Origin of the sequence: Streptomyces sp. NPDC002133, from assembly GCF_040296405.1 — a bacterium.
Lineage (GTDB): Bacteria > Actinomycetota > Actinomycetes > Streptomycetales > Streptomycetaceae > Streptomyces.
In genome coordinates, this window is sequence record NZ_JBEOXF010000042.1 from 1 (window position 1) to 57,120 (window position 57,120).

Here is a 57,120-nt window from a genome sequence, read left to right on the forward strand (position 1 = left end):
CCTGAGAGAGGCGTTCGATTGCGACTACTCCGAGATCGCTGAGATCCTTCAGCTCGGTGTCGTCGACGCGCGGAAGATCGTGAGCCGTACTCGTAGGCGCTTGGCCGAGCAGCGAGAAATGAGTTGGCACGGCGAGACACCGACGCCTCGCGGACGGCCTCGCCGTAACGGCTCGAACGGGGGTTCTGGCCTCACGGTAAGCCTTGCTGACCCCAGACGCCCTCAGTCCGTCCTACAACAACCGCATGACGGGCGCTGCTCGTCCACCTGTCCCGGGCCGTGCGCACGTAAACAGTCTGGCGACCGTGATCCGCGGTGATGGCAGCCCCCGGGGTGGTCGAGGCCAACGGCAGTACTGACCTTGATAATCGGCGATGGGCTTCGCCGATCGCCTCATGGGCAGCGCCCCCGTTGCCCAGTGAGGCATGCGCAAAAGCTTCCCGCATGGAGAGCATCGACAGGACACGCGGCGTGGTGCCGAGGGCGGCACGGGCCTCGTCCTGGGCCGCGTTGACGAAGGCCAGGGCGCCCGCCGGCTTGTCCTGATAGGTCGCCTGCAAGCTCAAGCAGGACAGCACGTTGGCCATGAAATGCCGGTCGTCGATCTCCCTGGCAAATTGCAGCGCCTCGGTGAAGTACGCACGGGCCTGGTTGAACTGGCGCGCGTCGAAGTACGTCCAGCCGGTGAGGCGTGCCAGCTCGGCCGCCACCCCGTACAACCCGTGCCGAATGGGCGCTGGTCGGTTCTCCTTCAAGAGCCCGACGACATATCTGAGCTGTCCGACTACAGCCGGCCGGAGAGCTTCGCCGCCGTGCTGGTCGTCCCGTCGCCAGTAATCCTCGATCGAGGATTGGAGCGCCTGAAGGGTCGACGGACTGGGACTCGTTCGCGCGGTGAGGGCAAGGATGCTGTCGACATCGGCACCCGGCAGAGCAGCGGGTGCGGGCGGCTCCGGTTCCGCCGCCTGCGGTGGTTCTCGTTCGGCGAGCGCGAGGGCTGCGGGAGTCTCCCAGGACCGACGGGAGAGTCCGAGCATGTGTCCTGGGATGCGTAAGCCGTCCGCGATGCGCTCAATGACGTCCATGTGCAGCAACTGGCGGCGCCCTGCCATCACTTCGCCGACGCGGCTGGGGGTCATGTCGCAGCGCCGGGCGATCATCGACGGGTAGATGCCCGCGTGCGTTTTCACCAGCAGGAAGACTTTGGCGAAGTCCCGGGCTCGACACGCCTCGATCATCTGAGGATCGGTGAGAAGCCTGACAGGAAGCTCCTGCGGACGAGACGGCTCGCGCATCGGCAAGCTCCCTGACGAGGGCTACGCAACGTCGCTAGTTCTCTACCTCCTGTGATCTTACCCAAGTTGGGTAATCAGTCGGACCTTCTGACGGTGTTGCATCAGTGGCGATCCTGCTGGGCATGACGAGCAAGCAGCAGACCGGACCAGGTATCGGCGAACTGGGTAAGGACGCGGCCAGTGGGCGTATCGGTGTCGTCATGGGGAAGGTCGGAGGGCGCGCGCAGATGCGGCCGGTGCGCGGCGGCGTCGAGTGGGACGCCTTGCCCGGCAATGTTGTGGCGCTCAAGGCGCGCGAGGAATTGAGCGCACGCTTGGCCGTCAGGAACGGCAACAGCCGGGTCGGTCTGTGATGCGCGTCATCGGCCGGTACGCCGGAGTCCTGTTCATCATCGGCATCAGCGCCTCGTGCGGCCTGGTGCTCGGGATGGCTCTCGGAACCAGCCGTTAGAGCGTCCGCCCTGGACGGATGCCACGCAATGGCTCCCCCGTTCCCGTTCAGTGCGGGCCAACCTTGCCCGCCCCTGGTCGCTTTTGAGCAGAGCTCGGCGGCCAGCTCGCGGCGCAACTGCCAAGCATCGCCACATACAAGGAGAGGGGCGAGGTCTGGCGAGCGCCAACCTTGTGCGGTTGCCCCCCTCGGTGCCGGCGGCCGGCGCCGCAGTGCACGCCTTGCCGAACGGCCGACGTAGAGAGCTATAGTGCTAGGCAACTAGATAAATGGAGGAACCGGTGATTGAGTTCCACCTGAACGGCCGGTCCGGCCTGTCCCCGTACCAGCAGCTGGTCCAGCAGGTTCGGCATGCTCTGCGCCTGGGCCTGCTGAAGGAGGGGGACCGGCTGCCGACGGTCAAGGACGTGGCGAAGCAGATGGCGGTCAACCCGAACACAGTGCTCAAGGCGTACCGCGAGCTGGAGCACGACGGTCTGGTGGCCGCCCGTCCCGGCGTCGGAACGTTCGTGACCCGGACGCTGGCCGACGCCACGCTCGCCGCGCACGGACCGCTGCGCAAGGACCTGCAGCGCTGGCTGACCAAGGCCCGCCTGGCCGGGCTCGACGACGAGAGCATCGAGGCGCTGTTCATGAATACATTTCGTGACGCCGCCGGAGAGGACGTAGCGTGAGCGCTGTCTTGCGAGCCCAGGGCCTGGGCAAGAGGTACAAGCAGCGCTGGGCGCTGCAGAACTGCGACCTGGACGTTCCCGCCGGCCGGGTTGTGGGCCTGGTCGGCCCCAACGGCGCAGGCAAGTCGACCTTGTTGAACCTGGCCTCCGGCATGCTCACCCCGACAGCAGGCACCATCGAGGTGTGCGGTGGCCGTCCTGCCGAGGGTGTGGAACAGCTCGCCAAGGTCGGCTTCGTCGCCCAGGACACCCCGACCTACGCCGCGCTGAGCGTCGCCGACCACCTCGACTTCGGCAAGCGCCTCAACCCGAACTGGGACGACGGCCTGGCGCGCGACCGGATCCGTCGCCTCGGTCTGGACCCCAAGCAGCGGGCCGGCAAGCTGTCCGGCGGCCAGCGCGCGCAGCTCGCTCTCACCCTGGGCGTCGCCAAGCGCCCGGAACTGCTCATCCTGGACGAGCCGGTCGCGGCCCTGGACCCGCTCGCCCGACGGGAGTTCATGCAGGACCTGATGGAGGCCGTCGCCGAGCACGAGCTGAGCGTCGTGCTCTCCTCCCACCTGGTCTCCGACGTGGAGCGGTCCTGCGACTACGTCATCGTCCTGGTCGACTCCCGGGTGCAGGTGGCCGGCGACATCGACGACCTGGTCGCCTGCCACCACCGGCTCACCGGACCGCGCCGGGACCCGGACACGCTGCCGGCCGGTGTGCACGTCATCACCGCCAGCCACACCGAACGGCAGACCACCCTCCTGGTGCGCACCGACACCGCGGTCCACGATCCGTCCTGGACCGTCAGCCCGCTCGGTCTGGAAGACATTGTCCTGGCCTACATGACCCGGCCCGCCGATGCGGTACGTGACACCCGACCTGCGCTGGAGGTACTCCGATGATCTGGCTGACCTGGCGCCAGTTCCGCACCCAGGCCGCCGTGATGTTTGCCGCGGTGGCTGCTTTCGCCGCCACCCTCGCGGGCACCGGCCCGCAGCTGGCCGACCTCTACCGAGCTGCCGGCAGCAGCCTGGTGGACCAGATCTCCAGTTCGGACCAGACCCTCTACTACACCGGACTGATGGTCGTACTTGCCGTGCCGGCGGTCATCGGGATGTTCTGGGGCGCGCCACTGGTCTCCCGTGAACTGGAGACCGGCACCCACTACCTCGCGTGGAACCAGGGCGTCACCCGCACGCGCTGGCTGGCGACCAAGCTGGGCCTTGGTGCGGCGGCCGCCATGACCGCTGCCGGACTGGCCTCACTCGCGGTGAGCTGGTGGAGCAGCCCCATCGACCGGGCTGTCAACGGCGGGGGCGCGACGGACACGTACTTCCCGCGGCTCGACCCCGTGGCCTTCGCCGCACGGGGTGTCGTCCCCATGGCCCATGCCGCCTTCGCCTTCGTCCTGGGCGTGGCCCTCGGCGTCCTCATCCGCCGCACCCTGCCCGCGATGGCCACCACGTTCGCCCTCTACGCCGCAGTCCAGATCGTCGTGCCGATGTGGATCCGGCCCCACCTGGCCGCCACGGACCGGACCACCGTGCCGATCGAGCCCGGCGGCGCCCCCATCAGCGTCCAGGAGGGCGCCAAGCAGGTCGTCGCGCACCTCGAAGAAGTGCCCGGGGCCTGGGTCACCTCCCAACAGACGCTGAACGCGGCCGGTCAGCCGGCCCCCGTGCCGTCGTCCTTCGCCGACTGCCTGCACACCGAGTCGGGCCCGCCCACCCTGCAGCAATTCGAAGGCTGCATCGCCGACCTCGGCGCCCAGGGCTACAAGCAGCAGGTGACGTACCAGCCCGCCGGCAACTTCTGGGCCCTTCAATGGGCCGAGACGGGGCTCTACCTCGGCCTCGCCCTGGCCCTGACCGGGTTCTGCGCCTGGTGGATCCGCCGCCGACTGACCTGACAGACGCCAGTCCCACTACGGGAGTAACCGCGAGGGGCAGCCGGGACCCGGCTGCCCCTCGCGGCGTCGCCGCAGCCGGCCCGCGATTCCAGCCCGTCCGAGACGGACACACCGCCCCTCTCCCCCTCAGCGGCTGACGCGAACGGTGATGCGCACATCCAGCGGGCCGGACCGTCCCGTGCCCGTGGTGCGTACGACAGTCTCGCCCGGGCGCTCGGCGCGGAGCTCCCACTCGCGGTAGCCGGGGTCGGACTCGTACGCGACGGGTACGAGTGTGACGGCGCGGCCGCTGGTCGACGGGGTCTCCCACCGCAGGCGGCTGTCGAGCCGCAGCGGCACCGTCGCTCCCACGGCGAGCGTGACGGTCAGCCCGCTGTCGGCCTCGGTGAGGACGGTCGGCGGCGGGGCGGGTGACGACGGAGAAGGCGAGTCCGAGGGCGAGCCCGGCGGTGAACCGGAACCCGAAGGGGACGGCGGGAGGGGCGTCGGGGGGCCGGTTGTCGGTGGGGCCGTCGACGGATCGGGGGCCGGGGTCACGGAGGTGCTGCCCTGAGCCGGGTCGTCGTCCGGGGACCCGCTCGTGCAGGCGGTCGCCGCCGCCCCGAGGAGCAGGGCGGCGGCGATCGCACACAGCGCGCGTGCCTTCGTCATACGAGCGGCACGTTGATGCAGGTCAGGATGGATGCCTGCCGGGCGAGTTCGGCACTGGTCGCGTCCGGGTCCAGGCGTACCTTCTCGGCGTTCTGCACCGCCTCCAGGAACGGGGTGTCCGCCTTCAGGTCACCGTCGGTGTCGACCAGCTCGTCGGCGTCGAAGGCACCGTTGGCAAAGTTCAGCCAGGCGGCGAGCAGCTGGCGGTCGAAGGCACGCTTGGGGTTCAGCAGCGTGAGGAAGAGCGTGCTCGCCGCCTTCTCCTGCGTGGACACGTCGACGAGCTCCGAGAAGACCGCGCTCGAGTGCTCGACGATCTTCAGATAGCAGTCGAGCCGTTCCTTGCCGAGCCCGGAGAGGTCCCCGGTCAGGTACTTGACGTACCAGATGTCGGCGAGGAGGGACAGCGGCGCGTTGCCCTGCACGATCAGCGGGACACCGTCGGAGCCGGTGCCTCCGTCGTCGTCGCGGGCGGTGAACGACAGCTGGTACAGGCACGGCTTGTCGTACGTGTGTGCCTGGTTGTCCGTCACATCGCGCGGCTGGACGCTCGGGCTGCGGACGGGGTCGGGGTTGGGCGGGTTGACCAGCGAGGTGGTCGCGGTGTTCGGCGAGCCGTCGCCCCATGACCAGGTCATGGTCTCGTCGTCGCTGCCGGGGTCGGTCACGCGCGCGGCGTACGTCTCCTCCTTGCCCGCGTGCACGACGAGCGTCCTGCCTCCGGCGAGTTGAACGGCCTCCGACGTGTCGATCGCCGCGGTCGGGTCGACGTTCGCCACCGTGATCTCGGCGTCGCGGCAGGTCGTGGTGTCGTCGTCGCTGCCGCACACCTTCACTGTGAAGGTGCCGTTGTCGCCGAAGACGATCTGCCGGCTGAAGGTGAGCGTGGCGTCCGGTCGGTCGTTCTCCAGCTGCCCCGGCAAGGGTACGGGCTTGCCGTCACCGGGATCGATGGTGGCCGTGAGCGGGTCGAGCCAGCCGGGGTCGGTGACCGTACCGCTGACGGTGAGCTTCCCGCCCTCCTCGCGCGGCCCGGCGACGGTGAAGCTGATCGCGGGCGCGACGTTGGTGACGGTCACGGTGGCGGTGTCCGTGTCGGCTCCGGCGGCGTTGGAGACCCGCAGGCCCACGGTGTACGTGCCGTCCTGGCCGACGCGGTCGAACACCGGGTTGATGCCCGTGGCGTCGTCGTAGGCGCCGTCGCCGTCGAAGTCCCAGGCGTACGCCCCGCCGCCGCCCGGGCTGGTGCTGCCGCTCGCGTCGAGCCGTACGTCCGTGCCCTCCCGGGTGGTGTACGGGCCGCCCGCGTCGGCGGTGGGCCGGCAGGCGGCGGGGAAGTCGGTGGCCGGATCGGCCTGGTCCTGGCTTGGTGACGTGGCGCTCGCGCCCATGCCGCGCCGGGCGAAGACGCCCCACAGCAGACACTGGTCGGCGCCGCCGTACGTGGCGCGGTCCGCGGCGAGGATGCCGTTGCGGGCGTCGAGGAAGTCCGGTGCGGACGGGGTCAGCTTCATGCCGTCGACCATGAGCTGTTCGTGCCGCTGCTTGCCACCCGCCGCGCCGTGGGCCCCGATCAGCGCGGTACGCATGTCCCACATGGCGGTGGCCCAGATCTCTCCGTCGTCGTGGACCTGGCACGAGCCGTCGTCGCACAGGTCGCCGTAGGTGAGCGTGCTGTTGTCGTAGGCGACACGGCGCACACCCGTCGGCTCGCCGTTGTTGTACTCGCCGTAGACCGGGTCGCTCCACATCGATGTGGCGACCGCGTCGCTCCAGCCCTCCCCGAGGGCTCCGGTCTGCTCGCCGTCGCCCATGTCGCCGCCGCCGACGAGGCGGTGGGACAGTCCGTGGCTGTACTCGTGGGCGACGGTGTCGCCGTTCATCCCGCGGTGGGTGTTGTGGTTGCCGCACGAGGCCCGGCCGACGAAGAGCCGCATGGTCGGGTTCTGGCCGTCCGCCGGGGTGCCGAAGTTCGCGTTGCAGGCGGCGTCCCCGTTGGCGTTGAAGTCGACGTACACCTGGACGCGGTCGCCGCCGGCGCCGCCCTGCCCGAGGTTGTCCTCCTGGAAGTTGCCGGATGCCTCGTCGAACCCGAGCCCGTAGAGGAAGTCGTGCATGCGGTTGGTGTAGTAGAAGGCCTGCGTGACGACCGCGTCCCGGTCGGTCGTGAGGTCCGTGCCCCCGCTGCTGCGGAACGCGTCGGTGAAGGTGTAGGTGAAGTGCTGGTACGCCGGGTCGCCCGCGGCCGGGGTCTGCGGCTGGTAGCCGAGTGACTCCTGCCCGTCCGGATTGTGCGACACCTCGGCGTTGTTGCCGGTGGTGACCCGCCCGGACACCCAGGACCGGCCGAGCCCGCTGAACGGTACGACGGTGGCGGCTCCCGTCGTCGGGTTCTGCCCGGTGAAGACGCGGCCCTCCGGTCCCTCGTTGTGCGTGAGGTCGTTGCGGAGCAGGATCCGGCCGTCCTCGGCGTCGACGACGGTGTCGTACAGATGCCCGTTCCGGGCGGTGAGCGTGGTCCGCCAGGCGGGCCGGGCGGTGCCGTCCGCGAGCGGGAAGGTGACGCGCTCGGCGGTGACGGTCCCTCGGGGCTCGTCCGTACCGACGGCGCCCGCGGCGCGCTTCACGGCAGCGCCCTTGTCCAGCGGGGCGGTTGCGCCGGCGCGCGCCCCGGGAACGAGGCTTCCGGTGGCGGTGAGGATCCGGCCGTCCTTGTCGACGGCGACCTGGAGGCGGGCCCCGTGCACGGGTACGCCCCGGTCGGTCTGCCCGATGAACACGTGCCGTACCCCGTTGTGTTTCGTCCGGTACGACTTGACGATCTCCAGGCCTTCGAGGTCGGACGCGGAGAGCCCGTACAGGTCGGCGTGCTCACGGAGATACGCGAGGGCGAGGGCCTGCGGGTCGCCGCTCCTGGCGGCACCGAGCGCCTTGTCCTTCCCGAGCGGCGACACCGTCCGCGGCGTGCCGTACCGGCCCCAGCGCACGGCGGCGCCGTCCAACTCCTGCGCCGCGCGCAGCTGTGCGGCCTCGGGCGGGACGCGCGTGTCTCCGCGTACGTCGATGTTGGGATACGGCCGGTCCTGTCGCTCGTCGCCGTGCCCGGCCGTGTCTCTCTCCTGGCTCACGCGATCCGCGTCGGCCGTGACGGCGGCCACCGGCACCACCGTTGTCGCAGGCAGCGCCAGTAACGCCGCCCCTAGGATGAGTGCCCGGGCCCTGGCCCGGGCCCCACTTGCGCGCATGGACAGCATCGCCCTTCCCCCGTTCCCCCGTTGTCCGCATCCACTGGCAGTGGACCCCGGCCACGGTAGGTGGACATGACAATCCACGGGAAGGGCACGGCGAAGGCTGGCCGGAATACGACTCGGACGAGAATTCGACTACAGAACCAGTGCCGCGACGCGCCAAGAAGAGGACACCACCACCCATGAACGAGACACCCCGGCCCTTCCACCTCCTCCCCGGCGCCGACGACTCCCCCGTCCTCCTCCACGTCCCGCACTCCTCCCGGGCCGTCCCCGAAGCGGTCCGCCGAGGAATCGTCCTGGACGACCGCGCACTCGAGCGCGAACTGGACCACATCACCGACGCCCACACGGCCGAACTCGCCGCCGCGGCGGCCGAGGCCGCGCCGCTCACGCCCTGGCGGTTCGTCAACGGCCTCTCGCGCCTCGTCGTCGACCCCGAGCGATTCCCCGACGAGCGCGAGGAGATGCTCGCCGTCGGCATGGGCGCGGTGTACACCCGGACCACGCACCGCGAGCCGCTCCGGTCATCGGAGACCGACCCGCAGCCCCTGATCGACCGCTACTTCCGTCCCTACACCGACGCGATGACCGCGGCGGTGGCCGACCGGCTCGCCGCGACCGGCCGAGCGGTGGTCATCGACGTCCACTCGTATCCGACCGAGCCGCTGCCGTACGAACTCCACGGCGAAGGACCACGCCCGCCGATCTGCCTCGGAACCGACCCCTTCCACACACCGGCCTCCCTTCTCGGCCTCGCCGAAAAGGCGTTCGCGGGCTTCGGCGGCACGGGCATCGACAGCCCTTTCGCCGGCACCTACGTGCCCCTGGAGCACTACGGCAAGGACCACCGGGTCAGCGCGCTGATGATCGAGATCCGCCGCGACGTCTACATGCGCGAGCCCGGCGGCCCCGCGGGCCCCGGCATCACCGCGCTGGCCGCGGCGCTCACGGAACTGGTCACCGCGGTGACCCGGCCGGCGACGCGGTAGAAGCGGTGGAAACCGCCCGGCGAACGGCCCGATGCGGCGGCGGTTCCACCACTCACCGCGGTCATGGGCCAGGCGCCCCGCGCGGCCGCCGCATAGCCTGCTCGGCCATGGACGTGACACGCGCCGACCGGCAGCTGCGCCTCATCTCCGAGGTGACGCAGTTGGCCGATGCCCTCGACGTCGCCGTATGGCTGCGCGGGGGCTGGGCCATGGACTTCTAACTCGGCGAATTCACCTGATTTCTCCCAGGAGGCCCGGGCCTTCAGGCCGGGGAGGCATGGGTGCTTGGAGCGGAGCCGCGGAGCGGCGGAGTTCGCTCCGTGTCTGTCGTGACCTGTGCTTTCGGCTGTTGACAGAACAACTAGAAGACAGCCCAGCAGGGCGTCAGTCAGTGGTAGAGCCACAGCCGCCGAGAACCGGCTACGAGTATCAATGTCAGTGGTGGAGGTTAGGTTGAAGGGGTGAAGGTCGTGGTGCAGGTGAAACTGCTGCCGTCGCCCGAGGTGGCGGCGGCTTTGGCGGCGACCCTGGCCGTGTGCAACCGGGCGGCCGATGCCGCATCGGCGGTGGCGCACAAGACGGGCACCACCACCCGCAACGAGCTGCAAAAGCTCGTCTACGCCCGCTTGAAGGCGGAGTTCGGGCTGGCTGCCCAACCGGCCGTACGCACGGTGAAGAAGGTCGTGGACGCCTACGCCACGTTGCGCGCCAACATCCGGGCGGGAAACCTGGGTCCGGCCGCATCGAAGCGGCGCAGGCGCGCGGAGTCGAAGCCGATCGTTTTCCGGCCTGATGCGGCCCAGCCGTACGACGACCGGATCCTGTCCTGGCAGCACGACGCGCAGACGGTCAGCATCTGGACCGTGGCCGGGCGAATCAAGAACGTCCGGTACACCGGGCACCCCGACCAGTTGGCGATGCTCGAGAAATTCCGGCGGGGCGAGTCGGATCTCGTGCACCGGGACGGCATGTGGTTCCTGATCGCCACCTGCGAGATTCCCGAAGCGCCGCTCAACACCGACCCGGTGGACTGGGTCGGCGTGGACCGGGGCATCGCCAACCTCGCCACCACGTCCGACGGGACCAACTACCAGGGCCGCCGCCTTGGCCGCTACCGGCGCTGGCACGCCCGCAAGCGAGCCGAACTCCAGGCGAAGCAGACCCGCTCCGCCACCAGGCGAGCCAAACGCCGGGCGAAGAAGGAAGCCCGGCACGCTACTCATGTCAACCACAGGATCAGCAAGGAGATCGTGGCCGTCGCACAACGCACCGGACGCGGAATCGCCCTCGAAGAACTGAGTGGCATCCGTGACCGGGTACGGCCTTTCCGCGACCAGCGGGCCGCGCTCTCCTCCTGGCCGTTCCACCAGCTCGAAGAACACCTCCGCTACAAGGCCCGGCGGGCCGGAGTGCCGGTGATCTGGGTGGACGCCCACTACACCTCGCAGATGTGCCCCAGATGCGGGCACACCGCAAGAAACAACCGTCCCGTCCGGGACACCTTCTCCTGTCGTCGGTGCGGGCTCGCCGGCCCCGCCGACCACGTCGCCGGGGTCAACGTGCGCAACCGCGCACGCTCGGCGTGGGTTCTCGTCAACGGACCCGTACCACAAAGGACCTGAACACCTCCTTTCGCTGGTAGATGCGACCCGTGACCGCCCCGTCGTAGGGGGCAGTCGGGAGCGCGACAAGGCGCAAACGACAGAGCCAACACGCTCGGTCGTTTACGGCCGAGAAGTTGACTCGCGACCACGAGGGCGGAGCACGCGGCCGAGTTGACCGAGGGGCTGCTGCGGCGCGGCTTCGAACCGGTGCCCGGACCACCGCCCGATCTGCAGGTGGACTTCGCCAAGGACGGCCTCGACAGCAGCTTCACGTTCGTCGCCGAGGACGTGACGGGGCGCCTGGTGGTCGCGGGCGGCCCCTGGGCCGGTGCGCCCTGGCCGCAGGGAATGCTCGACGCGGAGCACGGGCGTATCGGTGCGCTGCGATGTGCCGTCGTCAGCCCCGAGGCCCAGATCGAGATCAAGGAGATGATGCCGGTGTGGGTTCCCGGCTTGCCGAGGCGGGCCAAGGATGCCGAGGACATCGCCCGGCTGAGGGCCGCGCTGGGCGAACGGGGCGCACGGCCGAAGTAGGCCGGCCGCCCGGGTGCGAACCCGCGTGTTCCCCGTCGCCCAGCCTGCAGGTGCTCGTACAGGCCGCCGCCCGCACCCGGGACGCGGACACGGCGACCGCGCGCCGCCGTGTCCCCACCGCCGAGTCGATCGCCGAACAGAGCATCGCCGAGGCCCGCCGCTTCACCTGCGACCTGGCACCGTCCGACCCGGTCGGGGTCCCGGCGGCCCGGCCGGGCGCGGTGCTCGCCGTCCGGATCCCCCGAGCCTCAGGCGTGCACCGGGAACGACGCCTGGAAGGCCAGCCGCTGGTCCGCGCCCTCACCGATGGCGCCCAGCAGTTCGTCCAGGGCGAGGTACTCCTCCCAGCGCGCACGGCCGGTCGACTCGGCGAGCCGTGAGATCACCAGGTCCTCGAGATCCGGGACCCGCTTGTTCTTCCATACCTTGTCGGCCGTGCTGACCAGCAGGTCCTCGAGCGTCGCATCCGGGGCCGTCCACGACGCGTGGGTCCCGGCGAACCGGGCCAGGTGCGGGGCGAAGCCGTGGTCCAGGAGCAGTTGCCGCCCGGCCTCCTCGTGCAGGGCCCCGGGTCCGGAGAGTTCGGCGATGTACACGGTCTTGCCGATGTCGTGCGTGGCCGCCCCGAAGAGCACGGCCTCGCGGTCGACGTCGAGGTGCGGATATCGGTCGGCCACCCACGCGACGAGTCGGTGCGCGACATCGTGGACGGCCCGCAGATGGGCGGCCAGGCGCGGCGGTGCCTGCACGCGGTGCAGGAGCTGCTCCGCGGGCCGGGGTAGGAGCCGCAACGGCGGGTCGCCCGGGTCGCCCAGGGCTCGGGAGAGCAAATCGGGTGGCGCGGTCATCGCGCCACGCTACTGTCCCGCCGCGCGCACCCTTTTTCGCGCACCTGTGTCGGCAGTGGCGTGCCGCGGCGCCGCGGCCTTCAGGGCCACCGTTCGGGCCCGCCCGACGCGTACGGACAACCGGGGGGCCCGGGCTGCGGTGGCAGGTGCCGGAGTACCCGTCTTACAGTGAAAAGGGCGTTTCCCTTCGGTTTCCGCCACGCCGTCGACCGAGGTACGTGCACCGGGACGGTGAGGAGCGAGGGGACATGCGCCGACTTCGACCGTGCCGGCGGGCCCCGCTCGCGACGACCGGGAAGAGGTGTGGCCATGGCCGGACTCCCCGAGGAACCGGTGCCCCAGACTGTGCTGTCCCCCCTGACGGCTGCGGCGATCTTTCTGGTGATGACGGTCGATCCAGGGGGCGAGCCCGCGGTGCGGAAGCTGCTGTCCGACCTGATGGGACTGCAGCGGGCCGTCGGCTTCCGGGCAACCAGCGGGAAGCTCAGCTGTGTCGCAGGCATCGGATCACGGGTATGGGGGCGCCTGTTCGCCGGGCCGCGCCCGGCGGAGCTGCACACCTTTCGTGAACTGGTCGGAGCCAGGCACCGCGCGGTGTCGACGCCCGGTGACCTGCTCTTCCACATCCGTGCCGAGCGGCTGGATCTGTGCTTCGGCCTGGCCGCCGAGATCATGGATGGTCTTCAGGGCGCGGTCACGGTGCGCGACGAGGTGCAGGGGTTCATGTACTTCGACATGCGTGACCTGCTCGGATTCGTCGACGGAACCGAGAACCCGGTGGGGCCGGCGGCGAGAGGGGCGGTCCTGGTCGGCGACGAGGACCCGCAGTTCACCGGAGGCAGTTATGTGATCGTGCAGAAGTACCTCCACGATCTGCAGGCGTGGAACGCCCTGCCGGTGGAAGCGCAGGAGATGGCGGTCGGACGGAGGAAGCTGTCCGACATCGAACTGGACGACGAGATCAAACCGGCCGATTCCCATGTCGCCCTGACCACTGTCGTCGATCCTGATGGGACGAAGCACGAGATCCTTCGGGACAACATGCCCTTCGGGAGCGTCGGACAGGGCGAATTCGGTACGTACTTCATCGGGTACGCCCGTACCCCGGCAGTGACCGAGACGATGCTGGAGCGCATGTTCCTGGGCGAGCCGCCGGCGTCCCACGACCGCATCCTGGACTTCTCCACCGCGGTCACCGGTTCGCTGTTCTACGTGCCGACCACCGACTTCCTCGACAATCTTCCCGATCCGCCCGGCACGGGCGCGTACTCCGAGGCCCACACGGCGACGGTGTCCGACGCCGGAGCGCGCCCCTCGGACGTTTCCCTGAGGATCGGCGACATGAAGGCGAGCACCGCCGATGAACAACCTGCACCGTGAACTGGCGCCCATCTCCACTGCCGCCTGGGCCGACTTGGAGGAGGAGGCGCGACGTACGTTCAAGCGCCATGTGGCCGGGCGACGGATCGTCGACGTTCCCGAGCAGGGCGGCCTTGAGCTGTCCGCGGTGGGCACCGGGCATCTGGATGGCGTGGACGCACCGGCCGAGGGGGTCATCGCCCACGTCCGCTGCGCGCAGCCGATCGTGGAGCTCCGCGTTCCCTTCACCGTCGATCGCCGACAGGTCGACGACGTCGCACGCGGGGCCAAGGACGCGGACTGGCAGCCGGTCAAGGACGCTGCCCGGCAGATTGCGTTCGCCGAGGACCGTGCGGTGTTCGAAGGTTATGCCGCCGCGGGCATCGCCGGCCTGCGCGAGAGCTCCTCGAACCCCGCCCTGACCCTGCCGGCCGAGGTACGCGAGTACCCGAACGCCATCAGCCAGGCCATGACCGCACTGCGGCTGGCGGGTGTCGGCGGCGAGTACATGCTGGCGCTCAGCGCCGAGGCGTACACCGCAGTCAGCGAGACCTCCGACTACGGTTACCCGATCATCAAGCACCTCGCGCGGCTGCTGGACGGCGAGATCATCTGGGCGCCCGCCATCGACGGGGCCTTTCTGGTGTCCACGCGGGGCGGCGACTTCGAGCTGTGCCTCGGCCAGGACGTGTCCATCGGCTACCTGTCGCACGACGACCGGAACATACGGCTGTACTTCCAGGAGACGCTGACCTTCCTGGTGTACACGAGTGAGGCCGTGGTGGCCCTGGAGGCGTCGTCACCGCCGGCCGCCGTGTGATCTCCGGAGGCGGACTGGCGCGGCAGGGACGGACACGGCGCACGAAGGCGCCGTGTGCGCAGCGGTCCGCCGACGTGCGCCACGGGTGGCGGTCGCGGGTCTCGGTGGTACTGGACGGTGTTCCGCACCGGTGTCCATGGGAACCGCTCCAACTGATCAGCCGCTCTCCTCCACCCGTTCCTGGATGAATGCCGTAGCGGTCACCACGACGGCAGCGACCAGCACCATCGGCAGGACCGGCGCCCACAGGGGCGCGAACCGCAGCAGCAGGGCGCCGGCCGTGGCGCCGCACAGGAACGCCGCCAACCGGGCGGCGGCCGCGGCGGCGAACCGGTGCGGCTCACCGCCGAGGGCGCGGGCGAGGCCGGTCAACGTACCGGTCAGGTAGGTGGTCGACGCCCCCGGCACACCGGAGCTGCTCGTCACCGCGCTCTGCACTCCCATCGCGGCGCCGGCCGCCGCGAGGAAGAGCAGGCCGGCGCCGGCGCCGGGGTGCCCCTCGGTGGCGGGCCACCCGCCTGCGACACCGGCGAGCAGCGCCAGCTCGGCCGTCACGATCAGGCTTGTTCGCCGGTACCAGCCCGCGCCGCGACGGCCCAGCCCGGCAGTGGCGGCCGCAACGCCCAGGGCATAGCACCCGACCGCCACCGTCGCGCCCGCCGCCAGCCGGCCGTCCAGGGCTACGAGGGCACGGCCGAGTTGGACGAGGTTGCCGGTGATGACACTGGCGAACACACCGTCAAGTCCCGTCACACACACGGCATCGAGGCTGCCGGCCGCCGCCGTGAGCATCGCGAGGAGGCGTACGACCCGTCGCTCGGGCAGCACCGCCGCGCCCGGCTCCGCCGGTGTGTCGTCGGGTCGGTCGCCTGTCGACTCGTCGCTTCGTCGATTCATCGTTCGCGGTGTTCCGGGAGGGACGGTCCGTTGCTCTGCGCTTGTCGCATCCCGTATCTCCCTCTCATGACGTCCCCTTCGCGCTCGTCCCGATGAGTCTGCACTCCAGGCGCCCGGCCGCGGCGGACGACACCGGGCATCGTCCGGGTCCGTGGCACCGGATTCGCCCGCCTTCGGTTGTCCCTGTGGGGTGGGGGTGGTACATCACTCCGGAGAGCGCTCTCAGCGCGTCGCCACGGCTGCGCGGGGAGCGCTCTTTCGCCCAGGACCTTTCGCGGACGCGCACGCGCCGCTCCACGCGTTGACAGGGCCCCATCAAGAGAGTTCACTCCCTGAAGGCTGGTACAGACCAGCGCCGGAATTCCCGCCAACCAGTGCACGATCGCCAACCACCGCTCCCCCGGCCCGGTTGGCGTCCCCACACCAGGAATCGAGGCACCCCCCATGTCACTCCGCATGCACAGGCGCCCGTTACGGATGCACAGGCGCCCGTTCCGCGCCATCGCCCTGACGGTCGCGGCACTGACCGCCGCACTGAGCTGGGCACCCAGCTCAACGGCGGCTCCCACCCCCACGATTCAAGCCGTGAACTTCGAGGACAACTTCGACGGTCCCGCCGGAGCAGCCGTCGACGGATCCAAGTGGCAGATCGAGACCGGCGACAACGTTGCCAACCACGAGCGCCAGTACTACACCCCGGGCAACGCCAACGCCGCGCTCAACGGCCAGGGACAACTGGTCATCACGGCCCGCCGCGAGAACCCCGGCAACTACTCGTGCTGGTACGGCCGGTGCGAGTACACCTCCGCCCGGCTCAACACGGCGGGCCGCTTCACCCAGACCTACGGGCACGTCGAGGCCCGGATGAAGGTCCCGCGCGGCCAGGGCATGTGGCCCGCGTTCTGGATGCTCGGCAGCGACATCGGCGATGTCGGCTGGCCGAACAGCGGCGAGATCGACATCATGGAGAACGTCGGCTTCGAGCCGGGCACCGTGCACGGCACCCTCCACGGCCCCGGCTACTTCGGCAGCGGCGGCATCGGCGCCGCCTACTCCCTGCCCGGCGGCCAGGCCTTCGCCGACGCCTTCCACACCTTCGCCGTCGACTGGACACCCGACGCCATCACCTGGTCCGTGGACGGCAACGTCTACCAGCGCCGCACCCCCGCCGACCTCGGCGGCCGGCAGTGGGTCTTCAACAAGCCCTTCTTCCTCATCCTCAACCTCGCCGTCGGCGGCTACTGGCCCGGCGACCCGGACGGCTCGACCGTCTTCCCCCAGCAACTCGTCGTCGACTACGTACGCGTCACCACATCCGACGGCGGCGGGGGCACGAGCGGAACGCTCAGGGGCCTCGCCGGCAAATGCCTGGACGTCGCCGGCGCCAACGCCGCCAACGGCACGCCGGTGCAGCTCTACGGCTGCAACGGCACCGCCGCCCAGCGCTGGACGGTGGGCACCGACGGCACCGTCCGAGCGCTCGGCAAGTGCCTCGACGCGGCGGCCGCGGGCACGGCGAACGGCACCCGCGTCCAGCTGTGGGACTGCAACGGCACGGGCGCGCAGAGATGGGCGTACAACGCGTCGACCAACGACGTGGTCAATCTGACGGCGAACAAGTGCCTGGACGTGCTGGACAACAATCCGGCGGACGGGACGCCGACACAGATCTGGACCTGCACGGGCGCCGGCAACCAGAAGTGGTCGCTGGTCACCTAGGGCCACCGGGCGACACTGCGCGATGCCCGTACGGCCGCCCGCCGTACGGGCATCGCGCGTGTACGTGCCCGGAGCGCCGGCGTGGAACTCCCCGGAGCGCAGCACACGTTCGACTTGTTCCACTCCCTGCGCTTCGAAGCAGTCGTCAACGCCGTGGAAGCCATCGTCGCCTGGATGCGCTCCACGCAGGTGGGACCTCGAAACAGGAGCTGACCAGCTTATCGTTGCGGTCATGGTCTTCCACCCGTCGGCGGAACCCGCCGCCTTCCACGGAGCGCTCCGCGATCAGTTCGAGGCATTCCTCGAGGAGCATCGATCCATGCTGCACGACAGCCTGAACGGGCTGACCGAAGAGCAGGCACGCCGGTCGCTGGTCACGTCCAAGACCACGCTGCTCGGCCTGGTCAAGCACGCCACGTTCGTCGAGAAGGTCTGGTTCGATGAGGCGATCACCTGCCGATCCCGTACTGAAATCGGCATTCCCGACTCGCCGGACGAGTCGTTCGACCTCCACGACGGCGACACGATCGCCACAGTCCAGCGTGCCTACCAGCAGGCATGCGCGGAGTCCCGTCGCGCCACGGCACATTTGACGCTGGACGAACTCGTACGGGGCAATCGCCGGGGTCCACTGCCGCTGCGTTGGATCTACCTCCACACGCTGCGCGAACTGGCCCAGCACTGCGGCCACGCCGACATCCTTCGCGAGCAAGTCCTCAGCGACACGACACGCCGCGACTGAATCGGGGACTGTCCGTGCGACACCCCGGTCAGGCTCGCACGTCCTGAAACGGTCCGTCTCACACAGCCGGCGGGTGACCCCAACGGCACGAGCGAGAATTCGGTTCGGCTACCACCTGGCAGTGCCTTGTCGGGTGGCGTCGCAGGACCGGGGTGACGGCACACGTGGGCACGTCAGAAGACGGACACTCCCAGCACCCCGCCACGAGCAGGGAAGCGGCCGGCAGGCTCCAGCCCGTACCGAGGGAGATCCCTGCCTTCGCCTCGACCTGACGTTTGGCCGGTCCGGAGTTCGGCGCGTCATGGACCAGGCTCACTGAGTCCCCGATCCCAGGGAAGTCGGGTGCGGCCTCCACGACCCAGCGCATCGCGCGGCCGTCGAGGACGGCGTACACACAGACCAGCCTTCTCGGACCGGCGAGCCCGGACAATCGCCGCAGCGCCGCGCACAGGCGGCAGTAACGCCCACGGCTTCATGGCGATAAAAGTTCTTCGACCGGGCTGAGAGCAGCGACACCCCCTGACGGGTAAAGGGATCCTGCGTCCGCGCCGCCGCGCATGCGCGTGCCGCCTGCCACGAACAAATACGGTTGGTGCCGCCGCTGACGGTCCATTGCTCATGCCCACAACGAGGGAGCTCTTTGATGATTGATAAGCCTGTTCTGGTGCTTGCCGCGACCGGCGGACAGGGCAAGGCCGTGACCGGCGCGTTGTTGGGTCGCGACGCCAGGGTGCGGGCGATGGTTCGGGACCCCGAGCGAGAGTCCGCGCGCCGACTGGCCGATCAGGGTGTGGACCTTGTGGCGGGTTCCCTGAGTGACCGCGGAACCCTCGCCGCAGCGATGGACGGGGTGGCGGGGGTCTTCGCCTACACCACTCCCTTTGAAGCCGGCTTGGACGCCGAGGTCGCCCAGGGGCAGGCAATCCTCGCTGCCGCCGGCGAGAAGTACGTACCGCATTTGGTGTTCAGCTCGGTGGCCGGGGCCGACAAAGGAAGCGGCGTACCGCATTTCGACAGTAAGGCCCGCATTGAAGCCGAGCTGGACTCCAGCGATGTGCCATATACGATTCTGGGTCCCACGTATTTCTTCGACAACGCCCTTGGCGGAGCGGAGCGCATCCTCGGCGGGGTGCTCGACCTGCCGCTCCCCTCCGACAGGCCGTTGCAGCAGCTTGCCCGCGCCGACCATGGTGCTTTCGCGGCCGAGGTGCTGCTCAACCCCGCCCCCTACGTGGGCCGGCGTATTGAGCTGGCGAGCGATGCACCCACCCCGGCACACATGGCAGCCGCGCTGAGCGCCGCCCTGGGACGGGAAGTCCGGCATGAGTACCTACCGCTGGAGGCGGTCGGCGATCCGGACATGCACGCAATGTGGGCGTTTCTCAACGGACCCGGTTACCGCGTCGACATCCCTGTGCTGCATGCGGCCCACCCGGGAATCGCCTGGACCAGCTTCGCCGACTGGGCGCAACTCACGTTCACTGCCGCCCACTGAGCCCGGGTGCGCCGCAGGCGGGGACTGTGTCGATCGTGCGCTCCTGGAGGAGGTCGGGAAGCGGGCAGCGCGGCCGGGGAAGGAGGAGCTGGGCGCGGACTTCTCCGCCCGGTCGTCGGTGCCGGGTACGAAGCCACGCAGGCGGCCGCCCTGCGTATGCCCGAATCCCGCCGGTCTCAGCAGGTCGATTTACCAGCGACAACAAACGTCAAGCTCAGTCTCTGGCGACGGTCTCGGGGTGGTGCAGCGGGGTCCCGCCGGGGCGGGCGCCGTGCAGGCGGTGGGTGCGCACCTGGCGGTGTCCGAAGCAGAGGTCCCGTACGACCGGTGCCAGGACGGCGCCGAGCATCGGGGCGAGCAGATAGACCCACAGGAAGGCGTACTGTCCGGCGGCCAGCGCCGGGCCGAACTGGCGAGCGGGGTTGAGGCTGCCGCCGGTGCTCGTGCCCAGCAGGGCGATGGACAGGCCGACGAGCAGGCCCACCAGGTAGGGGATGAAGTGCGTCAGCCGGTGCACCGACAGGAACAGCCCCACGACGAGCACGAGGACGCCCATGGACGCCGTCTCCGCCAAGAAGAGCCCCGTGGCCGACCAGCCGGGGGCGGGCTGCAGGGCGGCGTAGGCCACCTGGGGAGCGCCGACGGCGCTGCCCCACACGCCCCGCGCCGCGAGCACGCCGAGCAGGGATCCGGCGAGCTGAGCCACGATGTAGGGCGTCACGGCCGCGCCGGGGAAGACCCCGAAGCGCCACATGGCCAGGGAGATCGCCGGGTTCATGTGGCCGCCGGACTGCTTGCCGGGAGGGCTGAGGATGAGCCCGGCGACAAGGAGGCCGACGGCCACACCCACGACGACCAGCTTCAGGTGGATCCCGGGGATCGCGTCGGAGACGGCGGACGGTCCGATGACCCAGCGCACGATGGTCGTCACGCCGAACAGCAGGACGAAGGTGAGCAGGAACTCCTGGGCGCTGTGCCGGAAGGCCGAGGAGGGTGCGTTGGGGTCGTTCATGGGGGCTCCTGATGTGCTGTGCGTGGATTCCCGGGATCAGAGGGCGAAGCAGGTGTCGAAGATCTCGGTGGGCTCTTCGGGGGTGAATCCGCGCTGGGCGCGCCACTGGCGGTGCTGCTCGGATTCGGCGACAACCTGGCCGAGGAGTTCGGCCTGGCGGGCGCCGGAGATGCTGGGCTTGACGGTGGCCTGGTAGCCGCCGAAGTGGGCGACTGGGCTCCATTGCGGGCTGATCACGGGGAGTTCCTCGTCCAGGCCCTCGTATGCGCCGGCCGCGTAGACGATGCGGCCGCCGACAACGGTCAGCAGGGACTCGATGTGCGGGATGTCCTGCTCCGGCACGGTGAAGAAGTCGTCGGAGAGGACGGCCAGGTCACCGTAGTAGCCCGGGCGCAGGACGCCCTTGACGTCGTCCTCGCCGGTCAGCTTCGCGCCGCCCTGGGTGTAGAGGGCCAGTGCGGTCTCGCGGTCGACTCGGTTGCCGGGCGAGTGGATGGTGAGGTCGCCGACGGTCTTGCCGGAGACGAGCCAGTGCAGGGCGACCCAGGGGTTGTAGGAGGAGACGCGGGTGGCGTCCGTGCCGGCGCCCACGGTCAGCCCGCGCTCCAGCATGGCCCGCACGGGTGGGGCCTGCTCGGCTGCGGCGGCGCCGTAGCGGCGGACGAACGCCTCGCCCTGGAAGGAGAGCCGGTTCTGGATGGACAGTGCCCCGCCGAGTGCGGCGATGCGGTCCAGACTCTCCGGGGTGACGGTCTCGGCGTGGTCGAACAGCCAGCGGTTGCCGGCCGGGAACAGCCCCTCGGCGGCGAGCTTCTCGAAGACCGCCAGGTCGCGCCGGATGGTCTCGTCGTAGGTGGCGTGCAGGCGGAAGCCCCAGCCGTTCTCCGACAGCAGGCGGACGGCCTCCTCGAACTCGGCTTCGTAGTTGCCGAGCTGGGGGCGGGGTTCGGTGAAGTTCTCGAAGTCGGCCGCCGCCCAGGTGAGGTTCTCACCGGCGCCGTTGAGGCGCAGCCACTCGTCGCCGTCGCCGGGCCGGACCATCCCGATCCAGCGCTTGAGGTCGGCGAGTTCCTGGCCCACGGTCTGGGGGAAGAGGTGGTAGGCGATCCGCAAGGACAGCCTGCCCTCCTTGGCCAGGTCGGTGACGGTGCCGTAGTTGTCGGGGAAGTTCTGGAAGCCGCCTGCGGCGTCGATGGCGGAGGTCAGGCCGAACCGGTTGAGCTCGCGCAGGAAGTGCAGCGTGGAGGTCTTCTTGTCCTCGCCCTCCAGCACCGGGGCCTTGGCCAGCGTCGAGTACAGGATCAGCGCGCTGGGCGCGGCCAGCAGGAGCCCGGTGGGCTCGCCGTCGCGTCCGCGGACGATCTGCCCGCCCTTGGGGTCGGGGGTGTCCTTGGTGAACCCGGCTGCCTTCAGCGCGGCGCGGTTGAGGATCGCGGACTGGTAGAGGTGCAGCACGAAGACGGGGGTGTCCGGGGCCGCGGCGTTCAGCTCCGCGACCGTGGGCAGGTGGCGTTCGGCGAACTGGTCCGCGGTCCAGCCGCCCACCACCCGCACCCACTGCCCCTTGGGGGTACGGCCCGCCTGCTCGCGCAGCATCGCCAGCGCCTGCCGCAGTGACGGCACGCCGTCCCAGCGCAGTTCGAGGACGTAGTTGAGTCCGCCGCGGATGACGTGCAGGTGTGAGTCGTTGAGGCCGGGGACGACTCTGCGGCCGAGTGCGTCGACCACCCGGGTCCGTGGCCCGACAAATGGTGCGACGTCGGCGTCGTCGCCGACGGCGGTGATGCGGCCGTCCCGGATGGCGACCGCGCCGGCCTGCGGGCGGGCGGGGTCGGCGGTGTAGACCTTCGCGTTACGGACCACTACGTCAGCGGCGGCGTCGGTGGCGACGGGGACCAGCCCGCCGACGGGAATCGTAGCCATGGGAATCTCCCGAAAGTAGGTCAAGGGGTGTGGGGTGGGGTTGCGGTGGGCGCTTTGCGGCCGCGGGGCCTGGACGGTCGCCTGCGGCGTTCGGTCCGCTCACGCGCTGCGGGGCTGCGCCGCGGGGATGCGGAGGAGTACGAGGGCCGTGGCCGCGACGCTCACGGCGCTGATGAGCAAGGGCCAGCCCAGTCCGTGATGCAGCACGAGCCAGGCTCCCAGCAGGGCACCGGCGAGTATGGCGAGGACCGCGATGATGCGGCGGGCGGCCCCGCGGTTGGTGCCGCCCGCGAGTGAGGAGTCGAAGGCCAGCCCGGTGACGGTGAGGGTGAGCACGGTGGTGGTCATGTCCGGCACTGCCAGCTTGCGTATGGTGCCGTTGCGTATGCCCATGGCCACCGCCGTCAGGACGATCAGCGGGTAGCGCGCCTGGTGCGGGACGGCGAACGCCACGGCCGCGGCAATGAGCAGGAGCACCGCCTCGACGGCCAGGGAGATGCAGAGCCAGCGGTGGGGCGGATACTGACGCAATGCCAGTGTCAGGCGTCCCGCGACGACCGCTCCACCGAGGAACGCGGCGAGGGAGACCAGGGACGCGAGAAGCGAGAAGCCCGGAGCCCCGGCCGCGGCGAACGCGATGATGACGACGTTGCCGGTCATGTTCGCGGTGAAGACCTGGCCGAGTCCCAGGTAGCTGATCGCGTCGACGAGTCCGGTGACGACGGTGAGCGCGGTGAGTGGGACGCGCAGTCGATCGCCGTGGGCCGGTGCGTGCCGGGGACCGTGGTTGTCGGGGGTGCTGCCGTTCACGGCGGGTGGGGCTCCTTCGAACGGTGCGCTGTGCCGCTGCCCGGGACATGAGGCCCCGGTGGGCTGCCTGGTGAGGGCCCGTCGGCCTCGGTCGGCGGTTCCGGCCGGCAGGCCGGGGACGGAGGATGTCCGGCCTCGGCCTGCCAAGTGGGGGTGGATCAGCCGGCGGCGTTGGCGCCGATGAACTTCTTCGCGTAGACCAGGCCGAGGCCGTAGGCGCCGTCGTGCTCCATGGCGATGTCGACGACAGCGTCATAGGTCTCGGTGCGGGCCCAGTCACGCTGCAGCTCCAGCAGGACCGTGATCCAGGTGACCGGGACAACGCCCGCCTGGATCATGCGCTGGATCGCGTGCTCGTGGGCCTCGGGGGTGAGACCGCCGCAGGCGTCGGCGACGACGTACACCTCGTAGCCCTGGGCAAGCGCGGAGAGGGCGGGCAGGGCGACGCACACCTCGGTCCAGAGGCCGGCCAGGACGATCTTCTTGCGGCCGGTGGCCTTGATCGCCTCGATGAAGGCGCTGTCCTCCCAGGGGTTCATCGTGCTGCGGTCGATGACCGGCTCCTTGGGGAAGACCTCGGCGAGCTGAGGAAGGAGGGGGCCGGAGAAGGTCTCCGCCGCAACGGTGCTGAGGATGACCGGGACGTTGAACGCCTTGGCGCTCTTGGCCAGCCCGACGGTGGCGTTGACGATCGCCGTCCGGTCGCCGCTGCCGACACCGAAGAACATCTGCGGCTGGTGGTCGACAAACAGGAACACCGAGTTGTCCGGGGTCAGCAGGTCCGGGCTCGGGGTGGGGGTGGCCACGATCTCGGCGTCGGTGAGCTCGCGATTCAGACCCATGGGGATGTCCTCGTTTCTTGACGTCGGCGGATGACGCACTCAGCGCGCCATGTGTCGCCTCTGTTCTTGACTGTCAGTCAATGGACAGGACAGAGCAGGACGGTGTGACACGCGATGACAGTGGGTCCGGGTCGAGTCGGGCCCGCGCGCGCAGCAGGGACGCCAGTGGATCAACAACGTGGGAGCCCGGCCGGATGACTCCGCATGCAGAGCTCCCCGAACCGCGAAGGAAGCGGCCAACTAGGCGGCGTTGCACCAGTCTTGGCGCGGGTACTCCAGCAGCGTCCCTCTGTCCGGCCTGGTCGGAGATATCGCCTGTCGTGTGCCGCGAAGCCGGGGTCAGGAACTGGCCCGTTCACAATTTGTTTACAGGACATTCGTCTCGAGTTACCGAATATTCAGGGTGTGTTCGCCACGGCTGGCGGGCAGTCAGCAGGCGCCCGCTTTGAACGCCGACGACAGGACGCGCAGGCCGTTCTTGCGGAGGCGCCGACGAGTTCAAGGACGTAAGCCCGCCGGAGGCGTCGAGGGACGGCCCAGTGGTACAGGCGGCCGGGAACTCGTCGGGTCGGACGGCGTTTCCGACCACCACGTTTCGCCTCTACGCCGTCCGTGGATCGCTCGCTCGCGCAAGTAACGAGCCGAAACGCCCGGGCTGTGACACAGTGCGCCCCTGCGCGCCGTCTTCTGCGTCTTGGCGGCGCGGTGTGAGGGCGCGGCCATCCGGCCCCGCCCCTGCACACCGCTGCCTGCCCAGACCCCTCCCCCGGCCCTTTCCGGGGCCGGGCTCAGAGGTGTCCACCACTCGGGGACAGGTCCCTACTGCCGCCGGCCGCCCTGGGGCAGCGGTGGACCCGGTGGAGGTGGGCGTAAGGTCACGCGTCAGGAGCGTCCAGGTCGGCGGCGATCTCACCGATTTTCGCCCGGACCCACGCGAGTGCCGGGTCCGTGGTGCGGTGCGGGCTCCACCACAGCGTCTGGGTGATCGGTGGAATCCGCAGGGGGGGTTCGAGCAACCGGATCGCCGCGGCACGTTGCAGGAGGGGGACTGCTCTCTCGAGCACGAAGGCGACCAGGTCGGTGCCCTCCAGAACCGTCGGCGCGAGCAGGAAGCTCTCCACGGTGAATTCGACCCGTCGGCGCAGCGCGGTTTGGGCCAGGTAGGTGTCCACAACGGCGGCCGGTGCATGACGCCCCATCGAATAGACGACGTGGCCGAGTTGCATGTACGTCTGCAAGCTCAGCTCGTCACCAACCTTGCTGTTGCCCTCCCAGACGCAGCACAGCCATCGATCGGTGAACAGCCGCAGCGAAGGCAAGGAGACCTCTCCCATGATCGCAGTCGGCTCGATGACGAGGTCTGTCGCGCCGTCGAGCAGCATCCGCGTAGGATCGGGCGAGCGGGGCCGGACCTGGATCGTGACACCGGGCGCCTCGGCGGCCAGACGGCGCACGAGCGGCCCGATCAATATGAGCACGCTGTAATCGGAACAGCTGACCCTGACCGTGCACTCGTCGCTGTCGGGGTCGAAGCCGAGCCTGTCGTTCAGTGCGCGCTCGATGATGTCGAGGGCCTCCCGGACCGGTTGCACGAGCGCTTCGGCACGTGCCGTCGCGACGAGCGTCGTGCCCTCGCGAACGAGCAGCGGGTCCCCGAACAGTTTCCGCAACCGGGCCAGAGCGCTGCTCATGCCGGGCTGACTGAGCCCCACCCGGGAGGCCGCCCGGGTTACGTTCCGCTCGGCGAGCAGGGCGTCCAACGCCAGGAGAAGGTTGAGATCGACGCTTCCCAGGTTCATGAGCTGCGACCATAGCTGGGATTGATGCTATACATCATCACCAGCAGATCGACAAATCTGGCCCGGGGGCCTCATCGTTCCTGGTGTGACGCACACCATGAACACGAAAGAGGTCCCAGTCCTGATCGTCGGCGGCAGCCTCGTCGGGCTGTCCACGGCGCTGTTCCTCGCCCAGCAGGGCGTCGAAGTTCTTACAGTCGAGCGCCACCCAGGCACTGCCATCCACCCCCGTGCAGGACACCTGCACCTGCGCACTCTCGAGTTGATGCGTGCGGTCGGGCTCGAACGGCCCCTCCAGCAGCTCTCGGCCGAGCGGTACTTCCCCAACGGTGGTATCAACGAGGTCCGCACCCTGGCCGAAGGCGAGGTCGCGACCTATATCCCGGACCTCAATCAAGGGGTGGCCGAGTTCAGTCCCTCCCGCCGCCTGTTCGTTGCCCAGGATGCTCTGGAGCCGTTGCTGCGGGAGCGCGCCGAGGCCTTCGGGGCGCGCCTCCGCTACAACGCCGAAGTTGTGTCCCTCGAGCAGGACGACGAAGGCGTCACCGCCACCGTCCGAGACCATGGGACCGGCGCGCTGGACCGGGTTCGGAGCCGGTACCTCGTCGCAGCCGACGGCAACCGCAGCCCAATCCGCGAGCAGCTCGGGATCAAGATGGGCGGACATGGCCGGCTCTCCCGCAGCGCGACGATCTACTTCCGCGCCGACTGCCGTCAACTCCTCGAGGGGACCGAACTCGGCGTCATCTACGTCAACAACCCGGCCCTGCGTGGCTTCTTCCGATTCGAGCGAACGGGGACGTCGGGATTCCTCGTCGTCAACACCCTTGGTGATCCCACCGTTTCGGGCTCCTTGGACGTCACGTCAGAGCTCACGACCGACCGGGCCGCCCGACTCCTCCGGAGTGCCATCGGACTGCCGGATCTTCCTGTGCAGATCGACGACGTCGCGGAATGGGTGGCCACCGCCGACGTGGCCGAACGCTACCAGGCGGGCCGGATCTTCCTCGCCGGAGACGCGGCCCACGTGGTACCGCCCAACGGAGGGTTCGGCGGCAACACCGGTATTCACGACGCGCACAACCTCGCGTGGAAGCTCGCGATGGTCGTTCAAGGCACAGCCGGCGAAGCACTGCTGGCCAGCTACGACGCCGAGCGCCGCCCGGTCGGTGACCTGACGATCGACCAGGCATACTCACGCTACCGCCACCGTGTCACGCCAGAGCTGATGACCGAGGACGTCCCTGAGCTCGTGGACGACTTCAGCATGGAAATCGGCTACCGCTACCACTCGGCAGCGATCCTGCCCGATCCCGATGCGGCAGACGACGACACACTGGTCGGGCACCCCCGGAAGGCGAGCGGACAACCCGGAACCCGCGCACCTCATGTCGAACTCGCCCCCGATCGATCCACCCTCGACCTGTTCGGAACCGGCTTCGTCCTTCTGACCGGGGATTTGGGCCGGCCATGGCAGGAGGCGGCACAGACGGCGGCCCGCAATGGCCTACCGGTGGCCAGCCCGCTGGTCAGCACACGAGGCGATGACATCGCGGCCGCCTACGGGATCGGCCCGGACGGAGCCGCGCTCGTCCGTCCCGACGGATTCGTCGGCTGGCGCAGCCGCGGTGGAGTGGCCGATCCCACGACCGAGCTCAGCCGGGTACTGACCGGGCTCCTCGCCCGCTCGGACGGGGCGAGCGAGACCGGTCTCGATGTCCAGCACTCCTGACGGAAGGTGTGGCAGATGGCGATCGACCCACGGGAACTGCGCCGGTGCCTCGGACATTTCGCCACCGGTGTCACGGTGGTGACCTGCCGCGCGCGCGAGGGCGAGCTGCACGGCGCGACGGTCAACGCGTTCACCGCCGTATCCCTGGATCCACCCCTGGTGCTTGTCTCACTCGACCGGCGCTCGCGGCTCTGCCGCCTCATGGAGCAAACCGCCTTCTCCGTGAACGTCCTCGAGGCACAGCAGCACGATGTGGCGCTGCACTTCGCAGGACGGCAGGCTCCGCATGTGGTCGAGTGGGATGACGACAGCCGCTGCGGTGCGCCGCGTCTCGCAGGCTGCCTCGCCACTGTCTCCTGCACCGCATGGCGCCACTACGACGGCGGTGACCACGTCCTGTATCTGGGCGAGGTGCAGGAATTCCGAGTCCACTCCGGGCGACCGCTGCTGTTCCACACCGGTGAGTTCCACGCTCTTCCTGCCCACCACGGTCCCGTCCCCTGGGACGGCTCCGGCGACGCGCCCTCCAGCACCACCTGGTTTGCCACCTCCCAGCGCGACCGGCCCGCCCGGATGGCCGGCTGATGGGAAAGGCCACGGCCGGCCATCCGCAGCAGGTTGCCGCACAGTCCCGAACACACGAGGGAGCAAGTTATGACCGTTCAGCATGAATCGGCGCCGACCCCCACGGCCCAGACGGTGTCCAGGCCCATGACGGGGGATGAATACATCGAGAGTCTCCGCGACGGCCGCGAGATCTTCTTGCACGGCGAGAAGGTCACCGACGTCACCACGCATCCTGCCTTCCGCAACGCCGTACGGATGACCGCGCGGCTCTACGACGCGATGCACGACCCCGATCACCGCGACGTCCTCACCACGCCGACCGACACCGGGAGCGAAGGTTTCACCCATCCGTTCTTCCGGACGCCCCGCAGCATCGAGGATCTCAAGGCCGACCAGGCCGCGATCGCCGAGTGGGCCCGCATGACCTACGGCTTCATGGGCCGCAGCCCCGACTACAAGGCCAGCTTCCTCGGCACGCTCGGCGCGAACTCCGATTTCTACGGCGAGTACGCGCCCAACGCCCTCCGCTGGTACCGCGAGTCCCAGGAAAACCTGCACTACTGGAACCACGCCATCATCAACCCCCCGGTCGACCGGCACCGAAGCCCGGACGAGGTCGCCGATGTCTTCCTGCATGTGGAAAAGGAAGTCGACGCAGGACTGATCGTCAGTGGCGCAAAGGTCGTGGCCACCGGATCGGCCATCACGAACTACAACTTCATCGCCCACTACGGGCTGCCGATCAAGAAGCGCGAGTTCGCGCTCGTCTGTACGGTCCCGGCCGGTGCCCCGGGGATGAAGCTGATCTGCCGTCCCTCCTACTCGTACAACGCCGCAGTCACCGGTAGCCCGTTCGACTACCCGCTGTCGAGCCGGCTGGATGAGAACGACACCATCTTCGTGATGGACAAGGTTCTCGTGCCCTGGGAGAACGTCCTCATCTACGGGGACACGGAGGCCGCGAGCAGCTTCCTGCCGCACTCGGGCTTCCTTCACCGCCTCACCTTCCACGGGGTCACGCGGCTTGCAGTCAAGCTCGACTTCCTTGCCGGCTTGTTGCTCAAGGGCTTGGAGGCCACGGGGACGAAGGACTTCCGCGGCGTGCAGACCCGCGTCGGCGAAGTCATCAACTGGCGCAATATGTTCTGGGCGCTCTCTGACGTACAGGTCGCCCGGCCCACCGAGTGGAAGAACGGGGCATTGCTGCCCAACCTCGAGTACGGCATGGTCTACCGCTGGTTCATGACCCAGGGCTACCCACGCATCCGCGAGATCATCATGCGGGATCTCGGCTCGGCCCTCGTCTACCTGCCCTCCAGCGCCGCAGACTTCAAGAACCCCGAGGTCCGGCCCTACCTCGACAGGTTCGTGCGGGGTTCGAACGGCATTGACGCCGTCGAGCGGGTCAAGCTGATGAAGCTGATCTGGGACTCCATCGGCTCCGAGTTCGGTGGACGCCACGAGCTGTACGAGATGAACTACGCCGGAAACCACGAGCAGATCCGGATCGATGCGTTGCTCAACTCTGAGGCCTCCGGCGCGGCTGACCAGATGCGCGGTTACGCCGAGCAGTGCATGGCGGAGTACGACCTGAACGGGTGGACCGTCCCCGACCTCATCGACAACGACGACGTCTCGATCCTCCGCAGGAGCTGAGGCCGGAAGGCCGGAAGCGACTTCGACAGCAACGGGTCGTCCGAGTTGTCGCGAGAAGCTCGAAGGCGATGAACGTCCCTCGGCTCCGGTGAAGTTGCTTCCGTCTCATCCGAGCGGGGCAACTTCACCGGGCCAGGAGGAGGCCGCTGTTACCCCGCGGCTGACCCCAACCTTCGGTCCGACCACTGTCAGGAGCACTTACCGACGCCACCTGCGTCGCCCGGTCATCGCCAAACGAACGAACGGAAATGCCATGTCGCTCGATGTTGGACTGCTGCTGCTCCGCGTGCTCATAGGGTTCGTTCTCTTCGCCCACGCCACCCAGAAGCTGGCCGGATGGTTCAACGGGCCGGGTCCCGAAAGGGCCGCCGTGATCTTCGAGGCGCTCGGCCAGGTGCCCGGCCGGCCGATGGCGCTGCTCGCGGCAACCTGCGAGCTGGCCGCCGCCGTGCTGCTCATCCTCGGACTCGGCGTTCCACTGGGTGCCGCGATCGCGGCTGGGACGATGCTCGTCGCCGGAGTCGCCATGACGACGAATGCAGGCAATTCCTGGAACTCCGCCGGCGGCGGTGAGTATCCGTTGGTGCTGGCCGTGCTCGCCGCCGCGCTCGCCTTCACCGGCGCCGGCGCCTGGTCCCTCGATGCAGCACTCGCCCTGCCCTGGGCAGTGGCCGATGGCCCTGGCGCCCTGGCCATCGGGGCCGGAGCAGCAGCGCTCGCCGTCCTGGCCGCAGCCGCGCCGATCATCCGAACGATCAAGGCCCGACGGGTCGGCCAGGGCCGGGCCCTGGGCTGAGACCGACCTCACCGACACGATGCGCGCAACACGTCTCTCGGCACGTTCGGCCCGGACGAGCTCGATATCGACCGCGCCGTCGGGCGAAGCACGTTGCGTTCGGATTCGGTCTCCACACATGCGTGGGCAACCGTCTCGCGCGCCCGCCACCGGCAGTCCCGGACCGACCTCGCCCAGGGCCGTAACGGCACCCGACCACGAGAGGCACGAATGACCGTGAACCTGCGCCCTACCACGTCCGACCGCGGCGCGCCTGCTCAACCGGCCCAAGCCGGCCCGGAGCTTTTCAGCGAGGCCCGCTCGGCGGAAGTGGTCTCCGCCAGCTTCGCGAACACCGGTGATCCACGGCTACAGCGGGTGTTCACCTCGCTGGTGACGCACCTGCACGAGTTCGTCAAGGATGTCGAGCTGACCGAGGATGAATGGGCCACCGCGATCCGCTTCCTCACCGAGACCGGCCAGACGTGCTCGGACACCCGGCAGGAGTTCATCCTGCTTTCGGACGTACTCGGCATCTCGATGTTGGTCGAGACAATCAACCACCGCTCGGACGGCGTACTCACCGAGTCGACCGTCGAGGGGCCGTTCCACGTGGTCACCTCCCCGGCCCGGGAACTTGGCGCCACCATCGCCGAGGGCGGCAAGGGGGACCCGTGCCTGGTGACCGGCAGCGTCGCCTGGCCGGACGGCCGTCCGGTGCCGGGAGCGAAGATCGATGTGTGGCAAGCCGATGCCGAGGGCTTCTACGATGTGCAGCAGCCGAACGTGCAGCCGCAGAAGAACCTCCGCGGCCTGTTCACCGCGAACGACCACGGCCACTTCTGGTTCCGCACCATCGTTCCGCGCCACTACCCGATCCCCGGCGACGGGCCCGTGGGGGAGCTGCTCGCGGCGACGTCCCGGCACCCGAACCGGCCGGCACACATCCACTTCGAGGTGTCCGCGCCGGGAATGCGTACCATCACCACCCACCTGTTCGTCGCGGACTCGCCGTACATCGACAGCGACACGGTGTTCGGGGTGAAGCCCTCCCTCGTCCGGGACTTCCCGTGGGTCGACGACCCGGCACGGGCGGCTCAGGCCGGCCTGCGTAACCCGTTCCGCACAGTGGACTTCGCCGTGGTCCTGCAGGCCGCTGGGAAGGAGGCTTGATGACCGCCCAATCGTCCGCAGTGGCATTCGCGGACCCGTTCACCACGGGTTTCACCTATGACGCGTCGCCGATGCGCGTGCGTTTCGGACCCGGCGTCATCACCGAGCTCGGTGCCGAGCTCGACCGACTGGGACTTGGCCGCACACTCGTGCTGTGCTCGCCGGAGCAGGAGAACACCGGCAAGCTCGTCGCGGAGGCGCTCGGCGGACGCGCCGCCGGGGTGCTGGCGCAGGCCCGGATGCACGTTCCGATCGAGGTCGCCCACCTGGCCCGCGAGCGCGCCGCCGCACTGGGCGCCGACGGGTGCGTGGCAGTCGGTGGCGGCTCGGCGATCGGGCTGGGAAAGGCCGTCGCACTCGAGCACGGGCTGCCGGTCGTCGCCGTGCCGACGACCTACGCCGGCTCGGAGATGACGCCCGTGTGGGGGCTGACCGAGGGGAGCCGCAAACGTACCGGGCGTGACCCCCGTGTGCTGCCGGTAAGCGTGCTCTACGACCCCGAGCTCACCACTGGCCTCCCGATCGGCATGTCGGTGACAAGCGGGCTCAACGCCGTCGCGCACGCCGTCGAATCGCTCTACGCCCCCGACTGTTCCCCCATCGTGTCCATGATGGCGGAGGAGGGCGTACGGGCGATGACGGCCGCGCTGCCCGCGATCGTCGCCGCCGGATCGGACCTGGACGCCCGCGCGCGGGCGCTCTTCGGTGCCTGGTTGTGCGGAGCCTGCCTTGGTGCGACGACGATGTCGTTGCACCACAAACTCTGCCACGCGCTCGGGGGCACACTGGACCTGCCGCACGCGCCGACCCACACGGTGGTCCTGCCGCACGCGCTGGCCTACAACCAGCGGGCTGCCCCGGCTGCGGTAGCGGCGTTGTCCCGTGCCCTCGGAGCCGACAATCCCGCACACGCCTTGTGGGCTCTCGCGGGTGAGCTCGGCGCACCCCGGTCGCTGGCCGAACTGGGTATGGCAGAGGCCGATATCGCCCGAATCGTCGAGCAGGTCGTCACGAGCCCCTACGCCAACCCGGTTCCGGTCACTCGAGACGGCGTCGCCCGGCTGCTGCAGGCAGCGTGGGCGGGCGAATCCCCCGCCGTCGAACTGGCTCCAGACCGTTCCACATCCGTGGCCGGGGAGGTCGTGGCGTGATGGACAAGGTGCTCGCTACGGCCGTGGAGGCGGTGGCCGACGTGCCGGACGGTGCGTCACTTGCCGTGGGTGGTTTCGGGCTCAGCGGTGTGCCGAACCTGCTGATCCAGGCGATGTACGAGCGTGGCGTGTCCGGGCTGTCGGTCGTCTCCAACAACTGCGGCGCACTGGAGTCCGGGCTGGCGGTGCTGCTGTCGGCGGGGCGGATCGTGCGGGTGACAGGTTCGTACATCGGGGCGAACAAGGAGTTCGCGCGACAGTATCTGGCCGGGGAGTTGGAGGTGGAGATGATCCCGCAGGGCACGCTGGCCGAGCGGCTGCGGGCCGGCGGTGCCGGGATCCCCGCCTTCTACACGCCGGCCGGGGTGGGCACGCAGGTGGCCGACGGCGGTCTGCCGTGGCGCTACGACGGTTCCGGCGGGGTGGCGCTTGCCTCGCCGCCGAAGGAAGTCCGCACCTTCGACGGAGTGGAGTACGTGCTGGAGCGCGGCATTCGCACCGACTTCGCGCTGGTGCGGGCGGCGAAGGGCGATCGGCACGGGAACCTGGTGTTCAACAAGTCCTCCCGCAACTTCAACCCGCTGGCGGCGATGGCCGGGCGGATCACGGTCGCGGAGGTGGAGGAACTGGTCGAGCCGGGTGAGATCGACCCGGATGCGGTGCATCTTCCGGGCATCTTCGTGCAGCGGGTGGTCGCGCTCACCCCCGGGCAGGCCGCCGACAAGCAGATCGAAAAGCGGACGGTGAAAAGCTGATGGCCTGGACGCGGGGAGAGATGGCCGCCCGAGCGGCGCGCGAGCTGCGCGACGGCCAGTACGTGAACCTGGGCATCGGTCTGCCGACCCTGATCCCCGACTACCTGCCCGAGGGGGTCGAGGTGGTCCTGGAGTCGGAGAACGGCATCCTGGGCACCGGGCCCTACCCCACCGAGGACGCCGTCGACCCGGATCTGATCAACGCCGGGAAGGAGACCGTCACGGTCCTGCCGGGCGCCTCCTTCTTCGACTCGGCGCTGTCGTTCGCAATGATCCGCGGCGGACACATCGACGTCGCCATACTGGGCGCCATGCAGGTGTCTGTCACGGGTGATCTGGCGAACTGGGCGATCCCGGGGAAGATGATCACCGGGATCGGCGGGGCGATGGACCTGGTGCACAGCGCCCGCACGGTCATCGTGGTGATGACGCACACCGCGAAGGACGGCTCGCCGAAGATTCTCGAGGAGTGTGCGCTGCCGCTGACCGGCAGGCGTTGCGTGAACCGGATCATCACCGACCTCGGCGTCCTGGACGTCACCGACGACGGGCTGCTGCTGGTGGAGACCGCACACGGCGTGACCGTGGACGAGATCACCACCAGGACCGACGCCAAGCTGACTGTGTCGGAGGGCCTGTCATGAAGGTGGCATCCGGGACCCCGCAGTCCAGTCCGCCGGGAGGAACGGCGACGCGCCCGGCGCAGGCTCCGGCCGAAGGCGGCCCTCCCCATTGCCTGGCTCACCGCTGATGCCGCCTACGGCCAGGACTCCCACTTCCGCCGCTTCCTGGAAGTGGCGCCGGAACCGGCACGGTCCGCTTCGTTCTCCCGCTCGACCGTGCCGGCTCGCTGCGGCCCGCAGTACAGCCGGCTGACCGCGGTCCCGACCGGGCGGTGCGGCCCGGGGCGCCACTTCGCCTCATCTGGTCGGGACCGGCAGCCGCTGCACCGCGTGCCACAGCGGGGCCGTCGGCTCAGCCGAGGTGGAAGGCGGCTCGCTTCACGATGCGGGTGACGGCATCCGCGTTGCTGACATGGACCGCGTGCGAAGCGTCGATCTCAGGCCCAGGAGAAACCCGCCGCGGGGCGGTGCAACCTTGACTGAGCGGGTGGGATGATCTTCGGGTTGATCATGCCGTTTCCCACTGTGTGACTGCTTCCGGTTCCCGTTGCCTTTCCGCCTCGGCCTCGATCGCGGGGAACTTCTCGCACCACCACCGCTCGACCGCGGCCGGGTCCTGCTGCCAGGCCCGCCACAGTGGCCGCCGAGTCGAAGTCGGACCTGAGCTGACGCGGGTTGCCGCCGACGATCAGCCGGTACAGGCGGTCCAACTGCTCCCGTGCGCTTCGAGGGGCGACCCGGGGCCGGCTTGGGCCCGCAATGCGTCCTTCCCGCCCTCACGGTAGGCGGCAGCTACTTGAAGAGCGTCGACCGCGCGAGCCCAAGCGTCTGCGCGGCCTCATCCGGGTGCAGGCACCCGTCGTCGATCTGCCGTACCGTCCGGCATCCGTGTGGTACTCCCTTTCAGCGCTCGGGATGGACAAATGCCGTCCTGAACGCTTGGCGGGCACGGCTCAGGAGTGGGCGAGCGCCCAGTCGAGAGCGTAGTCGGCGACCTCCTGCCAGCCGTCCTGGACGGGCATCAGGTGGGAGCGGCCGGGAAACACCTTGGTCTCGGTGGTGGTGTTCTCCGCCTTGTAGTGCTTGGCGTTGGACTCTTGGACCTTCGGCGGCATGAGATGGTCGTGCTCGCCGGAGAGGAAGAGCAGGGGCGCCCGGTCGGCGTTGTGGAAGTCCACGTACGTATCGGTGTGGCCGGGGCTCAGGATGGCCAGCGCGCTGTTCCACACAATGCTGCCTGGCGAGGGGATGTGGTAGCGCTCATACGTGGCGCGGGCCTGGTCCTCGGGGAACCCGTTCGCAAAGGCGTAGCGCCATTGGTCGAAGTCCAGTCCGACGGCGCGGTGCCGGTTGGCCGGGTTCTTCAAGACGGGGAAGAGGGACCGGATCTGGGACAGCGGTACGACCGGCACTCCCTGGACGGGCGCGGAGTTCATCACCACTCCGGCGGCGCCGAGGCCACGGTCCAGGAGTATCTGGGTGAAAGTGCCGCCGGCGGAGTGACCCATCACTATGGGAAGCCGGTCCAGCCCCGTGATCAGCTTCTCAAGGCTGGAGATGATCGCCGGAACGGTCACAGTCTCGATCGGGGTCGGGTCGGCGTTGAGGGCCTCGACCTCCACGTCGAATCCAGGGTACGGCGGTGCGATGACGCGGAAGCCCTTGTTCTCGTAGTGGGTGATCCAGCTTTCCCAGGCCCGTGGCGTCACCCAAAAGCCGTGGACGAGGACGATGGTGTCGGGTTGCATCAGTATGCTCCTTAGGATGGGCCGATGGCCGGTCAAGAGAGTGGATGGGCCCGATGGCCGGTCATGATCTGTCGAACGCGAGACGCAACTTCATTGCCGGATGCGACGGCCGGGACGTCGTTGTCCGCGGTCGGAATGACGTACCAGGACAGCGACTCTTACGCACCGCCCCACCGTTGAGGCCGGTTAACCAGTCCTCGGCCGGAGCCGGCGCGAAAGGGGGCCAAGCCTGATCTCGCTGCCGCGTTCGCCACGAGTCTCCGCCACCTCTCTGGCCCGGCTTTCCGATGTCGGACTCTAAGACCGAGAGGGTCCATCGACTGTGACATCAAGGCCCTCATATTGCCTCTGAGGCAAATTGACCCGACACCGGTGGGAGATCCTGGCCGCCAGCGTGGCCCACGCGGCGTCGACCGGGCCGGGCCCGCCGCAGCAGGCGGCGGGCCCGCGGGTTCGGTCAAGCCGCGAGGGCCAGGCGGTGGAGGTAGACGGTAGCCGGGGCCTCGCCGAGGCGGTGGCGGATCGCGTCGCCGGTGCGCCAGGTCAGCGGACCTTCCACGGCCTCGATCCGGGCGGCTTCGGCGACGACGTCGGCGAGGCTGTATTGCTCCTTGAAGCGTTGGCCGATCCCGGCTTCCAGGTCGGTGCACTTCTCCGGGAGCGGCAGGCCGAACGCCCAGCACAGCCGGAAGGCGCACACCAGCACGCTGAATCCGGCCAGGACACAGAACACGCAACTCAGGCTGACAGTTGCGACCTGCGTCATCCCGTTTCACACTGGACAGTGTTGAGCCAGGGCGCGACGCGGCCGGCTCTCAATTAATATTCACGCGATCAACGTCTTGCGTCAGCGATCTTCAGGTGAACCCGGACGTTGGGCCTGGATATGACGTCCAGGCGGAACTGCACAACGGTGCGGCGGGCCCGTGCGAGCACGAGAGTGACCTCTTCCTGCCCTGGCATCGGGCTCACCCTGTACTACTTCAAAAAGCTGCTGCAGGAGGCAGACCCACCCCGCACCCCGTGTTGGACGGTTCGTTGACGCCTGTCGCCGACCACGTGCTCATGATGCGTTCGTCCCGGCGCCCAGCGACACCGCTCTGCCCCCACAGCCAGTGGCAACTCTCGACGAAGTCGAGCTGAAAGAGGTCCTCATGGAGGTGTACTCCTAGATGCGCACCCCGGTGTACGAGCTTCACATCCGCCCCATGTTCCGAGCGACGGACCGCGATCACATGGGTGTCGCCCTGGACCTGTGGACGTACGAGGATGTGGTCGCCCATGCGGACCAGATCCTCGACCGTCTGGAAGCGGATATGCCGCCGGCCTCGCTCGGCGGCCCGTGGCCGCAGGAGTGGATCGATCTCTTCAGGCGGTGGAAGGGCAGTGGCCTCAAGCGCCTTGAGCTCGGTACGGCGCAATTCACCGTCACTCGCTCGGCCAGTGCGGTCACGGTCAAGGCGACGGGTACTTTTCCCGCAGTGGGCTTCGCGGGGTGGCTGCAACTGGAGAGTGAAACCGACACGGCCAAAACCTACGTCCTCTACTTCGAACCACCGGATGCCCCGACGGAAGGTACTGGCGAAGAGTTCGAGTTCCAGGAGCGGTACAGCCCGTCGGACAACCGAGCCGTTTTCATCCACGACAGCACTGGCACCACCCAGCCCTGATCGCACAGGCGGCTTCAGCCTGACGGGCCAGGTCGGTGGAACGGCTTTGGGCTGGAGCTGCTTTGGCGCGAGTGATCACGGCCCCGTAAGCCTTCGGCGTGTCGGGCAGTTCCGTGGACTGCCTGTTGAAGCGCGACGTGGGGCCATGAAACCGCCCTCTCACGAACCCTCGGGCAGGTCGGTCTGGCGAGCCGCCGTGACTTGGCCAGGACCTTGGGGGATCCATGGTGTGAGCCGTGCTGGAGGCAGCCCGCTCCAGCTTCCACAAGTGGCGCGCCGCGCGCGAGCGGCCCGATGCCGCGCTTGCCGAGCGGATCTGGATGCCCTTTCGCCTGACGTCAAGGCACCGCATGGGGGAAGGGCCGCACGGCAGGATGCGGGCTTCGCAACAACGACCGGCCGACCCGTTCGCGTCGTATGACCACGGCACCGAGACCGGCGCCCTCGTGCTGCGCTCCAGATGGCACCGGAACCGCACCTCATCACTGTGCCACGGTGTGGCAGTGGTAGGTGCGGGCTCCGCGATGCCACTTTCAGCAGGGGCCCTGTCAGCCGGCAGTGATTCCGCGCCGACGCGGACGGTGTGACATGCGTGCGGTGGCATGTCGCACGACTGCCGATCAATGCAGGAGCATCGGGTCGGCGGCCGAGGTCGGCCGCCGCCACTTCGCGCAGCGCCATACACAGCTGCGCCGGGGCGCATACGTCGCGACGACTCTCTTCACCATGGCGATGCTCGGTATATGTATCGCGGTGATCCTCGGTACCGACGGCTGACCGAGCAGACCGACACCCGGCAGCACCCGAGCGGCGCGGCACTCCGGGCCACCCTTCACGGCCACAAGCAGATGGGCGCGGCAGAAGGCGTCTAGCGGAATCGGCTGCCGCGACTACCCTGGGTCAGCTCACGGCTCCGTTTCCAGGCGACGATGCTCCGTTTGCGCCGACGACCTCACGGGCAGCGGTTGGAGCCGGGGAAGCCTCGTCCTGGCCAAGGTCATGAACGCTTGTATCGAGAGCGGCTTGATGGCTCTTACCGCCACTGGCGGGAGTGCTGGCTGTACTCGATCACCAGTGCCCTCAAGCGGTGCGCTCCATGATCTCGATATTGGTGTCGCCTGCCTTTTGTGCGGCGTATGTCACACCTTCAGCACGTGCCCTGTCATAAGGGACGAGAGCAGGAGAGAACCTGCCGACCTGAAGAACTGCCGACCTAAGGAGTGCAGTGGTGACCAAGCCCGTTCTCGAGCGTGCGGCGCAGGAGCTCGCTGACGCGACGGCCAACCCGCCGTTCCTGTATGAGCTCGGCCCTGAGGGTGCCCGGAAGGTCCTGGACGACCTGCAGGCGGCGCCGGTGGCGAAGCTGGACGTGCAGGAGACGTGGATCACGGTGCCAGCCGAGGTCGGCGATGTGCAGGTACGCATCGTCAAGCCCGTCGATGTCGAGGGCACGCTGCCGGTCGTCCTCTACGTGCACGGCGGCGGCTGGGTCCTCGGCAACGCCGGCACCCATGACCGTCTGGTGCGCGAGCTGGCCGTCGGGGCGAATGCCGCCGTCGTGTTCGTCGAGTACGACCGTTCGCCGGAGGCCAGGTACCCGGTCGCCATCGAGCAGGCATACGCGACTGCTCAATGGATCACTGCGAAGGGTGCCGAGGAAGGTCTGGACGCTTCACGTCTGGCGGTGGCCGGTGATTCCGTCGGCGGCAACATGGCCGCGGCACTGACCATCATGGCCAAGCAGCGCGGCGACGTGACCTTCGTGCACCAGTCGCTGTACTACCCCGTCACGGACGCGGCCCAGGACACCGAGAGCTACCGGGAGTTCGCGGACGGGCCCTTCCTCACGGCGAAGGGCATGGCCTGGTTCTGGGACTGCTACACCACCGATCCCGCCCAGCGGGCCGAGGTCACCGCCTCCCCGCTGCGGGCGAGCCTGGAGGAGCTGGAGGGCCTGCCGCCCGCGCTCGTCATCGTCGACGAGAACGACGTGCTGCGGGACGAAGGCGAGGCCTACGCCCGCAAGCTGACCCAGGCCGGCGTTCCCACCACGAGCCTCCGCTACAACGGCATCATCCACGACTTCATGATGCTCAACCCCCTCCGGCCCACGCAGGCCACAACTGCCGCGATGGAGCAGGCCATTCACACCCTGCGCACCGTCCTCCGCAGCAACTGAGAGTACTGCGCTGCCCAGCCGCAGCACCTGAAGGACCAGCAGCACTGAAGCTGTCCGCCACCTGGGCGTTCGTGCGCGTGGACCTTACAGGCACAGAACAGTGATCATCCTCCACCGTTCATCGACCCCACAGACACGATGAGCGCTGTGGGCGAGCCGATCAGCACGGTCGCTCGGCACCCTGCCAACCCGGGCACGGGACCGTCGAGCCCGATCGATTCACCGAGCCGATCCTCGGCCGCAGCCGACTCCTGGCAAGCCCCGGACATGTTTCCGCTTGCCGCCCACGGTCTGCCTCTCCATGACTTGCGGCAGCACCCTGCCGTACAGCGGCCATTTCCATCTGTCCGGACATGGCTGAAACCTCTGCCTCGAAAGGGCTCATCATGAACCGTCATTCGCGTTATCGGCGTGCCCGCACTCCTCTGACCCTCGTGGCCACCGCAACGGTCGCCACCGCCCTTTTCGCTACGTCGGTCGGTCCGGCGAGCGCCGCCAAGACCTCGGTCGGTCCGACGAGCGCCGCCAAGACCACGTTTGCAAAGGCCGGCAAGCCGACCGTCGTGCTCGTCCACGGCGCGTTCGCCGACTCCTCCAGCTGGAACGGCGTCATCAAGAAGCTGAAGAGGGACGGCTACCCGGTGGTGGCCGCAGCCAACCCGCTGCGGAGCGTGAGCGTCGACGCCGCTTCCGTCAAGTCCGTGCTGGACAGCATCGACGGGCCGGTGGTTCTTGTCGGGCACTCCTACGGCGGAGCGGTGATCAGCAACGCCGCCTACGGCTCCGACAACGTCAAGGCACTGGTGTACGCCGACGCCTTCCTCCCCGACAAGGGCGAGAGCGCCAACGAGCTGGCGAGCAAGTTCGAGGGCAGCGTCATCGGCGACGTTCTGCGTCCCGTCCCGATCACCAACCCCGACGGCTCCAAGGACGTCGACCTCTACATCGACCAGTCCAAGTTCCACCAGGCGTTCGGTGCGGATGTCCCTAAGAACACCGCTGACCTGATGGCGGTCACCCAGCGTCCCGGGACCGGCACTGCCCTTAACGAACCTTCTGGCGAGCCTGCCTGGAAGACCATCCCTTCCTGGGCCCTGGTGGGCACCAATGACAAGATCATCCCCCGGGAGCTTCAGGTCTACATGGCCAAGCGCGCCAACGCCCACATCAAGGAGATCCCGTCCTCCCACGCTGTGACCGTGTCCCACCCGGACGCCGTCACCCACATCATCGAGAAGGCGGCGCGGACGGTCCGCTGACCGGCACACTCAGCAGGGCGGGGTGGCGAAGCTGCCGCCCCGCCCGTTCGTCCTCAGCTGCCACCGGTGCCGGTGAGCGTCCGCAGACCGGCGGCTGGGTCTCCTGGCGGTGCTGGAGTACCCGGCGGCCCCGTGCCCTCGCACGCGCTGCTCGCGGTCACAGCCGTGGCTCGGACGGCCGCTCAGGTGCGACCGTGGTTCTCATCCGGTCCGACCAGGCTCGTCGCGTCCCGGCAGGGCCTTCCACAGCCCGCCGACGTCCGGCCCACCCGATCGGCGCCCCCGCCCCACACACAGAATCAATGCGCTGATCAGCGCAGCAAAGGAGTGAACCCATGACCCGCAGGCGAGTACTCATCACGGGCGCGTCCAAAGGCATCGGCCGCGCCCTCGCCGAGCAGCTGGCAGGAGAAGGTCATATCCCCGTGGGCATCGCCCGCAGCGCACCGCACTCCTTTCCCGGCGAGTTCCACGAAGCCGACCTTGCTGACCGTGCGGCCACCGATCAGGTCCTGCGCGAAGTGATGGGCGCGGGACCGGTCGACGCCGTGGTCAACAATGTGGGGATGGTGCGAGCCGCGCCTGTCGGGGAGGTCGCTCTGTCAGACCTCGACGCGGTTCTCGACATGAACGTGCGCACCGCGGTCCAGATCGTCCAGGCCGTCCTGCCCGGCATGCTCGAGCGGTCCTGGGGCCGCGTGGTGAACCTCACCAGCCTGGTCACCCTGGGGTTGCCCGATCGAACGTCCTACGGTGCGGCCAAGGCCGCCCTGGAGTTCTTGACGCGAGGCTGGGCCGGAGAGCTTGCTGCACACGGGATCACCGTCAACGCCGTCGCCCCGGGCCCCACCGAGACCGAGTTGTTCCGGGAGACCAACCCGCCCGGGTCGGCCTCGGCCGCCCGCTACCTGGCGACTGTTCCCATGGGAAGGTTCGGGCGCCCGGACGAGCTCGCAGCCGCCATCGCCTTCCTGCTCTCCGAGAAGGCGGGTTTCATCACCGGCCAGGTCCTGCGCGTCGACGGCGGTGCGAGCATCGGCCGCAACAGCGCCTGAGAACGGCACACCGGCGGACGTGGACCGCTGAGGTGACGCAGACGTCCCGTGGTCTGCAGGACGGAGGCCGGGTGCCAGGTAGCTCGGGGTGGGGGACGACCCCGGGGCTCCCTCAGCCCAAGGGGCCCAGAATGATCGAGACAGGGATATGGCGGATCAGCTGGTTCGGGCGGCGGACGACGGCGACGCGATCCAGGTAGTAGTGCGGCTGCTGGCGCAAGGTCGGCGCCGGTGCGGGTGTCCCAGCGGAGGCGGGGTATAAGGCCCGGGCTCGTCGGGAGTCCAGTCGGGCCCGAGCAGGTCCAGGACCTTCTCCGGATCCTCGAAGACCTTGAGCCAGCGGCCGGGCGTCCGGGCCGCCCCGGCGACCTTGCGGACGCCGACGGTGTGCCCGGGTACAGGACCGTGGCCATGAGGACCACCAGAACCGTCTTGCGCGGGCCCGGTCTGCCCACGCACACCCCCTCTCATGACGGAACGTCAAATTTTCAACACGGCTCGTTCTGCCTCACAGTTGCGTGCGGAATTGGGCAGCGCTCCTCGTGATCACTATGATCCGGCGATGATCATACGAAAGCGACTGGCAGCCGCGGTGTGCAGCGCGCTGCTGGTCACCTTGACCGGCGGCCTCGTCCCGGCCGCCGCCTTTGCCGACTCCGGCGGCTCGGCCGACGAACCGGCCGCGAAGGAAGCGCCCAAGGTTGAACTCGTCCTGGACGTCAGCGGGTCGATGCGGGCCCGCGACATCGACGGACAGTCGCGGATGTCCGCGGCCAAGCAGGCGTTCAACGAGGTGCTGGACGCGGTGCCGGAGGAGGTCCGGCTCGGCATACGCACGCTCGGCGCCGACTATCCCGGCAAGGACCAGAAGAAGGGCTGCAAGGACACGCGCCAGCTCTACCCGGTCGGCGAACTCGACCGGACCGAGGCGAAGACGGCGGTGGCGACCCTGGCCCCGACGGGCTGGACGCCCATCGGTCCCGCCCTGCTGGGCGCCGCCGACGACCTGGAGGGCGGGAACGCCACCCGCCGGATCGTCCTCATCACGGACGGCGAGGACACCTGCGCCCCGCTCGACCCGTGCGAGGTGGCGCGCGAGATCGCCGCCAAGGGCATCAACATCACCATCGACACGCTCGGGCTCGTCCCCAACGCCAAGATGCGCGCCCAGCTGATGTGCATCGCCGAGGCCACCGGCGGCACGTACACCTCCGTTCAGCACAAGGAGGAACTGTCCGACCGGGTCGGCCAGTTGATCGACCGCGCCGCCGAACCGGTCGTCACCCCGGTCGCCACGCAGGGCGCCGACCGGTGCGAGGACGCGCCGCAGCTCAAGGCCGGCCTCTACACCGACCGCGAGGCCTTCGGTGAGCACCGCTGGTACCGGGTGGACCTGCTGCCCGGGCAGGAGCTCCGCGCCTCCGTCAGCATTGCCGCCGACCGCGCCGTCAACCGCGACTACGGTGTGCTGCTGCGCGCGTCGACGCTGCACGGCCGGGAGATCGTGCGCGGCGAGGCCGCGGGCGACGGACGCACCGACGTCGTCTCCACGGGTCTGCGCCACCCCAAGCCCGTCATCGATGACGCGGACGCGGACGACGTCGAGCCCGCCGCCGAAACGATCTGTCTGCGCGTGAGCAACTCCTTCTCCGCCCCAGCCTCCGTCAAGACGGCTCCCGGTCTGCCCGTCGAGCTGACGATCGACGTGGTGGACGGCCCCCGCGACGCCGCCGATGTCGCCTTCCTCGGCCTCGGCCGCGGCTGGTGGCTGCTCGGCCTGCTGACGCTCGCGGGTTTCGTCGCCGGTCTGCTGTGGGGCTGGATCTCACGCTGGCGCATCGCCGTCTGGAGGACCAACTGATGCGTACCGTACGCACTTTCACGGGCGGCCTGCTCGCCGCCGCCGCGCTGCTGACGTCTCCGGGCGTCGCCGCCGCGGAGACCCCCTCCCCGAGCGCGAGCACGGAGGAGGCCGCCGCGCCGACCGAGGCCGGCACGTCCTTCCGCACGGCCACCGTCGTCCGCCACGGACAGCGGGCGACCGCGCAGGCGTCGACCGGTGACTACCTCTACTGGCAGTTCCCGGCCGACGCGGGGCAGCGGGCCACGGTACGGGCCACGGTGAAGCTGCCCGGGTCCGAGGCCCGCCACGGCGCCCACACCTGGCGGCTCGACGTCTACGACGGGCTGCGGCGTCGTCAGGCCTGCCGCTACGGCAGCGACACCAGGTCCGCCCCGGCCGAGGCCACCTCGGTCGAGCTCTCCTGTGCGCTGCGTACGGTCCGGTCCTGGTCCGAGCCGTGGGCCAACGACCCGCTTCCCGGTGCCTATTACGTCCGCCTGACCGTCGTCGGCGCGCCTGCCGAGGACCTGGGCGAGCCCGTCGACGCCGCGGTGGAGGTCACGGCGGCCGACTCGGGAGGCGCCGCCGCCGTCGACGGCGTGCTCGCGGCACCGCTGGTGCCCGCGTCGGGCCCGGAGGTCGAGCCGGACGGCGGCTGGGCCTCCGGCTGGTGGTCGTCCCGCGTGCTGTGGACGGCGGCCGGTGCGGCACTCGCCGCCCTGGCCGGCATCTGGGGCTACCGACTCACCCGCGGCAACGGCCGCCCGGCGCACACACCGCCGGTGGCCTGACGTCGTACGGGCGCCGCTCGCCCCCGGGCTCATCTGCCCCGGGGCGGGCGGCGCATCAGTCGTCCCGTCCGCGGGCGACCGCCCACGCCGAGGCGCAACCCGCTCCGTTGAGGGCGCGGTCGCGGAAGGCCCGACGCGTAACGCCGGGACCCTGCCCCGGCCAGGTCGGTGCAACCGCTCCAGGGATGGCGCCGAGCACAGCTCCGTACCGGCCGGCCCCGGCGAGGACCGCGCCGGCCGTCGGCCGGATGCCGCCAACATCTGAAGCGGGCAGGCTCACTGCGACCGGCGGCCGGTGACACCAACGCCACGGACAACGTGATCCGGATGAGGCTCCAGCTGGTCAACACCGGTGCGGGCGCGCGGAGTCTGTCCGGGGTGGAGATCCGTTACTGGTTCGCCGACGGCGCGGGCTCGTACACCACCTGGTGCGACTGGGCGCAGCTGGGCTGCTCCAACCTCACCCACTCCGTGGCCGCCGACGGCTCGGCGACCGGCGCCGGTCGCTGTCTGAAGGTGAACGTCTCTGGACGCTCGCTCGCCGCGGGGGCTTCCACCGGGGAGATCCAGCTCCGCGTACACCGGTCGGTCGAACTTCAACGAGGCGGACGACTGCAGCCGCGGCACGAACGCGGCCTTTGCCGACGCCCCCGGGATCGGCGTCTACGTGAACGGCGCCCCGCCTGGGGCACGGAGCCCTGATCGTCAGACCACCGTGCCCGACCCGGTGCTGAAGTCCTCCCCCGTGTGAATCGGGCCGCACCGGGGTGACCCAGGGCGTTGCCCTGGCGGCGCCGGTCCGGCCGACGTGCTGCCGCCGCGTCTGCCGGACCGGTCACCCGGCTGCCGTGACGAGGAGCAGGGGAACTCCGTCGCACGGGTAGAGGCGCAGGCCGTCGTGGACGGTGGGGTGCTGCGGGCCGGCGGGGAGGGCGGCGAAGGCGGCGCTCCTGGTGAGGGAACCGGCGAGGTGGCGCGGGTCGGTCGAGGCGGCGACGCGTCCGCGCGCGTTGACGAGCCGGGCGGGAGCGGTCAGCCGCTGGAGGAGGGGCAGTACGGCGGCTTCGAAGTTCCGCAGGTAGACATCGGCGGCGGCGACGCCCACGAAGCGGTCTTCGACGGTCACGGGTGCGGAGAGGGTGAGGCTGTACTCGTCGGAGCAGAGGTAGTCCACATAGGGTCCCGCGACCGCTCGCCGGCCGGTGTCCCTCGGCAGCGTGAACCAGTCCCAGTGGGTGTAGTCCGAGTACGCGGAGTGCTGCGGATCGAGGTCGGGCACGAGTGGACGGACGTCGCCGTTCCCATCGGTCTGCCACCACTCCAGCCAGGCCGACACATCGGCGAGCAGCCCGGGTACGGCGACGAACCCGATCCCCGAGACCAGGTCGTACCGGCCGAGCCGCTCGTGCAGACCGGGCCGTAGGGGGGCGAGGTCGGCGGAGACGGGCCGGCGCCCCTGCGCCGACACCGAGCAGAGGAGCGCCTGGGTCTCGGCGCACGTCCGGCTCACGGCATCGAAGACGCCTTCGAGGGCGTCACGGATTCCGACGGCCACGTCGGCGGCCGTTTCGTCAGGAGCGGCCTTTGCCGCGCTCACGAGACGGGGACTGCTGGCCATGGGAGCCCTCCTCGGGACGGAGACGGCGCGCACTGCCGACGGAGCCGAGACGGAGTCCGATCAGGCGGGTGAGTGATGCCTGCACGCATTGCTCTGCCAGGGCTCTGGCACGCTCGCCCGCACCATCTTGCACGGCGGAGATTACATCGCGGTGACGATCGGTCACCTCCACCAGATATCCATCATCGCCAAGGATGAGGCACATCAGCGCGCCCACCTCGGTCTGGATGGAGACCTCTTCGCGCGTCAACCGGGCGGACTGGGCGGCAGCGGCCAGTTCCACGTGGAAGCGTGAGCAGATCCGGCTGCGGGCCGTCGACTCGCCGGCGTCGATCAGCTCGTCCAGGGTCCTGCGCAGGGGCTGCAGGTCGTCCGGTTCGGTGCGCTCGGCGGCGAGCCGGGCGGCGGCTCCCGAGACCGCGGCCCAGTGGTCGGCGAGATCGCGCAGTTCCTCGGTGCTCCAGTCGGCCAGCCGGGCGCGCAGCCGCTCCTCCGTCGGCCCGTCGGGCACGGTGACGAAGCTTCCGCCGCCGCGGCCCCTGCGCGTGGTGACCAGTCCCTGCTGGCGCAGGGCCATCAGTGCCTCGCGCAAGGTCACGGTGGATACGCCGAGTTGGGCTGCGAGATCGGTCTCGCCCGGCAGTTGTTCGCCGTCGGCCAGCAGTCCGAGTTCGATGGCGTCACCGAGGCGGCGCACCACGGCGTCCACCCGTGCCTGGGTGTCGACAGGTGTGAAGACGGCCCTGCGGACGTCTGCTTTGTCTCGGTTCACGACCACCACCTTGCGGATTGACTCAGGCTTTACCTTAAGGGGGTCTTGAGCTTTGAACCATGACTTCATATGTTTTCGCGCACCGGCAGTGCCGGACCCCGACACGGGGCGGCGCCGGGCAGCCACGCCGGTCCTCAACGTCGATACCCGCCCTCGTCCGTGAACGCCCTTGCCGACACAGCCAATAGGCCGAACACGCCATCCGACGACCGCAGCAGAAAGGTCCCCCGCTCATGGAGGGAATGACGATCCGGCTCCGGAACCTGCGCAAGGCATACGGCCGGACAGAAGCGGTGGCCGGCGTCGACCTGGACATCGCGGACGGCGAGTTCTTCTCGATGCTGGGCCCCTCCGGCTCGGGAAAGACCACGGTGCTCCGGATGATCGCCGGGTTCGAGTCCCCCACCGGCGGCACCGTCGAGCTCGCCGGCTCCGACGTCACCCGCCTCGCGCCCTTCGAGCGGGACGTGCACACCGTCTTCCAGGACTACGCGCTCTTCCCGCACATGACGGTGGAGCAGAACGTCGCCTACAGCCTCAAGGTCCGCAAGGTACCGAAGGCCACGCGTCTGGAGCAGGCCCGCGAGGCGCTGGCCCGCGTACGGCTCGAAGACCTCGGCAGCCGCCGCCCGTCCCACCTTTCCGGAGGCCAGCGCCAACGCGTGGCACTGGCCCGCGCCCTGGTCGGCCGCCCGAAGGTGCTGCTGCTCGACGAGCCGCTCGGCGCCCTCGACCTCAAGCTGCGCGAGCAGATGCAGGTCGAACTCAAGGCGATGCAGCGCGAGGTCGGCATCACCTTCGTCTTCGTCACGCACGACCAGGAGGAGGCGCTGACGATGAGCGACCGGATCGCGGTCTTCAACAAGGGCCGCGTGGAACAGGTCGGTACTCCGGCCGAGATCTACGAACGACCTGCCACTCCCTTCGTCGCCGGCTTCGTCGGTACGTCGAACCTGCTGACCGGCCCCGCCGCCGAGCAGGTGGTGGGCACGGCCGGCACCTACAGCATCCGCCCGGAGAAGATCCGCGTCCTCAAGGAGTCGGCCATCGCCGACGAACCGGAGCATTCCACGGCCGTCGGCACCGTCGCGGAGGCCGTCTACCTCGGGGACGCGACCCGCTTCCTGGTGGATCTGGACGCGGGCGGGCGCCTCACCGCACTGCAGCAGAACCTCGAGACCTCGTCCGAGGACGTCGCCGCCTTCCGGGGCTCCCGGGTGCGGCTCCACTGGCACAACCGCCACAACTTCCGGGTGCCCGACGCGAAGCAGCCGAACTGAGCCGCTTGGCCGCGGCCCTTGTGCGCTCCCCGCCCCTCCCCGCTCCTCCCCGCTCCTCCCCTTCCCTCCCCGCTCTTCCCCGCTCCTCCCCTTCCCTTCCACTCCTCTGCTGGTCCCCGTTCCCCCACTCCGTCCCTACCTCACGTGTGGAGATGCTCGTGCGCCTGAACCGATCGCTGATGGCCACCACCGCCGCCGGCTCCCTGCTCCTCCTGACCGCCTGCGGCTCCTCCGACAGCCCCAAGGGCGGCGCCCCCGGCGGCAGCGGCTTCACCCCGCCGAAGCTCAGCGCCCAGAAGTCGCTCGGCACGTCCGAGGGCCAGGTGAACCTGATCGCCTGGGCCGGGTACGCCGAGGACGGCTCCAACGACCCGAAGGTCGACTGGGTCACCGAGTTCGAGAAGCAGAGCGGATGCCAGGTCAACACGAAGACCGCAGGCACCTCGGACGAGATGGTCAGCCTGATGAAGACCGGGCAGTACGACGCGGTCTCCGCCTCCGGTGACGCGGGTCTGCGACTGATCGCGTCCGGAGACGCCGTACCGGTCAACACCGATCTCGTGCCCCACTACAAGGACGTGTTCTCCGGGCTCAAAAACAAGCAGTGGAACACCGTCAACGATGTCCCGTACGGCATCCCGCACGGCCGCGGCGCCAACGTGCTGATGTACAACAAGGAGAAGGTGACCCCGGCCCCGACCTCGTGGTCCGTGGTGTTCGACAAGGCCTCGCCGTACAAGGGCAAGGTCACTGCGTACGACTCCCCCATCTACATCGCCGACGCCGCCCTGTACCTCATGAAGACCAAGCCCGAGCTCGGCATCAAGAACCCCTACGCACTGGACCAGAAGCAGTTCGACGCCTCCGTCGCCCTGCTGAAGGAGCAGAACGCCAACATCGGCGAGTACTGGAGCGACTACCTCAAGGAGATCTCCGCGTTCAAGAGCGGCGACTCCGTGGTCGGCACCAGCTGGCAGGTGATCGTCAACGCCGCCAAGGCCGAGAAGGCCCCGGTCGACGCGGTGCTGCCCGAGGAAGGCGCCACCGGCTGGTCGGACACCTGGATGGTCTCCGCCAAGGCCAAGAACCCCAACTGTGCCTACCGGTGGCTGGACTGGATCGTCTCCCCGAAGGCGAACGCGCAGGTCGCCGAGTACTTCGGTGAAGCGCCCGCCAACTCCAAGGCCTGCGCCCTGACCGCGGACAAGAACCACTGCGCCACCTTCCACGCGCAGGACGAGGCGTACTGGAAGAACGTCCACTTCTGGACGACTCCCATCGCCCAGTGCATCGACGGCCGCACGGACACGAAGTGCGTGCCCTACACGAAGTGGGTCCAGGCCTGGACCGAGATCAAGGGCTGAGCACACACATGACGCAGACCGCGCCGGCCGCCGGATTCGTCCGGCGGCTCGCCGGGACCCTGCATCGCCGTTCCCGGTTGCAGCTGTCCCTGCTCCTCTCCGCGCCACTGGCCTGGCTCGTCCTGGCCTACCTCGGTTCGCTGACCGCGCTGTTCATGTCCGCGTTCTGGACCACGGACTCGTTCACCTCGAATGTGGTGAAGGTCTGGTCGACCGACAACTTCACCGCCCTGCTCACCACCGACGTCTACCGGCAGGTCGCCCTGCGCAGTGTCGGCGTCGCCCTGGCGGTCACCGCGATCTGCGTGGTGATCGCCTTCCCGATCGCCTTCTACACGGCCCGTATCGCCCGGCCCCGGTGGCGGCCCCTGCTGGTCGTCGCGATCCTCACCCCGCTGTGGGCGAGCTACCTGGTCAAGGCCTATGCCTGGCGGCTCATCCTCGCCGAGGGCGGTCTGCTGGAATGGGCGCTGGGGCCGTTCGGCCTGGACGGCCCCGGCTACGGACTGACCGCCACCATCATGGTGCTGACCTATCTGTGGCTGCCGTACATGATCCTGCCGATCCACGCCGGACTCGAGCAGCTTCCCGCGAGCCTGCTGGACGCGTCCTCGGACCTCGGCGCCCGCACCGGGCGGACCCTGACGTCCGTGGTCCTGCCGATGATCCTGCCGTCCGTCGCGGCCGGCTCGGTCTTCACCTTCTCGCTCAGCCTCGGCGACTACATCGCCGTCCAGATCGTCGGCGGGAAGACCCAGCTCATCGGCAATCTCATCTACTCCAACATCACGCTGGACCTGCCGCTGGCCGCCGCACTGGGCACCGTACCGGTGGTGGTCATCGTCCTGTACCTGCTGGCGGTACGGCGCACCGGAGCACTGAGCAGCCTTTGACCACATGTCCCTCGACCACACGCAGAGCGAAGGCCCACCGATGAACCTCTCCCGCCCCGCGCGCATCACCCTGCGCATCACCGCAGGGCTCGGCTTCGCGGTCATCTACATCCCGCTGCTGCTGGTCCTGATCAACTCCCTCAATCCGGACCGCAGTTCCGGCTGGCCTCCGCCCGGACTCACCTTCGACTGGTGGACGGCCGCCTGGCACAGTGCCGGGGCCCGGGAAGCACTGTGGACCTCGGTCAAGGCGGGCCTCGGCGCCACCGCCATCGCGCTGGTGCTCGGGACGCTGATCGCCTTCGCCGTCCAGCGCTACCGCTTCTTCGGCCGGGAGGCCATCTCCTTCGTGGTCGTGCTGCCGATCGCGCTGCCCGGCATCGTCACCGGTGTCGCGCTCAACACCGCGTTCCGTACGGTGCTCGAACCGCTGGGCGTGGGCCTCGGCATGTTCACCGTGGTCGTCGGGCACGCCACCTTCTGCATCGTGGTGGTCTTCAACAACGTGGCCGCCCGGCTGCGCCGGATGTCCGCCTCCTACGAGGAAGCCGCCATGGACCTGGGCGCCCACACCTTCCGCGCCTTCCGGGACGTCACCTTCCCCATGGTGCGCTCCGCGCTGGTGGCGGGTGCGCTCCTGGCTTTCGCGCTCTCCTTCGACGAGATCGTGGTCACCACCTTCACGGCAGGGCCCGGGGTGCAGACGCTTCCGGTCTGGATCTTCTCCAACATGGCCCGCCCCCAGCAGGCTCCGGTGGTCAACGTCGTGGCCGCCGTGCTCGTGCTGCTGTCGATCATCCCGATCTACGTGGCCCAGCGTCTGTCGAGCGACACGGCCTCGGGCAGCAGGATCTGAGGAACTGTGGGGCGTGGCGGTCAGCTGCCCCACGAGCGGCCGACCGCCCACGCCGGCCCGTAGCCGACGCTGTTGAGGGCGCGCTGCAGCGCCATCGGCGGGACCAGGCTCCCGGAGCGGCGGCGCAGCTCGCAGGACAGCGTGCCCACGAGCACGGTGCCTACGCGCTGCGACGGATAGTTGGACGGACAACACGGTGGCTCGCCCAGCGCCCGCCCCGCTTGCCGGACCTCACCAGATGCGGCTACGGCCGAGCCCATTCCTCATGCGTCGGATCGCCCCGCCCGATGCCCGAGTCAACAATGCGAGCAGGGGCCCGTCACTTCTGGGGCTGTCACGTGGCGGTGCCGAGCTGGTGAGGGTGGGCGTGGTGTCCGGTCCTCGTCACTGGCCCACCCTTCCGTCGACGCACTCGCGCAGCAGGTCGGCGTGCCCGCAGTGACGGGCATACTCCTCGATCCTGTGCACCATCAGCTCCCGGATTGCGATCTTGTCGTTCCCCACACGCTCGCCCAGATCCGGGTGCTCGGCCAGTGCGGCGTCGGTCGCCGCCTGCTCACGCTCCAGATCGGAGTACGCGGCGTCGACCATGGCCTGCTCGGCGACAGCTCCCTCGAAGTCCGCGTCCTTCGCGCCGTACAGCTTCGGCAGGGGGTCACCGTCGCCGAGCCAGTTGCGCCAGTCCCGTTCCACCTCGGCGAGGTGCCGGACCAGGCCGAGCAGCGACATCGTCGACGGCGGAACCGACCGACGGGCCAACTGCCCCGCATCCAGGCCCTCGCACTTCATCCGCAGGGTCATGCGGTAACCCGTCAGGAAGTCCTGCAGCGTCGCAAGCTCGCCGTCCGGGCTGACACCTTCCTTGTTGCGGGGGTCGTCGTCCGGGTCGGCCCACATGTCGGGGTAGACGCTTGCCTGGGTCCATCGTGCGGGTTGATCACTCATATGTTGCATGGTGATCTACGACGGCCCAAGTCCGCTACTGAGTTCATCACCCTGAGGTGACGCCATGGCGGCGTCAGGAAAGGCGCCGGTCTCGGCGACTCGGCCCTCCGGCAGTGATCCGCCGGACGGCCCTGGCCTCGCTGTTTCGCTCGGGTGTGGCGGTTGTCGAGGCGGAGACGCGAAAGCGCCGTCCTGACCTGGGACGATGAACCTTGGCGAGGCTCTTGCGGTCTGGCCGTGCTGCGGGACCGGGCCGCATCCCCTCCCGCGACGTCGGCGTCAACGCCGTCCGAGTCGAACTCGGCCTCGCCTCGGCGGTCCCGCGCCCGTGGGACTCGTCGCCGGAAAGGCGCGCCGGGCGCTTTCGCGCACCGGTCGCCCGTGCCGGCCGGAAATCCCCGACCGGCACCGGCGACCCGCGCGGGACCGGAGCCCGACCGGCTCCGGGTGACCGGGCGGACACGACGAGAGATCCGCGGCGGACGGCGACGGCGTTGATGTCGCCGACCGGCCGTGGACGTACGCGGCGAGGGCGTCGGCACAACGGGCACCTCAGGTTCGATACAACGTATCGTACGATGACTCGTATGCCGCGTCACTCGCCCGCCCTGGATCGTGCGACCCCCGAACGTATCGCCGAGACCGCCCTCCTCCTGGTCGACGAGGGCGGCCCCGAGGCGCTGACCTTCCGTGCGTTGGCCGCGCGGCTGGACATCTCCCTCGCCTCTCTTCAGCGCCGCTGCACCGACCTGGCCGGGCTGCTGGACCTCTGCACCGACCACCTGGCCGCCCGCCTTCCCGACGTCGGGCCGGACACCGACTGGGCCACGGCCACCGAGACGCGCTTCAGCGCGCTGTTCCGGCTGCTCGCCGCCCACCCCGGGCTGCTCGCCCTGCGGGGGACGCGCCCATGGCTCGGCCCCCATCTGCTGGCCCGCCTGGTGGAGCCGCAGCTCGCCGACAGCCTCGCGGCCGGTATGACCCCCGAGGAGGCGATCACCGCGTACCGCCGGATGTACCTCCTCACGCTCGGCGGCGCGAGCTTCGTCGATCACCGCGAGCCCAAGGCCGCCCAGACCGCCACCCGCACCGCGCTGGCCGCCCTCGACCCGCAGGACTTCCCGGCGCTGACCCGTCACCTCGCCGCGATCGTGCCCACCGTGACCGACGACGAGGTCTACTACGGCGGCCTGCGCCAGCTGATCCACGCCGCCGACCCGGCGCGGACGACGACCGAGGGGAACCGCCGGTGAACGCAGTCCCTCACCTGTGCCGCAACGGCACCGATCAGGCGGACAGCACCGCCGCCCTGGCCCCTCCCACCCTCAACGGACAGCGAGGATCATCACCCATGAGCACCCCCACCCCCACGGCACGCATCTTCAGCAGCGACAACGTCGCCGGCGCCCCGCCGGAGATCATCGACGCCATAGCCCGGGCGGCCGCCGGCCAGGCCAAGCCGTACGGCGCCGACACCATCACCGGCGATGTCCGGCGCAAGCTGTGCGAGATCTTCGAGTGCGACGTCGACGTGCTGCTGGTCTCCACCGGCTCCGCCGCGAACGCGCTGAGCCTGGCCGCGCTGACCCCACCGTGGGGAAGCGTGCTGTGCCATCGCGACAGTCACATCAACAACGACGAGTGCGGGGCGCCCGAGTTCTACACCGCGGGAGCCAAGCTCGTCCCGCTCAGCGGTGACGACGCCAAAATCGACCCCGACGAGCTGCGCACGGCCGTGCGGTACAAGTCCGGGGACGTGCACAGCGTGGAGCCCTCGGTGGTCAGCGTCACCCAGGCCACCGAGACGGGTGCCGTCTACTCCCTCGACGAGCTCCACACCCTCGGCAGCATCACCAAAGAGGCCGGCCTGCGCCTGCACATGGACGGCGCACGTTTCGCAGGGGCCGTCGCCTCCCTCGGCTGCACCCCCGCCGAGATGACCTGGCGGGCCGGGGTCGACCTGCTGTCCTTCGGAGCCACCAAGAACGGCACGATGACCGCCGACGCGATCGTCGTCTTCGACCGCTCCCTCACCGCCGAACTCTCCTTCCGCACCAAGCGCGCCGGCCAGCTCGCCGCCAAGATGCGCTTCCACGCCGCCCAATTGGACGCGTATCTGACCGACGGCCTGTGGCTGCGCAACGCGACCCACGCCAACACCATGGCCGCCCGCCTCCAGGAGGGCCTGAAGGCCATGCCCGAGGTCGACCTGCTCGGCGCCGCCGACGCCAACATCCTCTTCTGCCGTCTGCCCCGGCAGATCATCGACAGGCTCCTGGCCGACGGCTATGTCTTCTACCACGACCGATGGGAGCCGGGCGTCGTCCGCCTCGTCACCTCCTTCGCCACCACCCCGCAGGACGTCGACGACCTGCTTCGTGCCGTGCGCCGACACACCGCCTGATCACGGACAGGCCGACAGGTCAACGCCTACCGCGGCAGCGCCATCCTGTACCGGCGTACGCGGTTCCCGCTGCCACCCGGCGGCCGGTACGCAACGGTTGCCGTGTCGGACCGTCCTATGGCACGTGATCGAGCGGAACCCGCCGGTTCCCGGGACGATGATGCCGAGGCATGGCGGGGCACTGCCGCCGCAACCGGTGGAGAAGAGGCGGTTCGGTGACCACCTCGTAGCCGCCTCGCCGACGATGGCCCACCCCAAGGCAGCCGCCGACGCGGAGAGGCAGGGGCGGATTCCGTCCCCGCCTCTTCGGCGGGTCGGCAGCGGAGGTCTGCGGTATCTGCGCGACAAGCCTCGCGCCGAGGATCTCCCTGCCTCGTCCCACGCGCAGCGCTGGGGTCTGTCCGGCGGATCATGGGCGTACCCAGAGCCGGATCAAGGCGACGGTGTCGGTGCCGGGGAAGGTGCAGGCGCTCTCGGACGCCCCGTTCAGCTGCCCCACGAGCGGCCGACCGCCCACGCCAGCGCGTAGCCGACGCTGTTGAGGGCGCAGTGCAGCGCCATCGGCGGGATCAGGCTCCCGGACCGGCGGCGCAGCTCGCAGAACACCACACCCGCAAGCGCGGTACCCAGGACCGCAGCGGTCACCGACAGCGCGACGCCGGTCGTGCCCGTACCGAAGAGCGTCTCGACGGCGGCGTTCGATCCGGTGAGCCCCCGGGACGGCTGGATGTGCCACAGTCCGAACATCGCCGAAGAGACGGCGGTGGCCCAAGCGGCGCCCCATCGCCGTCGCATCATGGCCCACAGGACACCCCGGAAGGCGATCTCCTCCAGCAGCACGGTCCCGAACGGCACCCGCACGAGCACCCGGTACACGAGCTGTCCGGCCGACAGCTCCGCGGCCCGCTCGTCGTGGAACGCCTCACGGGTGAGGGGCAACGCCAGTCCGACCGCGTAGACGAGAAGAACGGCCCCGACCAGGACGAGCCCCCAGCGCAGGCCCCGCCGTGCCGAGGAACGGCCGAGCCCCAGCTCTTCCCAGGTGATCCCGGACCGCCGGGCGATCAGCACGAGCACGGCGGCCGTGACGACGCAGACGGGTACGTACAGCCCGGGCCCGAGCCGGTTCACGAGCACATTCGCGGCCGCGAGCACCACGACGGCCAGGATGAGCATCCGCATGGACACAGCAGAATGTCCGATTCCTGACCCAAGCCATGGGCAACGCGCCGCCCGGCCGCGCATGCCGAGAGATACAGTGGCATGCACACGGCAACGTCATTCAGGAGCGGGCAGAGCGTGAAAGGGATCAGCAGGCCGCGATGGCTACGGCTGTTCTGGATCGTGGTCATGGTGGCCGGCGCTGCCGGATGGGCGGCCACGGAGTTTCTCCACAACACGACCCCCACAGGACGGGCCCCATCGCCGTACGCCACCCAGGACACCGTGCCGTGCGGTCCCGCAGCCGCCAACGGGTGCGGCAGGCCGGCGGAGAACTGCGCCGAGCTCATCGAGCATCACCGGCGGGCCCAGAGCGCGGACCCCGACCCGAAAAAGTTCACCGCGGTGATCTGCAGCGATGGCGAACAGGCCCGGCACCCGCCTGCACCGCACACGGCCCTCACGCCATAGGGTCACATCGCCCGCTCCGGCAACCCGACAGAAAGCGCACCGCCTTGACCGACAGGAACAAGCATCAGGACAAGGTTCTCCGTGGACACACCGCGTCCGGGCTCCGCGGGATGCTGATCGGCATGGCGCTGGGAGAGTCCATGGGCGCGGCACGCGGGGCCTTGCCGGACACCGGTCCGCTGCGCGCCGGCGTCTGCACCCAGCTGGCCTGCTTCACCGCCGAGGGCTCCATCCGCGCCCTGGTCCGCAGTGAACACAAGGGCATCTGTCATCCGCCGTCGGTGCTCTGGCACGCCTACAGCCGCTGGGCGACGCTTCAGGGCATCGAGGCCGACCGCATGAGGGCCCGCTGGGGCGAATCCAAGGGCGACGCATGGCCGGACGGCTGGCTCGCGCAGGTACCGGCGCTCGCCGAGCGGCGCGGATCGGCACCGGCCACGGTGCAGGCGCTGTCCGCCATCGAACAGGGCACGGTGGACAAGCCCACGACCGCCAGCCGAGGGTGGCACGCGGTGGGCCGCACCCTGCCCCTGGCCGGGCTCGGCACTGCGGAGGCCGTCCGCCAGTGGGACAAGCACGCGCGCGACATCGCCGCCCTCACCCACGGCGACCCGACAGCCCAGTCGGCCGCGGCCCACGCGACCGTACTCACCCGGCACTGCCTCACCGGCGACGCCGTGAGGGACGCGCTGAAGGCCGGGCTCTCCACCCTCCACACGACCGACGGCACGATCGCCGACGCCGAACACGCCCGCATCGCCACC

The 57,120-nt window shown here is 69.4% G+C and carries 53 protein-coding genes (1 of these 53 only partly in view); 36 read left to right on the top strand and 17 right to left on the bottom strand.

Annotated features, from left to right (window positions below):
- Positions 1–191: 191 nt before the first annotated feature.
- Entirely contained in the window at positions 192–1,295 is a 1,104-nt protein-coding gene (locus ABT078_RS29825; protein WP_351233100.1) for an NsdA family TPR-like regulatory protein, read from the bottom strand.
- 122 nt (positions 1,296–1,417) lie between these two features.
- On the opposite strand from ABT078_RS29825, the gene ABT078_RS29830 reads away from it, so the two are divergent.
- From ABT078_RS29830 to ABT078_RS29845, 4 genes are all read left to right on the top strand, one after another.
- Positions 1,418–1,648: a hypothetical protein gene (locus tag ABT078_RS29830; RefSeq protein WP_351233227.1), complete on the top strand. Its 231-nt coding sequence runs from the start codon at positions 1,418–1,420 to the stop codon at positions 1,646–1,648.
- 367 nt (positions 1,649–2,015) lie between these two features.
- Positions 2,016–2,420, top strand: coding sequence for a GntR family transcriptional regulator (locus ABT078_RS29835; protein WP_351233102.1), 405 nt, complete (start codon positions 2,016–2,018; stop codon positions 2,418–2,420).
- Positions 2,417–3,313, top strand: a complete 897-nt coding sequence (locus ABT078_RS29840) for an ABC transporter ATP-binding protein (protein ID WP_351233104.1) — start codon at positions 2,417–2,419, stop codon at positions 3,311–3,313. The genes ABT078_RS29835 and ABT078_RS29840 overlap by 4 nt, the downstream gene beginning before the upstream one ends.
- On the top strand, positions 3,310–4,320 hold the full coding sequence (locus tag ABT078_RS29845; RefSeq protein WP_351233106.1) for an ABC-2 membrane transporter-related protein: 1,011 nt from the start codon (positions 3,310–3,312) through the stop codon (positions 4,318–4,320). The genes ABT078_RS29840 and ABT078_RS29845 overlap by 4 nt, the downstream gene beginning before the upstream one ends.
- A gap of 126 nt (positions 4,321–4,446) precedes the next feature.
- Here the strand turns inward: ABT078_RS29845 and ABT078_RS29850 are convergent, their stop codons facing one another.
- Together ABT078_RS29850 and ABT078_RS29855 are read right to left on the bottom strand one after the other, a co-directional pair.
- Positions 4,447–4,971: a hypothetical protein gene (locus tag ABT078_RS29850; protein WP_351233108.1), complete on the bottom strand. Its 525-nt coding sequence runs from the start codon at positions 4,969–4,971 to the stop codon at positions 4,447–4,449.
- Positions 4,968–8,099 (bottom strand): M36 family metallopeptidase, encoded by a 3,132-nt coding sequence (locus ABT078_RS29855; protein ID WP_351233110.1) that lies wholly within the window; start codon positions 8,097–8,099, stop codon positions 4,968–4,970. The genes ABT078_RS29850 and ABT078_RS29855 overlap by 4 nt, the downstream gene beginning before the upstream one ends.
- 302 nt (positions 8,100–8,401) lie before the next feature.
- Here ABT078_RS29855 and ABT078_RS29860 point away from each other — a divergent pair, with 302 nt between their 5' ends.
- The 3 genes from ABT078_RS29860 (at position 8,402) to ABT078_RS29870 (ending at position 11,349) form a co-directional block, all read left to right on the top strand.
- Entirely contained in the window at positions 8,402–9,211 is an 810-nt protein-coding gene (locus ABT078_RS29860) for an N-formylglutamate amidohydrolase (protein WP_351233112.1), read from the top strand.
- A 461-nt stretch (positions 9,212–9,672) separates the two neighbouring features.
- On the top strand, positions 9,673–10,833 hold the full coding sequence (locus ABT078_RS29865) for an RNA-guided endonuclease InsQ/TnpB family protein (protein ID WP_351233114.1): 1,161 nt from the start codon (positions 9,673–9,675) through the stop codon (positions 10,831–10,833).
- Positions 10,834–10,986: 153 nt separating this feature from the next.
- Positions 10,987–11,349, top strand: coding sequence for an aminoglycoside adenylyltransferase (locus tag ABT078_RS29870; RefSeq protein ID WP_351233116.1), 363 nt, complete (start codon positions 10,987–10,989; stop codon positions 11,347–11,349).
- 248 nt (positions 11,350–11,597) lie between these two features.
- Here ABT078_RS29870 and ABT078_RS29880 read toward each other — a convergent pair whose 3' ends face one another.
- Complete coding sequence (locus ABT078_RS29880; RefSeq protein ID WP_351233118.1) at positions 11,598–12,197, bottom strand: HD domain-containing protein; 600 nt, start codon at positions 12,195–12,197, stop codon at positions 11,598–11,600.
- Positions 12,198–12,506: 309 nt separating this feature from the next.
- On the opposite strand from ABT078_RS29880, the gene ABT078_RS29885 reads away from it, so the two are divergent.
- Entirely contained in the window at positions 12,507–13,577 is a 1,071-nt protein-coding gene (locus ABT078_RS29885) for a Dyp-type peroxidase (RefSeq protein WP_351233120.1), read from the top strand.
- On the top strand, positions 13,558–14,376 hold the full coding sequence (locus tag ABT078_RS29890; RefSeq protein ID WP_351233122.1) for a family 1 encapsulin nanocompartment shell protein: 819 nt from the start codon (positions 13,558–13,560) through the stop codon (positions 14,374–14,376). The genes ABT078_RS29885 and ABT078_RS29890 overlap by 20 nt, the downstream gene beginning before the upstream one ends.
- Before the next feature lie 156 nt (positions 14,377–14,532).
- On the opposite strand, the gene ABT078_RS29895 is transcribed toward ABT078_RS29890, so the two are convergent.
- On the bottom strand, positions 14,533–15,273 hold the full coding sequence (locus ABT078_RS29895) for a YoaK family protein (RefSeq protein WP_351233124.1): 741 nt from the start codon (positions 15,271–15,273) through the stop codon (positions 14,533–14,535).
- 456 nt (positions 15,274–15,729) lie between these two features.
- Between ABT078_RS29895 and ABT078_RS29900 the strand changes: the two genes are divergently transcribed.
- The 4 genes from ABT078_RS29900 to ABT078_RS29915 all read left to right on the top strand — a co-directional run bounded on the left by ABT078_RS29900 (position 15,730) and on the right by ABT078_RS29915 (position 19,229).
- Positions 15,730–16,992 carry a ricin-type beta-trefoil lectin domain protein gene (locus ABT078_RS29900; protein ID WP_351233126.1) on the top strand — a complete coding sequence of 421 codons (1,263 nt, stop codon included), beginning with the start codon at positions 15,730–15,732 and terminating at the stop codon, positions 16,990–16,992.
- 81 nt (positions 16,993–17,073) lie between these two features.
- Positions 17,074–17,205 carry a hypothetical protein gene (locus tag ABT078_RS29905; protein WP_351233128.1) on the top strand — a complete coding sequence of 44 codons (132 nt, stop codon included), beginning with the start codon at positions 17,074–17,076 and terminating at the stop codon, positions 17,203–17,205.
- Between the two features lie 19 nt (positions 17,206–17,224).
- The gene (locus ABT078_RS29910) at positions 17,225–17,734 is read left to right on the top strand and encodes a DinB family protein (protein WP_351233130.1); all 510 of its coding nucleotides are present in this window, start codon (positions 17,225–17,227) and stop codon (positions 17,732–17,734) included.
- 643 nt (positions 17,735–18,377) lie between these two features.
- Positions 18,378–19,229, top strand: coding sequence for an NmrA/HSCARG family protein (locus ABT078_RS29915; protein WP_351233132.1), 852 nt, complete (start codon positions 18,378–18,380; stop codon positions 19,227–19,229).
- Between the two features lie 214 nt (positions 19,230–19,443).
- Here ABT078_RS29915 and ABT078_RS29920 read toward each other — a convergent pair whose 3' ends face one another.
- The 5 genes from ABT078_RS29920 to ABT078_RS29940 form a co-directional block, all read right to left on the bottom strand.
- The gene (locus tag ABT078_RS29920; RefSeq protein WP_351233134.1) at positions 19,444–20,241 is read right to left on the bottom strand and encodes an MIP/aquaporin family protein; all 798 of its coding nucleotides are present in this window, start codon (positions 20,239–20,241) and stop codon (positions 19,444–19,446) included.
- Positions 20,242–20,277: 36 nt separating this feature from the next.
- Positions 20,278–22,164 (bottom strand): amidohydrolase, encoded by a 1,887-nt coding sequence (locus ABT078_RS29925; protein ID WP_351233136.1) that lies wholly within the window; start codon positions 22,162–22,164, stop codon positions 20,278–20,280.
- A 99-nt stretch (positions 22,165–22,263) separates the two neighbouring features.
- Positions 22,264–22,974, bottom strand: coding sequence for a YoaK family protein (locus tag ABT078_RS29930; protein WP_351233138.1), 711 nt, complete (start codon positions 22,972–22,974; stop codon positions 22,264–22,266).
- A 158-nt stretch (positions 22,975–23,132) separates the two neighbouring features.
- On the bottom strand, positions 23,133–23,816 hold the full coding sequence (locus ABT078_RS29935) for a hydrolase (RefSeq protein ID WP_351233140.1): 684 nt from the start codon (positions 23,814–23,816) through the stop codon (positions 23,133–23,135).
- An 875-nt stretch (positions 23,817–24,691) separates the two neighbouring features.
- Positions 24,692–25,615 carry a LysR substrate-binding domain-containing protein gene (locus ABT078_RS29940; RefSeq protein WP_351233142.1) on the bottom strand — a complete coding sequence of 308 codons (924 nt, stop codon included), beginning with the start codon at positions 25,613–25,615 and terminating at the stop codon, positions 24,692–24,694.
- Between the two features lie 85 nt (positions 25,616–25,700).
- On the opposite strand from ABT078_RS29940, the gene ABT078_RS29945 reads away from it, so the two are divergent.
- The 8 genes from ABT078_RS29945 (at position 25,701) to ABT078_RS29980 (ending at position 34,068) form a co-directional block, all read left to right on the top strand.
- Positions 25,701–27,347, top strand: coding sequence for an FAD-dependent monooxygenase (locus tag ABT078_RS29945; protein WP_351233144.1), 1,647 nt, complete (start codon positions 25,701–25,703; stop codon positions 27,345–27,347).
- 15 nt (positions 27,348–27,362) lie between these two features.
- The gene (locus ABT078_RS29950) at positions 27,363–27,932 is read left to right on the top strand and encodes a flavin reductase family protein (protein WP_351233146.1); all 570 of its coding nucleotides are present in this window, start codon (positions 27,363–27,365) and stop codon (positions 27,930–27,932) included.
- 126 nt (positions 27,933–28,058) lie between these two features.
- Positions 28,059–29,570: a 4-hydroxyphenylacetate 3-hydroxylase family protein gene (locus tag ABT078_RS29955; protein ID WP_502981387.1), complete on the top strand. Its 1,512-nt coding sequence runs from the start codon at positions 28,059–28,061 to the stop codon at positions 29,568–29,570.
- A gap of 253 nt (positions 29,571–29,823) precedes the next feature.
- Positions 29,824–30,366, top strand: a complete 543-nt coding sequence (locus ABT078_RS29960) for a DoxX family protein (RefSeq protein WP_351233151.1) — start codon at positions 29,824–29,826, stop codon at positions 30,364–30,366.
- Positions 30,367–30,588: 222 nt separating this feature from the next.
- Positions 30,589–31,518, top strand: coding sequence for a dioxygenase family protein (locus ABT078_RS29965; protein WP_502981388.1), 930 nt, complete (start codon positions 30,589–30,591; stop codon positions 31,516–31,518).
- Positions 31,518–32,669: a maleylacetate reductase gene (locus ABT078_RS29970; RefSeq protein ID WP_351233153.1), complete on the top strand. Its 1,152-nt coding sequence runs from the start codon at positions 31,518–31,520 to the stop codon at positions 32,667–32,669. Before ABT078_RS29965 ends, ABT078_RS29970 begins: the two co-directional genes overlap by 1 nt.
- Positions 32,669–33,424, top strand: coding sequence for a CoA transferase subunit A (locus tag ABT078_RS29975; RefSeq protein WP_351233155.1), 756 nt, complete (start codon positions 32,669–32,671; stop codon positions 33,422–33,424). The genes ABT078_RS29970 and ABT078_RS29975 overlap by 1 nt, the downstream gene beginning before the upstream one ends.
- Positions 33,424–34,068, top strand: coding sequence for a CoA transferase subunit B (locus ABT078_RS29980; RefSeq protein WP_351233157.1), 645 nt, complete (start codon positions 33,424–33,426; stop codon positions 34,066–34,068). Before ABT078_RS29975 ends, ABT078_RS29980 begins: the two co-directional genes overlap by 1 nt.
- A gap of 932 nt (positions 34,069–35,000) precedes the next feature.
- Here ABT078_RS29980 and ABT078_RS29985 read toward each other — a convergent pair.
- Complete coding sequence (locus ABT078_RS29985) at positions 35,001–35,795, bottom strand: alpha/beta hydrolase (RefSeq protein WP_351233159.1); 795 nt, start codon at positions 35,793–35,795, stop codon at positions 35,001–35,003.
- 457 nt (positions 35,796–36,252) lie between these two features.
- Positions 36,253–36,528, bottom strand: a complete 276-nt coding sequence (locus ABT078_RS29990) for a hypothetical protein (protein ID WP_351233161.1) — start codon at positions 36,526–36,528, stop codon at positions 36,253–36,255.
- A gap of 439 nt (positions 36,529–36,967) precedes the next feature.
- Between ABT078_RS29990 and ABT078_RS29995 the strand changes: the two genes are divergently transcribed.
- From ABT078_RS29995 to ABT078_RS30025, 7 genes are all read left to right on the top strand, one after another.
- Positions 36,968–37,465 (top strand): hypothetical protein, encoded by a 498-nt coding sequence (locus ABT078_RS29995; RefSeq protein ID WP_351233163.1) that lies wholly within the window; start codon positions 36,968–36,970, stop codon positions 37,463–37,465.
- 1,228 nt (positions 37,466–38,693) lie between these two features.
- Positions 38,694–39,644 (top strand): alpha/beta hydrolase, encoded by a 951-nt coding sequence (locus ABT078_RS30000; RefSeq protein ID WP_351233165.1) that lies wholly within the window; start codon positions 38,694–38,696, stop codon positions 39,642–39,644.
- 386 nt (positions 39,645–40,030) lie between these two features.
- Positions 40,031–40,903 carry an alpha/beta fold hydrolase gene (locus ABT078_RS30005; RefSeq protein ID WP_351233167.1) on the top strand — a complete coding sequence of 291 codons (873 nt, stop codon included), beginning with the start codon at positions 40,031–40,033 and terminating at the stop codon, positions 40,901–40,903.
- 335 nt (positions 40,904–41,238) lie between these two features.
- Complete coding sequence (locus ABT078_RS30010) at positions 41,239–41,958, top strand: SDR family oxidoreductase (RefSeq protein WP_351233169.1); 720 nt, start codon at positions 41,239–41,241, stop codon at positions 41,956–41,958.
- Positions 41,959–42,520: 562 nt separating this feature from the next.
- Positions 42,521–43,819 carry a VWA domain-containing protein gene (locus tag ABT078_RS30015; protein WP_351233171.1) on the top strand — a complete coding sequence of 433 codons (1,299 nt, stop codon included), beginning with the start codon at positions 42,521–42,523 and terminating at the stop codon, positions 43,817–43,819.
- Entirely contained in the window at positions 43,819–44,592 is a 774-nt protein-coding gene (locus ABT078_RS30020; RefSeq protein WP_351233173.1) for a hypothetical protein, read from the top strand. The genes ABT078_RS30015 and ABT078_RS30020 overlap by 1 nt, the downstream gene beginning before the upstream one ends.
- A 168-nt stretch (positions 44,593–44,760) precedes the next feature.
- Entirely contained in the window at positions 44,761–45,294 is a 534-nt protein-coding gene (locus ABT078_RS30025) for a cellulose binding domain-containing protein (protein ID WP_351233175.1), read from the top strand.
- 133 nt (positions 45,295–45,427) lie between these two features.
- Here ABT078_RS30025 and ABT078_RS30030 read toward each other — a convergent pair whose 3' ends face one another.
- Entirely contained in the window at positions 45,428–46,210 is a 783-nt protein-coding gene (locus ABT078_RS30030) for a PDC sensor domain-containing protein (protein ID WP_351233177.1), read from the bottom strand.
- Positions 46,164–46,982, bottom strand: coding sequence for a FadR/GntR family transcriptional regulator (locus ABT078_RS30035; protein ID WP_351233179.1), 819 nt, complete (start codon positions 46,980–46,982; stop codon positions 46,164–46,166). Before ABT078_RS30035 ends, ABT078_RS30030 begins: the two co-directional genes overlap by 47 nt.
- Positions 46,983–47,215: 233 nt before the next feature.
- Between ABT078_RS30035 and ABT078_RS30040 the strand changes: the two genes are divergently transcribed.
- From ABT078_RS30040 to ABT078_RS30055, 4 genes are all read left to right on the top strand, one after another.
- Positions 47,216–48,262, top strand: coding sequence for an ABC transporter ATP-binding protein (locus ABT078_RS30040; protein WP_351233181.1), 1,047 nt, complete (start codon positions 47,216–47,218; stop codon positions 48,260–48,262).
- 158 nt (positions 48,263–48,420) lie between these two features.
- Positions 48,421–49,626, top strand: a complete 1,206-nt coding sequence (locus ABT078_RS30045) for an ABC transporter substrate-binding protein (RefSeq protein WP_351233183.1) — start codon at positions 48,421–48,423, stop codon at positions 49,624–49,626.
- A gap of 8 nt (positions 49,627–49,634) precedes the next feature.
- The gene (locus ABT078_RS30050; protein ID WP_351233185.1) at positions 49,635–50,519 is read left to right on the top strand and encodes an ABC transporter permease; all 885 of its coding nucleotides are present in this window, start codon (positions 49,635–49,637) and stop codon (positions 50,517–50,519) included.
- 40 nt (positions 50,520–50,559) lie between these two features.
- Positions 50,560–51,375 carry an ABC transporter permease gene (locus tag ABT078_RS30055; RefSeq protein ID WP_351233231.1) on the top strand — a complete coding sequence of 272 codons (816 nt, stop codon included), beginning with the start codon at positions 50,560–50,562 and terminating at the stop codon, positions 51,373–51,375.
- A gap of 20 nt (positions 51,376–51,395) precedes the next feature.
- Here ABT078_RS30055 and ABT078_RS30060 read toward each other — a convergent pair whose 3' ends face one another.
- On the bottom strand, positions 51,396–51,524 hold the full coding sequence (locus ABT078_RS30060; RefSeq protein WP_351233187.1) for a hypothetical protein: 129 nt from the start codon (positions 51,522–51,524) through the stop codon (positions 51,396–51,398).
- A gap of 235 nt (positions 51,525–51,759) precedes the next feature.
- Positions 51,760–52,329, bottom strand: a complete 570-nt coding sequence (locus ABT078_RS30065; protein ID WP_351233189.1) for a DinB family protein — start codon at positions 52,327–52,329, stop codon at positions 51,760–51,762.
- 578 nt (positions 52,330–52,907) lie between these two features.
- Here ABT078_RS30065 and ABT078_RS30070 point away from each other — a divergent pair.
- Positions 52,908–53,573, top strand: coding sequence for a TetR/AcrR family transcriptional regulator (locus ABT078_RS30070; RefSeq protein WP_351233191.1), 666 nt, complete (start codon positions 52,908–52,910; stop codon positions 53,571–53,573).
- A gap of 98 nt (positions 53,574–53,671) precedes the next feature.
- Complete coding sequence (locus ABT078_RS30075; RefSeq protein WP_351233193.1) at positions 53,672–54,724, top strand: threonine aldolase family protein; 1,053 nt, start codon at positions 53,672–53,674, stop codon at positions 54,722–54,724.
- Positions 54,725–55,210: 486 nt separating this feature from the next.
- On the opposite strand, the gene ABT078_RS30080 is transcribed toward ABT078_RS30075, so the two are convergent.
- Positions 55,211–55,906 carry a CPBP family intramembrane glutamic endopeptidase gene (locus tag ABT078_RS30080; protein ID WP_351233195.1) on the bottom strand — a complete coding sequence of 232 codons (696 nt, stop codon included), beginning with the start codon at positions 55,904–55,906 and terminating at the stop codon, positions 55,211–55,213.
- A gap of 117 nt (positions 55,907–56,023) precedes the next feature.
- Between ABT078_RS30080 and ABT078_RS30085 the strand changes: the two genes are divergently transcribed.
- Together ABT078_RS30085 and ABT078_RS30090 are read left to right on the top strand one after the other, a co-directional pair.
- Entirely contained in the window at positions 56,024–56,356 is a 333-nt protein-coding gene (locus tag ABT078_RS30085; RefSeq protein WP_351233197.1) for a hypothetical protein, read from the top strand.
- A gap of 44 nt (positions 56,357–56,400) precedes the next feature.
- On the top strand, positions 56,401–57,120 hold the 5' portion of the coding sequence (locus ABT078_RS30090; RefSeq protein WP_351233199.1) for an ADP-ribosylglycohydrolase family protein. The gene runs 381 nt beyond the window's last position; only the first 720 of its 1,101 coding nucleotides appear in the window; it begins with the start codon at positions 56,401–56,403; the stop codon falls past the right edge of the window.

Coding starts and splice junctions, on each gene's coding strand:
- ABT078_RS29985 (WP_351233159.1), bottom strand. CDS start 35,795: ATGCAACCCGACACCATCGTCCTCGTCCACGGCTTTTGGGTGACGCCA.
- ABT078_RS29825 (WP_351233100.1), bottom strand. CDS start 1,295: ATGCGCGAGCCGTCTCGTCCGCAGGAGCTTCCTGTCAGGCTTCTCACC.
- ABT078_RS29850 (WP_351233108.1), bottom strand. CDS start 4,971: ATGACGAAGGCACGCGCGCTGTGTGCGATCGCCGCCGCCCTGCTCCTC.
- ABT078_RS30055 (WP_351233231.1), top strand. CDS start 50,560: ATGAACCTCTCCCGCCCCGCGCGCATCACCCTGCGCATCACCGCAGGG.
- ABT078_RS29925 (WP_351233136.1), bottom strand. CDS start 22,164: ATGGCTACGATTCCCGTCGGCGGGCTGGTCCCCGTCGCCACCGACGCC.
- ABT078_RS29980 (WP_351233157.1), top strand. CDS start 33,424: ATGGCCTGGACGCGGGGAGAGATGGCCGCCCGAGCGGCGCGCGAGCTG.
- ABT078_RS30005 (WP_351233167.1), top strand. CDS start 40,031: ATGAACCGTCATTCGCGTTATCGGCGTGCCCGCACTCCTCTGACCCTC.
- ABT078_RS29975 (WP_351233155.1), top strand. CDS start 32,669: ATGGACAAGGTGCTCGCTACGGCCGTGGAGGCGGTGGCCGACGTGCCG.
- ABT078_RS29830 (WP_351233227.1), top strand. CDS start 1,418: ATGACGAGCAAGCAGCAGACCGGACCAGGTATCGGCGAACTGGGTAAG.
- ABT078_RS30030 (WP_351233177.1), bottom strand. CDS start 46,210: ATGGCCAGCAGTCCCCGTCTCGTGAGCGCGGCAAAGGCCGCTCCTGAC.
- ABT078_RS30070 (WP_351233191.1), top strand. CDS start 52,908: ATGCCGCGTCACTCGCCCGCCCTGGATCGTGCGACCCCCGAACGTATC.
- ABT078_RS29835 (WP_351233102.1), top strand. CDS start 2,016: ATGGAGGAACCGGTGATTGAGTTCCACCTGAACGGCCGGTCCGGCCTG.
- ABT078_RS30020 (WP_351233173.1), top strand. CDS start 43,819: ATGCGTACCGTACGCACTTTCACGGGCGGCCTGCTCGCCGCCGCCGCG.
- ABT078_RS29920 (WP_351233134.1), bottom strand. CDS start 20,241: ATGAACGACCCCAACGCACCCTCCTCGGCCTTCCGGCACAGCGCCCAG.
- ABT078_RS29860 (WP_351233112.1), top strand. CDS start 8,402: ATGAACGAGACACCCCGGCCCTTCCACCTCCTCCCCGGCGCCGACGAC.
- ABT078_RS30050 (WP_351233185.1), top strand. CDS start 49,635: ATGACGCAGACCGCGCCGGCCGCCGGATTCGTCCGGCGGCTCGCCGGG.
- ABT078_RS29885 (WP_351233120.1), top strand. CDS start 12,507: ATGGCCGGACTCCCCGAGGAACCGGTGCCCCAGACTGTGCTGTCCCCC.
- ABT078_RS29970 (WP_351233153.1), top strand. CDS start 31,518: ATGACCGCCCAATCGTCCGCAGTGGCATTCGCGGACCCGTTCACCACG.
- ABT078_RS29940 (WP_351233142.1), bottom strand. CDS start 25,615: ATGAACCTGGGAAGCGTCGATCTCAACCTTCTCCTGGCGTTGGACGCC.
- ABT078_RS29955 (WP_502981387.1), top strand. CDS start 28,059: ATGACGGGGGATGAATACATCGAGAGTCTCCGCGACGGCCGCGAGATC.
- ABT078_RS30010 (WP_351233169.1), top strand. CDS start 41,239: ATGACCCGCAGGCGAGTACTCATCACGGGCGCGTCCAAAGGCATCGGC.
- ABT078_RS29935 (WP_351233140.1), bottom strand. CDS start 23,816: ATGGGTCTGAATCGCGAGCTCACCGACGCCGAGATCGTGGCCACCCCC.
- ABT078_RS30075 (WP_351233193.1), top strand. CDS start 53,672: ATGAGCACCCCCACCCCCACGGCACGCATCTTCAGCAGCGACAACGTC.
- ABT078_RS29890 (WP_351233122.1), top strand. CDS start 13,558: ATGAACAACCTGCACCGTGAACTGGCGCCCATCTCCACTGCCGCCTGG.
- ABT078_RS29995 (WP_351233163.1), top strand. CDS start 36,968: ATGCGCACCCCGGTGTACGAGCTTCACATCCGCCCCATGTTCCGAGCG.
- ABT078_RS29845 (WP_351233106.1), top strand. CDS start 3,310: ATGATCTGGCTGACCTGGCGCCAGTTCCGCACCCAGGCCGCCGTGATG.
- ABT078_RS30040 (WP_351233181.1), top strand. CDS start 47,216: ATGGAGGGAATGACGATCCGGCTCCGGAACCTGCGCAAGGCATACGGC.
- ABT078_RS29895 (WP_351233124.1), bottom strand. CDS start 15,273: ATGAATCGACGAAGCGACGAGTCGACAGGCGACCGACCCGACGACACA.
- ABT078_RS29900 (WP_351233126.1), top strand. CDS start 15,730: ATGCACAGGCGCCCGTTACGGATGCACAGGCGCCCGTTCCGCGCCATC.
- ABT078_RS30015 (WP_351233171.1), top strand. CDS start 42,521: ATGATCATACGAAAGCGACTGGCAGCCGCGGTGTGCAGCGCGCTGCTG.
- ABT078_RS29910 (WP_351233130.1), top strand. CDS start 17,225: ATGGTCTTCCACCCGTCGGCGGAACCCGCCGCCTTCCACGGAGCGCTC.
- ABT078_RS29915 (WP_351233132.1), top strand. CDS start 18,378: ATGATTGATAAGCCTGTTCTGGTGCTTGCCGCGACCGGCGGACAGGGC.
- ABT078_RS30080 (WP_351233195.1), bottom strand. CDS start 55,906: ATGCGGATGCTCATCCTGGCCGTCGTGGTGCTCGCGGCCGCGAATGTG.
- ABT078_RS29960 (WP_351233151.1), top strand. CDS start 29,824: ATGTCGCTCGATGTTGGACTGCTGCTGCTCCGCGTGCTCATAGGGTTC.
- ABT078_RS29950 (WP_351233146.1), top strand. CDS start 27,363: ATGGCGATCGACCCACGGGAACTGCGCCGGTGCCTCGGACATTTCGCC.
- ABT078_RS30065 (WP_351233189.1), bottom strand. CDS start 52,329: ATGCAACATATGAGTGATCAACCCGCACGATGGACCCAGGCAAGCGTC.
- ABT078_RS29880 (WP_351233118.1), bottom strand. CDS start 12,197: ATGACCGCGCCACCCGATTTGCTCTCCCGAGCCCTGGGCGACCCGGGC.